The organism is Staphylococcus sp. OJ82 (genome assembly GCF_000294465.1).
GTDB classification, from domain to species: domain Bacteria; phylum Bacillota; class Bacilli; order Staphylococcales; family Staphylococcaceae; genus Staphylococcus; species Staphylococcus equorum.
On sequence record NZ_ALPU01000002.1, the window covers coordinates 115344 to 173014 of the forward strand.

The 57671-nt window shown below is 32.8% G+C and carries 51 protein-coding genes and 2 pseudogenes (2 of these 53 cut by a window edge); 25 read left to right on the forward strand and 28 right to left on the reverse strand.

What is annotated here, in order from left to right; all coding sequences use genetic code 11:
• The 3 genes from SOJ_RS01950 to SOJ_RS01960 all read left to right on the forward strand — a co-directional run.
• Positions 1-316: the 3' end of a sugar phosphate isomerase/epimerase family protein gene (locus tag SOJ_RS01950; protein ID WP_002506392.1), read on the forward strand. It extends 464 nt beyond the left edge of the window; only the last 316 of its 780 coding nucleotides appear in the window; its start codon lies off the left edge, out of view; the stop codon is at positions 314-316.
• Between the two features lie 143 nt (positions 317-459).
• Entirely contained in the window at positions 460-1407 is a 948-nt protein-coding gene (locus SOJ_RS01955; protein ID WP_002506393.1) for a glycosyltransferase family 2 protein, read from the forward strand.
• 1 nt (position 1408) lies between these two features.
• Entirely contained in the window at positions 1409-2905 is a 1497-nt protein-coding gene (locus SOJ_RS01960) for a DUF6056 family protein (protein ID WP_002506394.1), read from the forward strand.
• A 128-nt stretch (positions 2906-3033) separates the two neighbouring features.
• On the opposite strand, the gene SOJ_RS01965 is transcribed toward SOJ_RS01960, so the two are convergent.
• The 5 genes and pseudogenes from SOJ_RS01965 to SOJ_RS01985 all read right to left on the reverse strand — a co-directional run bounded on the left by SOJ_RS01965 (position 3034) and on the right by SOJ_RS01985 (position 7639).
• Positions 3034-3702: a PepSY domain-containing protein gene (locus SOJ_RS01965; protein ID WP_002506395.1), complete on the reverse strand. Its 669-nt coding sequence runs from the start codon at positions 3700-3702 to the stop codon at positions 3034-3036.
• On the reverse strand, positions 3699-4757 hold the full coding sequence (locus SOJ_RS01970; RefSeq protein ID WP_238536958.1) for a sensor histidine kinase: 1059 nt from the start codon (positions 4755-4757) through the stop codon (positions 3699-3701). The genes SOJ_RS01965 and SOJ_RS01970 overlap by 4 nt, the downstream gene beginning before the upstream one ends.
• Positions 4758-4920: 163 nt before the next feature.
• Positions 4921-6054: pseudogene (locus SOJ_RS01975) on the reverse strand (glycerate kinase family protein).
• 103 nt (positions 6055-6157) lie between these two features.
• Positions 6158-7312, reverse strand: coding sequence for a chromate efflux transporter (chrA, locus tag SOJ_RS01980; RefSeq protein WP_002506399.1), 1155 nt, complete (start codon positions 7310-7312; stop codon positions 6158-6160).
• Positions 7313-7336: 24 nt separating this feature from the next.
• Positions 7337-7639 carry a PadR family transcriptional regulator gene (locus tag SOJ_RS01985; protein ID WP_002506400.1) on the reverse strand — a complete coding sequence of 101 codons (303 nt, stop codon included), beginning with the start codon at positions 7637-7639 and terminating at the stop codon, positions 7337-7339.
• A gap of 488 nt (positions 7640-8127) precedes the next feature.
• Between SOJ_RS01985 and fadH the strand changes: the two genes are divergently transcribed.
• Complete coding sequence (gene fadH, locus SOJ_RS01990) at positions 8128-8892, forward strand: 2,4-dienoyl-CoA reductase (RefSeq protein WP_002506401.1); 765 nt, start codon at positions 8128-8130, stop codon at positions 8890-8892.
• Positions 8893-9223: 331 nt separating this feature from the next.
• The gene (locus tag SOJ_RS01995; RefSeq protein WP_002506402.1) at positions 9224-10063 is read left to right on the forward strand and encodes a YitT family protein; all 840 of its coding nucleotides are present in this window, start codon (positions 9224-9226) and stop codon (positions 10061-10063) included.
• 99 nt (positions 10064-10162) lie between these two features.
• On the opposite strand, the gene SOJ_RS02000 is transcribed toward SOJ_RS01995, so the two are convergent.
• The 7 genes from SOJ_RS02000 to SOJ_RS02025 all read right to left on the reverse strand — a co-directional run bounded on the left by SOJ_RS02000 (position 10163) and on the right by SOJ_RS02025 (position 16826).
• Positions 10163-11200 (reverse strand): galactitol-1-phosphate 5-dehydrogenase, encoded by a 1038-nt coding sequence (locus SOJ_RS02000; protein ID WP_002506403.1) that lies wholly within the window; start codon positions 11198-11200, stop codon positions 10163-10165.
• A gap of 27 nt (positions 11201-11227) precedes the next feature.
• Positions 11228-11383: a hypothetical protein gene (locus SOJ_RS14540; protein WP_002506404.1), complete on the reverse strand. Its 156-nt coding sequence runs from the start codon at positions 11381-11383 to the stop codon at positions 11228-11230.
• A gap of 54 nt (positions 11384-11437) precedes the next feature.
• Positions 11438-12469, reverse strand: a complete 1032-nt coding sequence (locus SOJ_RS02005) for a zinc-binding dehydrogenase (RefSeq protein WP_002506405.1) — start codon at positions 12467-12469, stop codon at positions 11438-11440.
• Positions 12470-12489: 20 nt separating this feature from the next.
• The gene (locus tag SOJ_RS02010; protein ID WP_002506406.1) at positions 12490-13749 is read right to left on the reverse strand and encodes a galactitol-specific PTS transporter subunit IIC; all 1260 of its coding nucleotides are present in this window, start codon (positions 13747-13749) and stop codon (positions 12490-12492) included.
• A gap of 129 nt (positions 13750-13878) precedes the next feature.
• Positions 13879-14157 carry a PTS sugar transporter subunit IIB gene (locus tag SOJ_RS02015; protein WP_002506407.1) on the reverse strand — a complete coding sequence of 93 codons (279 nt, stop codon included), beginning with the start codon at positions 14155-14157 and terminating at the stop codon, positions 13879-13881.
• A gap of 76 nt (positions 14158-14233) precedes the next feature.
• A complete protein-coding gene (locus SOJ_RS02020) occupies positions 14234-14701 on the reverse strand; it encodes a PTS sugar transporter subunit IIA (protein ID WP_002506408.1) in 468 nt (155 codons plus the stop codon).
• Between the two features lie 19 nt (positions 14702-14720).
• On the reverse strand, positions 14721-16826 hold the full coding sequence (locus SOJ_RS02025) for a BglG family transcription antiterminator (RefSeq protein WP_002506409.1): 2106 nt from the start codon (positions 16824-16826) through the stop codon (positions 14721-14723).
• Positions 16827-17056: 230 nt separating this feature from the next.
• Between SOJ_RS02025 and SOJ_RS14795 the strand changes: the two are divergent.
• The 4 genes and pseudogenes from SOJ_RS14795 to SOJ_RS02040 all read left to right on the forward strand — a co-directional run.
• A pseudogene (locus tag SOJ_RS14795) lies at positions 17057-17182 on the forward strand (peptidase dimerization domain-containing protein); the annotation flags it as partial.
• Between the two features lie 27 nt (positions 17183-17209).
• Positions 17210-17479, forward strand: coding sequence for a hypothetical protein (locus SOJ_RS14695; RefSeq protein ID WP_002506410.1), 270 nt, complete (start codon positions 17210-17212; stop codon positions 17477-17479).
• A gap of 361 nt (positions 17480-17840) precedes the next feature.
• Complete coding sequence (locus SOJ_RS02035) at positions 17841-22964, forward strand: DUF4011 domain-containing protein (protein ID WP_002506411.1); 5124 nt, start codon at positions 17841-17843, stop codon at positions 22962-22964.
• Between the two features lie 38 nt (positions 22965-23002).
• On the forward strand, positions 23003-23530 hold the full coding sequence (locus SOJ_RS02040) for a DUF4064 domain-containing protein (RefSeq protein WP_002506412.1): 528 nt from the start codon (positions 23003-23005) through the stop codon (positions 23528-23530).
• A gap of 70 nt (positions 23531-23600) precedes the next feature.
• On the opposite strand, the gene SOJ_RS02045 is transcribed toward SOJ_RS02040, so the two are convergent.
• Positions 23601-25127, reverse strand: coding sequence for an SLC13 family permease (locus SOJ_RS02045; RefSeq protein ID WP_002506413.1), 1527 nt, complete (start codon positions 25125-25127; stop codon positions 23601-23603).
• Between the two features lie 254 nt (positions 25128-25381).
• Here SOJ_RS02045 and SOJ_RS02050 point away from each other — a divergent pair, with 254 nt between their 5' ends.
• Complete coding sequence (locus tag SOJ_RS02050; RefSeq protein ID WP_002506414.1) at positions 25382-25891, forward strand: YfiT family bacillithiol transferase; 510 nt, start codon at positions 25382-25384, stop codon at positions 25889-25891.
• Between the two features lie 464 nt (positions 25892-26355).
• Positions 26356-27012, forward strand: coding sequence for a transglycosylase family protein (locus SOJ_RS02055; RefSeq protein ID WP_002506415.1), 657 nt, complete (start codon positions 26356-26358; stop codon positions 27010-27012).
• A 391-nt stretch (positions 27013-27403) separates the two neighbouring features.
• Here the strand turns inward: SOJ_RS02055 and SOJ_RS02060 are convergent, their stop codons facing one another.
• Positions 27404-28072 carry an RluA family pseudouridine synthase gene (locus SOJ_RS02060; protein WP_002506416.1) on the reverse strand — a complete coding sequence of 223 codons (669 nt, stop codon included), beginning with the start codon at positions 28070-28072 and terminating at the stop codon, positions 27404-27406.
• A gap of 510 nt (positions 28073-28582) precedes the next feature.
• Between SOJ_RS02060 and SOJ_RS02065 the strand changes: the two genes are divergently transcribed.
• The 3 genes from SOJ_RS02065 to SOJ_RS02075 all read left to right on the forward strand — a co-directional run bounded on the left by SOJ_RS02065 (position 28583) and on the right by SOJ_RS02075 (position 30675).
• Positions 28583-29293 (forward strand): transglycosylase family protein, encoded by a 711-nt coding sequence (locus tag SOJ_RS02065; protein ID WP_002506417.1) that lies wholly within the window; start codon positions 28583-28585, stop codon positions 29291-29293.
• Positions 29294-29443: 150 nt separating this feature from the next.
• Entirely contained in the window at positions 29444-29863 is a 420-nt protein-coding gene (locus SOJ_RS02070; RefSeq protein WP_002506418.1) for a hypothetical protein, read from the forward strand.
• A 98-nt stretch (positions 29864-29961) separates the two neighbouring features.
• The gene (locus tag SOJ_RS02075; RefSeq protein ID WP_031265941.1) at positions 29962-30675 is read left to right on the forward strand and encodes an HAD family hydrolase; all 714 of its coding nucleotides are present in this window, start codon (positions 29962-29964) and stop codon (positions 30673-30675) included.
• A 39-nt stretch (positions 30676-30714) separates the two neighbouring features.
• Here the strand turns inward: SOJ_RS02075 and trhO are convergent, their stop codons facing one another.
• Entirely contained in the window at positions 30715-31668 is a 954-nt protein-coding gene (gene trhO, locus SOJ_RS02080) for an oxygen-dependent tRNA uridine(34) hydroxylase TrhO (protein ID WP_002506420.1), read from the reverse strand.
• A 355-nt stretch (positions 31669-32023) separates the two neighbouring features.
• The gene (locus SOJ_RS02085; protein ID WP_002506421.1) at positions 32024-32242 is read right to left on the reverse strand and encodes a hypothetical protein; all 219 of its coding nucleotides are present in this window, start codon (positions 32240-32242) and stop codon (positions 32024-32026) included.
• A gap of 153 nt (positions 32243-32395) precedes the next feature.
• On the opposite strand from SOJ_RS02085, the gene SOJ_RS02090 reads away from it, so the two are divergent.
• Positions 32396-32866 carry a peptide-methionine (S)-S-oxide reductase gene (locus SOJ_RS02090; protein ID WP_002506422.1) on the forward strand — a complete coding sequence of 157 codons (471 nt, stop codon included), beginning with the start codon at positions 32396-32398 and terminating at the stop codon, positions 32864-32866.
• 95 nt (positions 32867-32961) lie between these two features.
• On the opposite strand, the gene rbsK is transcribed toward SOJ_RS02090, so the two are convergent.
• From rbsK to rbsR, 4 genes are all read right to left on the reverse strand, one after another.
• Positions 32962-33876: a ribokinase gene (rbsK, locus tag SOJ_RS02095; protein WP_002506423.1), complete on the reverse strand. Its 915-nt coding sequence runs from the start codon at positions 33874-33876 to the stop codon at positions 32962-32964.
• Positions 33877-33896: 20 nt separating this feature from the next.
• A complete protein-coding gene (gene rbsD / locus SOJ_RS02100) occupies positions 33897-34301 on the reverse strand; it encodes a D-ribose pyranase (protein ID WP_002506424.1) in 405 nt (134 codons plus the stop codon).
• Positions 34302-34324: 23 nt separating this feature from the next.
• Complete coding sequence (gene rbsU, locus SOJ_RS02105) at positions 34325-35206, reverse strand: ribose/proton symporter RbsU (protein ID WP_002506425.1); 882 nt, start codon at positions 35204-35206, stop codon at positions 34325-34327.
• Positions 35207-35422: 216 nt separating this feature from the next.
• Positions 35423-36418 (reverse strand): ribose utilization transcriptional repressor RbsR, encoded by a 996-nt coding sequence (gene rbsR / locus SOJ_RS02110; RefSeq protein ID WP_002506426.1) that lies wholly within the window; start codon positions 36416-36418, stop codon positions 35423-35425.
• Between the two features lie 1172 nt (positions 36419-37590).
• On the opposite strand from rbsR, the gene SOJ_RS02115 reads away from it, so the two are divergent.
• The 5 genes from SOJ_RS02115 (at position 37591) to SOJ_RS02135 (ending at position 44025) form a co-directional block, all read left to right on the forward strand.
• Positions 37591-38670 (forward strand): GntR family transcriptional regulator, encoded by a 1080-nt coding sequence (locus SOJ_RS02115; RefSeq protein WP_002506427.1) that lies wholly within the window; start codon positions 37591-37593, stop codon positions 38668-38670.
• Positions 38671-38813: 143 nt separating this feature from the next.
• On the forward strand, positions 38814-40412 hold the full coding sequence (locus tag SOJ_RS02120) for a xylulokinase (protein ID WP_002506428.1): 1599 nt from the start codon (positions 38814-38816) through the stop codon (positions 40410-40412).
• A gap of 1 nt (position 40413) precedes the next feature.
• Positions 40414-41109 carry an L-ribulose-5-phosphate 4-epimerase gene (locus SOJ_RS02125; RefSeq protein ID WP_002506429.1) on the forward strand — a complete coding sequence of 232 codons (696 nt, stop codon included), beginning with the start codon at positions 40414-40416 and terminating at the stop codon, positions 41107-41109.
• 12 nt (positions 41110-41121) lie between these two features.
• The gene (gene araA / locus SOJ_RS02130) at positions 41122-42543 is read left to right on the forward strand and encodes an L-arabinose isomerase (RefSeq protein WP_002506430.1); all 1422 of its coding nucleotides are present in this window, start codon (positions 41122-41124) and stop codon (positions 42541-42543) included.
• 72 nt (positions 42544-42615) lie between these two features.
• Positions 42616-44025: a sugar porter family MFS transporter gene (locus SOJ_RS02135; protein WP_002506431.1), complete on the forward strand. Its 1410-nt coding sequence runs from the start codon at positions 42616-42618 to the stop codon at positions 44023-44025.
• 151 nt (positions 44026-44176) lie between these two features.
• On the opposite strand, the gene SOJ_RS02140 is transcribed toward SOJ_RS02135, so the two are convergent.
• From SOJ_RS02140 to cstR, 4 genes are all read right to left on the reverse strand, one after another.
• Entirely contained in the window at positions 44177-44308 is a 132-nt protein-coding gene (locus SOJ_RS02140; RefSeq protein ID WP_002506432.1) for a beta-class phenol-soluble modulin, read from the reverse strand.
• A 320-nt stretch (positions 44309-44628) separates the two neighbouring features.
• Entirely contained in the window at positions 44629-45237 is a 609-nt protein-coding gene (locus SOJ_RS02145) for a methyltransferase domain-containing protein (protein ID WP_002506433.1), read from the reverse strand.
• Between the two features lie 24 nt (positions 45238-45261).
• Entirely contained in the window at positions 45262-46017 is a 756-nt protein-coding gene (locus tag SOJ_RS02150; RefSeq protein WP_002506434.1) for a sulfite exporter TauE/SafE family protein, read from the reverse strand.
• Complete coding sequence (gene cstR / locus SOJ_RS02155) at positions 46017-46277, reverse strand: persulfide-sensing transcriptional repressor CstR (RefSeq protein WP_002506435.1); 261 nt, start codon at positions 46275-46277, stop codon at positions 46017-46019. The genes SOJ_RS02150 and cstR overlap by 1 nt, the downstream gene beginning before the upstream one ends.
• 138 nt (positions 46278-46415) lie before the next feature.
• Here cstR and SOJ_RS02160 point away from each other — a divergent pair, with 138 nt between their 5' ends.
• The 4 genes from SOJ_RS02160 (at position 46416) to SOJ_RS02175 (ending at position 50852) form a co-directional block, all read left to right on the forward strand.
• Complete coding sequence (locus SOJ_RS02160; RefSeq protein ID WP_002506436.1) at positions 46416-47486, forward strand: DsrE/DsrF/DrsH-like family protein; 1071 nt, start codon at positions 46416-46418, stop codon at positions 47484-47486.
• 33 nt (positions 47487-47519) lie between these two features.
• Entirely contained in the window at positions 47520-48860 is a 1341-nt protein-coding gene (gene cstB, locus SOJ_RS02165; protein ID WP_002506437.1) for a persulfide dioxygenase-sulfurtransferase CstB, read from the forward strand.
• A gap of 172 nt (positions 48861-49032) precedes the next feature.
• A complete protein-coding gene (locus tag SOJ_RS02170; protein ID WP_002506438.1) occupies positions 49033-49758 on the forward strand; it encodes an ABC transporter ATP-binding protein in 726 nt (241 codons plus the stop codon).
• Positions 49758-50852, forward strand: a complete 1095-nt coding sequence (locus SOJ_RS02175) for an ABC transporter permease (protein ID WP_002506439.1) — start codon at positions 49758-49760, stop codon at positions 50850-50852. Before SOJ_RS02170 ends, SOJ_RS02175 begins: the two co-directional genes overlap by 1 nt.
• 184 nt (positions 50853-51036) lie before the next feature.
• On the opposite strand, the gene xylE is transcribed toward SOJ_RS02175, so the two are convergent.
• From xylE to SOJ_RS02195, 4 genes are all read right to left on the reverse strand, one after another.
• Positions 51037-52485, reverse strand: coding sequence for a D-xylose transporter XylE (gene xylE / locus SOJ_RS02180; protein ID WP_002506440.1), 1449 nt, complete (start codon positions 52483-52485; stop codon positions 51037-51039).
• Positions 52486-52505: 20 nt separating this feature from the next.
• Positions 52506-53996, reverse strand: coding sequence for a xylulokinase (xylB, locus tag SOJ_RS02185; protein ID WP_002506441.1), 1491 nt, complete (start codon positions 53994-53996; stop codon positions 52506-52508).
• 5 nt (positions 53997-54001) lie between these two features.
• Positions 54002-55324 (reverse strand): xylose isomerase, encoded by a 1323-nt coding sequence (xylA, locus tag SOJ_RS02190; protein WP_002506442.1) that lies wholly within the window; start codon positions 55322-55324, stop codon positions 54002-54004.
• A 143-nt stretch (positions 55325-55467) separates the two neighbouring features.
• Positions 55468-56601: an ROK family transcriptional regulator gene (locus tag SOJ_RS02195; RefSeq protein ID WP_002506443.1), complete on the reverse strand. Its 1134-nt coding sequence runs from the start codon at positions 56599-56601 to the stop codon at positions 55468-55470.
• Positions 56602-57330: 729 nt separating this feature from the next.
• Here SOJ_RS02195 and SOJ_RS02200 point away from each other — a divergent pair.
• Positions 57331-57671: the beginning of a YhgE/Pip family protein gene (locus SOJ_RS02200; RefSeq protein WP_002506444.1), read on the forward strand. It continues 1093 nt past the right edge of the window; only the first 341 of its 1434 coding nucleotides appear in the window; its start codon is at positions 57331-57333; its stop codon lies off the right edge, out of view.

Here is a 57671-nt window from a genome sequence, read left to right on the forward strand (position 1 = left end):
TTTCTGTAAAGAAAGAGAGAACAGTGTATTAATTGATGTGGGACATGCTAACGCTAATAATTGGGATTTAGAACATGTGGTTCAACAATTTAAGCATAAGATTAAATTCTATCATTTACACAACAATGATGGTAAACATGATGACCACAATTTATTGCATGAAGGAACATTAGATATGGATGCATTTTTTGAAATGTATCATCAATATACGCCGAACGCACATCTGACTTTAGAATATAATTATGATATAGGTGAACAACCAGAAAACATCCAACGGGATATTAATTATGTAGTAGGTAAAATGGAAAGTAAATAAGGTGAAATAAGCACTGTAATACACATAACGACTCGATAAATCAGAATGTACAAAATATATAGTACATTCTGATTTGTTATATTGTATAATACTGTATATAATAAATTTTATATAAATATAATTCAAAGAGGTGCACCGTTTTAATGATTAGAATATTGATTCCATGCTTTAATGAAGCGTTTGTAATTAAACAAACCTATGATAAATTAACAGAAATTATGCAACATGATAGTTATATTAACGGTTATACATATGAATTACTTTTCGTGGATGATGGAAGTAGAGACCAAACATTAACAATAATTCAACAATTATCTGAATTAGATAGTAGAGTGAAATATATTTCGTTTTCACGTAATTTTGGTAAAGAGTCAGCGATGTATGCAGGTTTGAAAGCAAGTACGGAAGCTGAGGCGTTGATAATCATAGACGGAGATTTACAGCACCCGCCTTCATTGATTCCGCAAATGATTGTAGATTTTAGAAATGGCGAAGATCAAGTGGTAGCTAAAAGGGATAGAACTGGAGAGCGTTGGTTACGTAAGCATCTGTCTAAAATGTATTATTTAATGATTAATAAAAGGGTAGATGTTACCTTAGAGGATGGCATAGGAGATTTCAGGTTATTGAGTCAGCGTGCCGTTAAAGAAGTTGTTAAATTAGGAGAATACAATCGATTTTCAAAAGGATTATTTGCATGGATTGGCTTTGAGCCTAAAGTCATTGAATATCAAAATGTACAACGTGAAGAAGTAGAGTCTAAATGGTCATTTAGTTCATTGTTAAATTATGGTATAGATGGACTGATTTCCTTTAATAATAGACCGTTACGTATTATTATTTATTTGGGATTATTCAGTTGTTTGATGAGCTTTCTCTATATTGCTTTCAATTTAATTTATACACTGAGTTATGGTGTGTCTACGCCTGGTTATTTCACTACTATTTTTGCGGTATTATTTCTAGGTGGTGTGCAGCTGACTTCTTTAGGTATTATTGGAGAATATATAGGTAGAATTTATTATGAAGTGAAACAGAGACCGTTATTTATTATACATAAGACGAATTTAAATAAACATGAGGTAAATTAATATGAAATCACTAAATTTGGACAAGATGTATCTGACACTTACAGCACTATTTTTATTTTACTATTTTATGGCGTTCTTTTTACCATTAACCCATGATGATTGGGATTGGTATAGTCAGTATGGCGTGCAAATGTGGCAGGAAAAATATGCGAATTTAAATGGGCGTTATTTGGGTAATATTTTAGAAACTGTAGCAGTTCGTTTGGATTGGTTTAGGTGGATATCTTACGCGTTGATCAGCATGGCTATGATATATATTATTGTTCGTTTTACTCATAATACGAAACAGCCACTATATTATTTAATAGCTTTCATACTTATGGCTACGATACCAAGTGAGATATACAAACAAACTTATGGATGGTTTGCAGGTTTTTATAATTATGTCCCAGCAACATTGTGCGTGCTGTTCATTTTATGGTTTATTGTTACGGTTTTATTCGAACGAAGAGGGCTTACACCTGTAACTAATATTGTCTTTTATATTATTTGCTTTATTGGGCAATTTTTTATGGAAAATACCACACTCTTTAATAGTATGATTTTGGTGTTAGCCATAGGTTTGAATTTATTACTTTATCGACAAATTAATCCTGAATTTATAGTTGGTTTATTATTATCTGTGGCTGGTACATTGATTATGTTTTTAAATCCTAATTATCGTAAAATATTTTTTGAAGGCAGCAGTTACCAGAATATATCGAGTGAAACAGGATTAGTCGATAAAATATTCCATACGGTGACTACGACAATTCCAGATTGGGTCTTTTTCAATCAAATTGTGACTTTATCTATGATTATTGCTGTGGTGCTAGTTATGCTTTATCGCAGTACTGTGCTGTACAGCTTATCCAAGATGAAAATAGGGCTGACTGTTAGTGGATTATTGATATTGCCTATTTATTACTTTTTCATATATAAACAATTCGAATTACAAAATTTCGATTCAATCACTATAGCAAATCTGCTTAATACTGTGATTTGTATTATATTTTTAGGTGCAATGATTTATGCAATACATTTAGTGATCGGGCAAAAGGAAGTACGTTATACATTATATTTACTCCTAGCCTCAACTTTACTTGTATGTGCACCTTTAGTCATTGTATCACCACTCGGTCCAAGGAATTTTTATACAGTATATGTAATCTATAGCATCATTTTACTGATATTACTTGTTCAACTCAACGTCATGTATGCGTTGTGGCGAAATATGATTGTGGGAATTGCAATTATGTTTGGTGTTGTTTATTTGAGTGGTTGTTACTATATCCACAATCAAAATGAAACGCGAATCGCGAATTTGAAACAAGAAGTAAAAGAGAATCCAGATAAGGATTTCTATACGATGAAGAAACTGCCATTTGAACATTATTTACATCATGCAACGCCAACCAGCGAGAAATATCAAACACTATTCAATAAATATGAAGGTTTACCAGTAGATACAAAAGTTAAGTATGTACCTTTTGGTAGCGAAGAAAAGAAGAGTGATTGATGAAATCATGCGTTAATTATTATAAATTATTACTAGTTTTCGAATTACTCGAAACACATAAAAGCTCCGGGATAGTAAATTTACTAACTACCCCGGAGTTTTTATTTAAATATTTGTGAAGTAATTTATTAATCATCGCCATCTTCATAATCATCATAATCGTCGTCGTCGTCATCACTGTCATCATCGCCGTCATCATCACCTGAATAAATACGTTGTTTTTGATTTGTAGGCGGTGGTTGTGTAGGTTGGGTTTCAGTTGATGCTGCATCATTATTTTTATTGAACCAAGCTACTGAGGATACTTTACCTGTAACATGATTGATAATGATATTAGCACCTTTTTGACTACTTATATCTTGAGTCACCAAATAGTATTTAATACCTTTATCTTCTTTTAAAGTAATAGATTTAAAGGTACCGCCGACATGTTCTTTTGCTATATCTTTGGCTGATGCTTCACTGATTTTTTTATCTTCCTTTTTCTGTTCCTTTTTGGGTTCAGGTTTCTTTGGTTTTAAATCCTTTGTTTGTTTTATATTAGAAATTGTTTTCTTTTCTCTATCTACTTTAATGTGATATATACCTTCGCTTGATTTTAATTTTACTAAAAATTCATTTTTATTATCAGTGAGCTTGATAGATTCAATATCACCGTTGTAACGTTTCTCAACCATTGCTTTTGCATCTGTCTCTGCCATAAGTTGCTGGTTCGCTTTTAAAAATATAATTACACATAGGGCGACAGATAATCCAATACATGTCATTATTAAAATTAATTTAACGAGCAGTTTCATTTTTTGACTCCTTTAGGCACAGTTAAAATAAAGGATGAACCTTTATTTACTTCGCTTTTTACATCAATCACTATATTTTGTTGTGTGGCAATTTCTTGCGCAATGGACAATCCTAAACCTGAACCGCCAGTGCTACGTGACCGTGCTTTATCTACACGATAAAAGCGAGTGAAAATATGAGGCAAGTCAAATTCTGGAATACCTATACCGTCATCCATAATTTCAATATTGAATGAATCTTTATTATCAGAAATTCTGACAATAATAAGTGATTCACCATATTTGTGCGCATTATCTAAAAATATGTGTATTAATTGCTTGAATAAAGAAATATTTAGCCAAGCTTCATAAGATTCACAAGCTACTTCTACTTTTATATCTTGTTTATATACATGCTTTAAGCGATGTGTGATTTCTTCAATTAATTCCACTATATTTTCATATTCAAGACTACTTTCCGTCTTATTTTTAGTTATTTGAGCATAATATAATAATTGTTCTGTTAAATATTTCATTTTTTTAGCTTCATCACCAATAGCATGGATACTTTCATCTAATGTTTTTTGATCTTTCTTTCCAAATCTCTGCAACATTTGACTATAAGAGTTTATAACTGTAATTGGTGTTTTTAATTCATGTGACGCATTCATAATAAATGCTTGTTGTCTCTCGTCGTGTTCTTTCAATTTGTTCATCATGTCATTAAAGGAAGTAGATAATTCCTGCAATTCATACGAATCATTTTGTTGTACTTCTACAGGTAAATAATCTTTGGTTTCTTGTGTTTCTTTGATGTGCTTACTTAATTTCAAAATCGGTTGCGTGATAATATTGGTGATTACTCTATTCAAGTAAAAAATAACTATTAGTAATAATATAACTGAGCCGATTAAAATCCATTTTAAAATTTGAAAGGATTCATACTTAAAGTCTACATTTTCATAAAGCTTTAAATTGACGACTTCACCATGTTCCCAAACGATATGTTGATTTAATGATTCAAATAATATTGAATCTGGAACACCCAGCAACACTGCACCGATCAAACATAGCATCCCAGCTAATCCTGCAGGTAAATTTGAAAATATAAATAATATAAGAGCTAAAATAAAAATCATTATACTTACTTTGCCTAAGTAACTTAAATCTAATACCAAAAAGATATAAAAACTTAAACAAAGAAAAGATATCCAAATCCATAGATGTGAAAATGAAACATTAGCTAGCATCTGTAACGACTTCCTTCAGTTTATGCTTTTGTTGTTTCCTTGCTTTAAAAAGGTTCATACCAATCATAATATAACGAATCGCACTTTCTACACTGCCCTCTAGCCATTTATCTGCGTCGTTGATTGCATTTTCTAAAGTAGCTGGTTCAGGTATAATACTAGAAAATGCATCAATACGACTTTGATAATTTATTTTTGCGCCTTTACCAATCGTTCCTGCAAAAGCTATTACAGGTTTATTGTGATTTTTAGCAATACGTGCAACTTCAGCAGGCACTTTTCCATTCGGTGTTTGATAGTCAATACAACCTTCTGCAGTGATGACAATATCCGTTGATTCAAGATTGCTTTCGATTTGAATATAATTTTTAATTAAATCAAACCTTGGATGCAATGTTGCATTAGCGAAAGCGATGAGACCGGCTCCAAGACCACCTGATGCCCCTGTACCTTCTGCATAACGTAAATCTTTATTTGTATGTTGCTTAATTAAAGCAGCTAAATGATATAAATTATTTGATAAATGTTCTACGTCCTCTTGTGACGCCCCTTTTTGAGGACCAAATACTCGTGCAACGCCTTTATCACCACATAATATATTAGACCAATTTTAAGCAACATCAATTGGTGTTGTTGATACTCGGCTGTCTATATTGCTTAAATCTAAGTCATGAATTTTATCAATATCAACGCCACCATCAGATGTACCAGAATCGCCACAACCTATAATTATTCTATCTACACCGTAATCAAGTGCTTTAATAATCATTTGACCTACGCCATAAGTTGTTGTGTATAATGGGTTTCTTTGTGTCTTAGGGACATGTCTTAACCCTGCAATTGCAGCCATTTCAATCACAGCTACAGTTTCTTTCCCTTCTTTAAATACGCCAAAGTAAGATTGGATGCGTTGTCCGACAGGGCCAGTGACATGAGTCATTATTTTATAACCATTTCTAATTTTAATAATAGATTCTACGAAACCTTCGCCACCATCAACCATAGGTATAACGTTCACTTCATAATTTGAATTGACACGTTTAATACCTTTTTCAATTGCATAACCAACTTCTTCTGCACTTAAACTTTCCTTAAAACCTGATGGAATAACTGTAAATTTCATAATCTTCATCCCCCCGTATATAGTCTTAATTAATTGATACTCTTAGACTATGGTATGGGGGTTTACAATTGCTTAAAGAATTATTAAAAAATGATTAAAAAATTTAATAAAACATGATACCCAGTGCTAATCCTAAAATTACAATTAGCCATGACGGTGCTTTACAGTATGCTAGTAATACAAATAATATGGCAGCAAATGCGAAATCCATATGTGAATTGACGGATGATGTAAAAATAGGATCATACAGTGCTGCAATTAGAATACCAACTACACCAGCACTGACCGCTTTTAACATTGCTTTAGCATAACGATTCGACTGCACGTGTTCCCAAAATGGTAAAACGCCAATTAATAGTAAAAAGGCAGGTAAAAAAATAGCGATTGTTGCGACAATGCCACCCGGAATGCCAGACATAACGGTACCGATATATGCTGCAAAGGTAAATAATGGACCCGGCACTGCCTGTGTTAATGCGTACCCTGTTAAAAAGTCGTTCGCACTGATCATATCTGTTGCGACAAATGCTTGTTCTAATAATGGTAGAACAACATGGCCGCCACCGAAAACAAGTGCACCTGAGCGATAAAAATGATCAATCATACTCACCCATGAATTGGTTGTGAAGAAATTAATAATAGGTAAAATTAATAAAAAACTGAAAAAGAGTGTAAGTGCAATAACACCAACCAGTTTAGGAATATTGAATATCTTTATTGATGGTTTACTTTCATCATTTTCTTTAAAGAGTATTAATCCAGCAAGCGCCACGATAATCAATGCACCCAATTGTGACATAGGGTGAATCACTGTGACTGCCATAACTAAGGTAAATAGTGCAAGAAGCTTTGTTTTCACATCAGGCAAAAGTTTCTTGCCCATGCCAATAATGGCATTAAGCACGATGGCAACTGCAACTAATTTCAAGCCATGCGTCCAACCTAAATCACTGCTGTAAGCAAGGAGCAGCGTCGCACAAAGCATTAATACAATGACTGAAGGCAATGTAAAACCAAGAAATGAAATAACACCACCAAGTAAACCTGCCTTCGTTATGCCGATACCAAAACCGACTTGGCTACTTGCAGGACCAGGTAAAAACTGACATAACGCGACTAAATTTGTATATTGCTGTTCTGTGAGCCACTTCCTACGTTTAACGTATTCATCATAGAAGTAACCGAGATGTGCTGTTGGGCCACCAAAAGATGTACAACCTAATCTTAGCGCGACCAAAAAGACTTCAAGATATTTCATTAGCATAACCTCCCAATTTATAAATTATACTTCGCCAACAAGTTCTTTTAATTTTTGTTGGCTTTTGGCTAACATTTCTTTACCAAATGAAGTGATGGTATAGTTCTTGCGTTGTTTACCTGCAACCACATTTTTCTCACTAACAAGTAATCCTTCGTCTTCCATACTATGTAAGAGGGGATACAACGTACCAGCACTCATTGTATAACCGTGTTCTTGAAGTTCCTCAATCATCCAACTACCATAGATAGGATGTTCACTTGCATGATGCAAGATGTGAATATAAATAAACCCTAAAAACATACGTCTTTCTAATTTTGATTCCACATACATTCATCCTCTCTAATTAATATATCGAAAAGCGATATCGCATTTCGATTTCAATGTAACATTTATACTTTTGTCTGAGGTTGAATTTACATAAAATTTAAGAAATTATCATATTTTGTAATATTGCTAGTGGATAATTTTCGTTAATGAAAAAGACTTATTAATAAACAATTTTAAATAGGGATATTATTAATGTTCGTAACTGCCGTAAAATATTTATACCATCGCTTTGTACAGCATAAACAATAATGTTTTAAGAGACTAGAGCATAAATAAAGCATCTCATGTTGATAATTTAAAGATCTAGTAATCTTTATAGAGTGGGAAAAGAAATCAAATGACAAATTTTGGTTTCTTTTCTCGCTTTTTTTAAAAACAAAAATAAGATAATTTACTAAAAAAGTAAAATTAATGTACAATAATATGTAAGCGCTTACCAATTTATTTGAATCATACTAAATCAAGCTTTTAAAAGGAGAATGTAAATGAAGGACAAAGTGATGATGATAACGGGCGGTAGTAGTGGCATGGGCAAAGCAATGGCGAAACGATTTGCTGAAGAAGGTGCCAAAGTAGTCATAACAGGTCGCTCATTAGAACGACTTGAAGTTGCTAAAGCGGAAATTGAACAATATGAAGATCAGGTGCTATGTATAGACATGGATGTACGTGATCCAGAGCGTGTGCAGTATACAGTAGATGAGACTGTAAAAACATTTGGGCAGATAGATGGCCTTGTGAACAATGCAGCGGGTAATTTTATTTGCCCTGCAGAAGATTTATCGATTAATGCGTGGAATTCAGTTGTAGATATTGTATTAAATGGTACTTGGTATTGTACACAAGCAGTAGGTAAAGAATGGATTAAAAATGGTCAAAAAGGACGAATTTTGAATATGGTTGCGACGTATGCTTGGAGATCTGGTCCAGGTGTTATTCATTCTGCAAGTGCAAAAGCTGGCGTCCTTGCTATGACGAGAACACTTGCTGTGGAATGGAGTTCTAAATATGGAATTACAGTGAATGCCATTGCACCGGGGCCAATTGAAAATACAGGTGGCGCAGGAAAACTAAGTTTATCTGAAGAAGCACGTCAACAGACACTAGATAGTGTACCAGTTGGTAGAATGGGTCAACCTGAAGAAATTGCAGGTTTGGCTAAATTCTTGTTCTCAGACGATGCGGACTATATCAATGGCGCTTGCATGACCATGGATGGCGGGCAATGGCTCAATCAGAATGCATTCTAAACAATTCTCAATTTATATAAAAGACAAATCGGACGATTCATATCGTTTGATTTGTCTTTTTAATTCAACGCTATTGCTAAGATATAATAAAAGTAACGGATTCAATTACAATTTATAAAACAAATTAACCTTATTCAATTGAAATAACAGACCATTTCTACTATGATATATACTTGTATTAAAAAAATAACGAAAAATTATATCTTCGAAACTTTTTGGTTAATAACTGAAAAGTTTCTTTTTATGTCGTGCTTCCTAGGCGATCAATATAAATGAAATAAAACAGTAGGAATGAGTGATTTTCAAATAAAAGGAATGAGGTGTTATTGGGATGTTGTACAAAATCCATTTTAAAAATATATGTTTCTGTATTTTAGGAACATTTCTTATAGGTATAGGCATTAATGTGTTTGTAATTCCTGCTAATTTAGGGGAGGGTGGTACAGTAGGTATTTCGCTAAATCTAAAATATACACTAGGCTTATCACCGGCAATTACCTCACTAATTATAAATATGATATTAATTGCGGTAGGTTGGAAATATTTAAGTAAAACGACAGCAGTTTACACATTGATTACAGTAATTTCAAGTTCAATATTTTTAGGACTAACTGAATCATTTAATATGCAGATTGAATCTGATTTTATAAGCACAGTGTTTGGCGGCTTACTACTTGGTGTCGGCACTGGACTTGTAATCTCAGCGCGAAGTACATTAGGTGGCACATCTGTTATTGCTAAAATTATAAATAAGTATACTGAAATCAAAACTTCTCAAGCGTTGTTTATGCTTGATTCAATCATTGTGTTATCTTTCTTATTCATCCTTCCCGTGCAAAATGTTTTATATACCATTGTTATGCTTTTTATCGTTGAGAAAAGTATGTCATTTGTAATAGAAGGTTTTAATCCTAAAAAGGCAATTACAATTATTTCAAATTATAATAATGAAATTAGTAAGGGGATTAATAAAGAAACAGGTAGAGGTTCAACATTATTGAATGGAGTCGGTGGTTATGAACGAAAAGAGACGAATGTGCTTTATGTCGTTGTACCGCAAAACCAATTATCAAGAATTAAGAAAATCGTTAATGCTCACGATGAAAATGCTTTTCTTGTTATTCATGATGTGAGAGATGTCTTAGGCAATGGCTTTATGAAAGTACAGTAACGTAAAATATGTGTAGATATAAATATGCATCAAAAAGTCCTAATACTGTCATCAGTGTTAGGACTTTTTGATAATAATTATGGCAATGTTAGATTTTAATTATGGGTGGAAGATTACTTTATCAAAATGTTTCTTTTTATTAACTAATGCATCAAATGTTTCAGGACCTTTTGCTAAATCTAAGCGATCTGAAATCATCGGATCCACTTGAATCTCTCCTGTAGACATGTAATGAAGGGACGCATGCCATTCTTCGCCTGGAAATGGGGCGGATAAGCCGTTCCAAGATCCAATAACATTAAGTTCATTACGTAATATTTTTTCAAAATGAACACGATCCATTTCAATATCGGAGTAAGGTATGCCTAGCAGTAAGACTTCCCCGCCTTTAGCTGGTAACGTTAAGACTTGTCCAATCGTAAATGGTGAGCCTGCTGATTCAAAAGCGACATCTATGTTATGAGGAATCGTAGCGATAACGTCATCTAAATTTTCTGCTTTAGAATTAATCGTATAATCTGCGCCAAGCGTCTTAGCAATTGCTAATTTATCTGGGTCGATATCAATCGCAATCGTTTTAGCGGCACCAAATATTTTAGCCCATTGAATGGCTAGCAAACCGATACTGCCACATCCTATAACAGCTACAGTCGCCCCAGGTTTCATACTTGTTCTATAAAAACCATGTGCTACTACTGCAGAAGGTTCGACCATAGCAGCTGTATCAAAGTCTACATTAGTTGGCAATTTTAAGACGTTATTTGCAGGTAGTTTAACGAATTCTGCAAAACAGCCAGGTTCATAAGAGCCAATAACATATAAATGTTCACATCTAGAGTATTCACCTTTTTCACATTGTTCACAGGCGTGACAAGCGATAGCTGGGCAACCCGTGACTGCATCGCCAACTGCCACATGATTAACGTTATTGCCTATACTTTCTACAACTCCTGAAAATTCATGACCAAATGTCATGCCTTCACGATAAGGGCCTAGCTTCTTATAGCGAGAATTGTCTGAACCGCATATACCAGTTGCAATCACTTTAATAATGACATCGTTACTGTCTTCAATTTCAGGCGGTTTTGTTTCTTCGTATCTTAAGTCTTCAATGTCGTATAGGTTCAAAGCTTTCAAAGTATTTCACCTCTTATCTTCTGAATATTAATTTTGTTCAGAAGTAACTTTTTTCTTTTTAAAAAATTTTGCGCCGAAGTAACCAAGAAAAACGACTATATTACAATAAAGTAAGTTATTCATATATAAATCTGTAATACCTCTCAATGGCCCAAGCATGAAATCTAACATATGTTCTACCATAATAATTATCTCCTTATATCATTTAATTGCTAAATGATGGTTATTTGAAACAAGTTAATCGATAGGGCGAAGGAGTACTTTGATGCCTTCTCCACCTTTGATATGGTTGTAGCCTTCTTCCCATTGCGTAATATCAAGTTCATTTGTGACTAACGCTTCAGCATTAACATCACCACTGCTTAATAGTTGTAAAGAAGGTTCCCAGTCGTCTGGTTTTTGACTTCTCGTACCGACCATTCGTATTTCTTTTTGTATGATTTTTTCTAAATCAAAAGAAATTTCTGGATCTTTAAAGATACCAACTTGGACATATTGTCCTTTTTTACGTAAGATATCTAAACCTTGTTTGGCAGCGGGTACTGCACCAGAACATTCTAAAACTACGTTTGCACCATAACCATTCGTAATACTGTTTACATAGTCTTTTAAATCAGTATTTTGAATATTGACGACATGATCTAATTTAAGTTCTGTTGCCTTATCTAATCTTGTTTGATCATTATCTAATCCAGTGATTACGACTTCTGCACCTTTACTTTTAACGACTTGCGCGACAAGTAATCCAATAGGTCCAGGCCCCATAACGACTACGACATCGTTAGGCTGTATTTCAATTTTAGAAACGGCATGGTGGGCACAAGCTAATGGCTCCGTCATAGATGCTGCTTTATATGAAACATTATCAGGAATACGGTGGACACTAGCTGCACGTGCAACTAAATATTGCGTAAAGCCACCGTTTTGTTGTGTGCCTAAACCTTTACGATGATTACATAAGTTATAATCACCACTTTGACAATATTCACATTCACCACAAATGTAATATGTTGTTTCAGAAGTGACGCGGTCACCAATTTTAAAATCAGTGACATTAGCGCCTGTTTCTACAACCTCTCCTGAAAATTCATGGCCAAGTGTCACTGGAAAGTTCACTTTATAATGGCCTTCATACGTGTGCACATCCGTGCCACAAATGCCTGCATAATGGACCTTTATTTTTACTTCATCTGCGTTCGGTGAAGGTCTCTCTCTATCTAAGACTTCTAGATTCCCGAATCCTGGTTCAGTTTTAACGAGTGCTTTCATGTAATGTCAGCTCCTATCTGTTAATTAAATAAACTAAAGAATTTGAAAATAATGTAATTTAAGATGTTACCACCTTGGTCAAGACTTGAAATTTGAGCTGAGCCAGATGGCATATTTACGTTTGTGCCTTCTGCCATGCTTGTGAATATCGGTGCAACATCTGTTGCGATATATAAAGAGATGGCAATCATGATTGTGCCGACAATAACAGAGTGTATGATATTACCTCGTGCAGCACCTACGATAAATGCGACAATAAATGGAATTGTTGCTAAGTCACCAAATGGTAAGACTTGGTTACCAGGTAAAATAACTGCTAATAATACTGTAATCGGAACTAAAATTAAAGCTGTTGAGATAACTGCTGGGTGGCCTAATGCAACCGCAGCGTCTAAACCAATATAGATTTCACGATCCCCAAAGCGTTTGTTTAACCAAGTACGTGCAGATTCGGAAACAGGCATTAAACCTTCCATCAAAATCTTAACCATACGAGGCATTAACACCATAACGGCAGCCATTGACATACCAAGGTTGATAACATCGCCAGCGTTGTAACCAGCTAACAAACCAATGATTAAACCAAGTACTAAACCGACGAATATGGATTCACCAAATGCACCGAAACGTTTTTGAATCGTTTCTGGGTCTGCATGTAGTTTGTTGATACCAGGCACTTTTTGTAAACCTTTGACTAAGAAAATACCTGGCGCATATGAAATTGTACTACCTGTGGCAATCGATACCCCAGGTAAATCGTAGAACTCACTCATCATTGGTGCAGTCCAATCAGCCACTTTCAGACAGACGATTTGGAATATTGCTGCAGCCACTAATGATTGCCAAATGCTATCAGATACGGCGTAAACCATGGCACCCATAAATGTATAATGCCAGAAGTTCCAAATATCTACGTTCATTGTTCGAGTAGTCTTTGTCAGTAACATGGCAATGTTAATCACAATACCTAAAGGAATAATAAATGCTGCGATAACAGATGCCCATGCAATAGATGATGTTGCTGGCCAACCCACATCAATAACATTTAAGCTTACTCCTAGGTTTTTAACCATAGCTTGAGCAGCGGGTCCCAAGTTGTTTACAAGTAAATCAATAACTAAGAAAATCCCTACGAATGCGACACCAATCGTCAAACCGGATCTAAATGCTGCACCGATTTTTTGCCTAAAGAATAATCCTAGTAAAAATATAACGATTGGAAGGATTACTGTTGCCCCTAAATCTAGAAAAGCTTGAATAAAATCTACAAATCCACTCATCCCTTACACCATCCTCTTTAATATAAAGTGATGTTGGTATAAATTAAGACGCCATTTTGATATAACCATGAACTTCTTTTTTAATATTTATCCCAACGATTGATTCGGTATGTTAAATTAAATGACTTATTATTCTTGTAACGCGTCTAAGATTTCTTTTTTAGTATCTTCAACGCCAATTCCAGTTAAGAAATTACGTGCGTTAATGACAGGGAAGTCGTATTCTTTTTGCGTCATTGCAGTTGTAACTAATAAATCTGCTGAATCTGCGTAAACGCCAACTTCTGAAATTTTAATTTGTTTTAAATCTACTTTGATATTGTGCTCTTTTGCCATTTCTTCGATTGCGTTATTTACTACCGTTGAAGTTGCGATACCTGCGCCACATGCTACTAATACTTGTTTCATAATAATTTCCTCCTAATTTGAGAACTTAATATTTAAATTCTCTTCCTGTTATATTTTTTATTAATAAATTGAATGATTATGCGTCTGCTAATTCTTGTTCAATAACTTCTACGACTTGATTGCTATCTGTTGCATTGGCAATGGTTTCAAGTATTTGATCATTTTGGAAAATACCCATCAATTTTTGAAGTAATGATAACTGTGCATCCTCTTTATCCATTGCGAGCATAAAGATTAATTTCACATCGGTTGTTTCTTCAACTTCGCCCATGATGACGAAGGGCACTGTTTCTTTAAGGACAGCCACACTGATTGATTTTGAATTCACATGCTGAATATCTGTGTGTGGGATAGCTACAGAACAATAAACTGTAGGTAACCCTGTAGCAAATGATTGTTCTCTTTCGATGACTGCATCTTTGTATGATGCTTTTACGTAACCATTGTCATGCATTAAATCAGCTAATTGACTTAATACGTCCTCTTTTGTTGTGGCCTCTAAACCAATGACAACATTCGAGGCATCAACTGTTAAACCTTCCATATGACGCAACCCCTTTGCTTTAGTCTATTTTTGAAAATTGTTTAATTGTTTCAAATATTTGGGACTTTGAATCTGTTTGTATAATGCTTTGCATACTTTCATTGTCTTGTGCTAAATCTCGTAACTGTAGTAGAGGTCTTAAATGCTTGAATTTATCTGTTGCTGCGATAACCACAAAGACCTGTACTTTCAGACCTGTACTTAGCGTTAATGGTTCATCTAATACCAACATACTCATAGACGTACGGTTTACGTTTTGTTCGTTTTCAGCATGTGGTATGGCGATGTGTTGATTGATAACCATATAAGTATCGTCAAAAGATTGAATCATTGAATCGATGTAATTTGCATCTATATACTTTTGACTAGAAAGTGGTTCAGCTGTTAGTCGAATTGCTTCTTCCAAATTTGAAACATGAGATGCAAATTGAATATGGTGTATCGGTAATAAATCTTGTAAATTCAAATGACCATTTAACGAAATTGAAGACGATTTGATTGAAGCATATGCATGAATATCATCAAATTGGTTTTTAATTTCATTAAGTAAAGCATCTTCGTTATGAATATCAGCATGTTCACGTATCATGGCTAACATCTTTTCAGCGTGTATGTCTGTCTCGAAACTATTGTTGAGTTGACCGAATACGTGCTGACGAAGGTCGTGTTTTTCTTTGGCAGTTAATATAGCTTTCGTGATATATAATCTTTTGTGTGTCATCACGTGCATTGGTGAAAAGACAATATCAAAGTCTAGCGTATACTGATTAAATTCACGTAGTGATAATGCATCTAAAAATATGAATTCTGGAAACACACTACGCAATTCTTGTAACATCAATTGAGAAATTGATGTACCTTGTGTACAAACCACAACAGCTTTTACCTTTTTGTCGATGTCTTCATCTTGTCTTCTTAAAATACCGCCAATGAGTATGGTTAGATATGCGAGTTCATTATCAGGTAATGGTTGGTTAAAGAACTTTTCCATAGGTTTAGAAGAGAGTTTAACAAGATGAAATAATTCTTTGTAATCATCTTTCAGATTATTCTGTAAACTATCGACATCAGATAACTCGTATCTAATTCTGTAAAAGGCAGGCTTCATATGAAATAACAATTGGTTGACCAATGTTTCACGATCTTCAAAAGTGATAAAAGTGATTTTCTCAAATTGATCAAGCATACTTTGTAGTGCAGTTTTTAATTCTGGTAAAACTTTCACATCATCTAATTCCGACCATTGCACACTTGTTGATAAGAGTTGCAATGTTATAAATAATTTCTCTTGCCGAGGTATATCAGGATAGTTTGAAGTTAGTATTTCAGTTGCTTGATACTCCTCAGTGTCGGAAAGGTCATCGTATCCAATTGAAAAAGGTGAGACGATCTTATCGTGCTGAATTCTTCTCATAATGAAATAGAGTTTGTAGCGTAATGTCTCAGTACTTTGATCAATAAAATTATTCTCTAAATATTGTTCGATTTTGTTGATTTGAAAATCGATGATTTGAAGTTTCTCTTCTTGCAACGCTAAACTTGCTAAAATATCATCTTTTGAAATATTTAAAGTGAATACTTTATCAATTAAGCGTGTTAAAAGTCTTCTAATTTCAAACTCATTACCGACTAAATAATAACCCTCCTGCCGTGAATATTTCAGAGTGACATCATATGGTTCTAGTAATAATTTTAATTTTTTCAAATCATTTAACACTGTGTTCTTACTTACTTTTAAATCGATTGCAAAGTGATTTAATGACAATGTTTCATCTTCTCTAAACAACATCAGTAAAATGAGATGCGCGCGTTGGTAAGCAGTATATACTTGCTCATCTTCCTGTGGAATAGGTTCAATTGATACATTAAGAAAATTTTTGATTATATCATCAACGATGAAAAATCCTTGGCTTGTGCGTTCAATCGTTGGGCAATCTTGTTCAGTTAACCATTCATTGATTTTTTGGATTCGATAGCCAAGTTGTCTACGAGACATGTTGAACATTACTTCTAAGTCTTTGCCTTTAATTTTCGGATTTTTAATCATTTCGGTAATGATATTAAAGTTTTCTGCTTGTATTTTGAATCCCTCCCTTGTTGTTGACTCTAATTTAGCACAGCTCATCAAAGAGTTGTACACTCATTAGACACAAATGCATTTCCGTTTTATGTACATCATTGTGATTAGCATGAGAAAAAGCACTTACCATCGCATTTGGAATGATAAGTGCTTATCGTATAATATGTTTATTATTTTAATAATTTCATTCTTAATTCATTGATTATAAGATACGAAAGTTAAAAAGAGAAATTATATTACCTTTACTGAATGATTTTCTATAACTTAATTAGCTTATCAATCTCGCTAAAATTGCTGGTGGTAAGGTTTATAACAAAGTACCAGATGCATGTACGCTTTCAATTGATATTCGTTATTTACTTAACCAAGATAAAGATGACATTCTAGAACAAATTAAAGGTGTTACAGATGATGAAATAGCTGTGCATATGTCAGGTCCGAGTGTGAAAAATGAAATAGATAATCCTTATATTCAACATCTTGTAAAAGAAATTAAATCTGTAACTGGCAATCAAGAAGCCAATATTTTTGGACAGCATGGCTTTGCTGATACAAGATATTTTTCTAGATTTGATGTGCCTGCAATTGAATTTGGACCTTCTGGTGATGCGCGGCATGGCGATGGTGAATACGCCGTAGTAGACTCATTAGATCAATATAAAGATATCATTGTAGGTTTTGGAAAAACGTTTAATTAGAAATAGACAAACGATTTAAATTAAGAAGTTTAGTAAATAAAAAAATTGAAATATAAGTATAAATAAATCCTAACTAGTTATTTGACTAGTTAGGATTTATTTCATTTTAAAATTCAGGTGCTTACAAATATAGAGTTTAATACAGAATTGCGGTTACTCTAGTTCACGAATAAAATTGTTAATTAATATGAATAACGATAGTATAAAACATTAATCGTAAGGTGGAATATTAAAATGGTTCTTTTTTTATATATATAATTGAAAATATGTAGTAAAATTGATTTAAATTTATTAATATTGACTATAAGGTGTTTTTTAAAAAATTGATAATTACACATGAATTAAAAGGGGAGAAGCAACGATGGAAGCATCCAAATTTGCTCATTTAGAGTTAGATGTCAAAGTTGATTTTATAGAAATGATTAACTATTCACTTGCACATAACGATTTTTCACTTATAAATAATATATATATAATAAATGAATCAGAAGACATAGAGTTGACAAATGCAAAATTAAAAATATATTCTAATTCAGGTTTTATATATGAATTTGAGCGAGATATAGAAGTTATTGATATAGAGAATGATGTGTTGATACAGAAACCAAGTATTTCTTATAATTATGATTATTTCCGTGAAATTACTGAAAGGATTAAAACACATTTTTTTATTGAAATTGTAGATGAAAATAATGAAACGTTATATAAAAAGCCTTATAGAATCAATATATTACCTTATCAACATTGGTTAGGTACTAAAATTTATCCAGAACTTACATGTACGTATATAGTTCCTAATGATAATGAAATAAGAAGAATTGTTGCTGAGGCAGGTGTGAAATTAAAAGAATGGACTGGGGATCCAAGTTTTGTTGGTTATCAAGCAGGTGAAAGTGAAAAAGTAAGGTTACAAGCTGCAGCTATTTATGCAGCATTACAAAAAGATAATATTGCTTATAAAAACCCTCCAGCAAGTTTTGAAAGGTTTGGACAAAATATTCGTTATCCACAGGAAATTATACAGTATAAAAATGGAACGTGTTTAGATTTAGCGTTTTTATATGCTGCTTGTTTAGAAGCAATAGGCTTACATCCATTAGTTGTATTTATTAAAGATCATGCCTTCGTAGGATTTTGGTTACTAGATAAAAATTTTACTGAACCTTATATATCAGATTACGCAACAATATCTAAACGATTATCTCAAGATATTAAAGATATAGAAGTTATTGAAACAACGTCGTTAGTAAATGGTAACGATGCTTCTTTTGAAGATGCGATAATAATAGCTCATCAAAATTTGGTTAGTCCTTATAATTTTGAAGGAGTAGTAGATGTTACAAGTGGCAGGCAATATGGCATTACACCTATAATGACAAAATCAGATCAATCGGATTATATAATGGAAGGTTATGGAGATAGGAAAACTGTAACAGAAGCACCTAACACAGTTATTGAAAGATTAGGAAATGTAGAATTTAAATTGGATTCTATTGAAAAAACAGATATCTGGAGTAGAAATTTGTTGGATTTAACACTTAGGAATTCTATGATTAATTTTAGAATGAATAAAAGTGCCATTCAGTTAATGGTTTATGACCTAGCGTCATTAGAAGATGAATTATCCAGTTATGAAAGGTTTAAAGTCATTGAAAAACCAGAAATTTTAACTTTAGAAGAAGCAAATAATTCAGTAATTAATTCTAAAGCGCTAAAATCACGTTTTAAAAATATGATAGATGCAGATTTTAAGGAAAATAGAATCAGAAGTTTTTTAACTGAGTATATGCTAGAAAAGCAATTAAAATCACTATATAGAAAAGCAAAATCTAATTTAGATGAAAATGGTGCTAATTCTTTATTTATTGCAATTGGTTTTTTGAAGTGGTGTGAACCAGAAACAACAAATAAATTCTATAGAGCGCCATTGCTTTTACTTCCGTTATCAATTGAGAAAAAAAGTGCGAGTAGTAAGTTTCAAATTGAATTAAGTGATGATGAACCTCAATTAAATGTCACATTAGTAGAATACTTAAGACAAAAATTCAATATAGACTTAAGACATCTTATAAACTTACCTAAAGATTATAGAGGTATAGATATTCCCCTATTATTTTCATCAATAAGAAAAACAATAATGGATAAAGCAGGTTGGGACATAGAAGAAATAGCTGCAATTAGCAACTTTTCATTTAGTAAATTTGTAATGTGGAATGATTTACAAGCAAGGAAGGAAGAAATCAGTTCTAATTCTAACGTCCAAGCTTTAATCAAAGGTAACTATAAAATTGACAGAAATTTAGAAGAAATAAATGCTCGTAATATAGAGAAAACAGATAAACCTCATGAATTGAGTACTGGGAGTTTAGTAGATGCATCGCAATTAGAAGCAATTAAAGCAAGTGATCAAAGTAGCTTTGTATTACATGGACCTCCTGGCACAGGAAAGTCTCAAACAATTACTAACATGATTATTCATAATATAAACAAAGGAAAAAAAGTTTTGTTTGTTGCTGAAAAAAGAGCTGCTTTAAATGTTGTGAATGATCGTTTGACAAAATTAGGGTTAGAAGATTTTATATTAGAATTACACTCTAACAAGACAAAAAAATCTGTATTTTTAGATAAGGTAGAAAAAAGTTTAGCTCATAATTTAGAACCACAAAATCTAGATATTGACAACAAATCTAATGAATTATATAAATTGAAAAATGAATTAAGTGATTATGTTGAAGCCCTTCATAAAAAAGGATTAAGTGGATACAGCTTATATGAATTAATACAGTTACACGAAAAATATCATTCAATTCCTAGTAATATAAATTTGAAATCTAATATAGTTAAAACATTTAAAAACTCAGATTTAGTGAAAGTTAATGATATTACTACTATTCTTGATAATACAGTTAATCAGCTTAAATATAGTAAAAATAATCATCCTTTAAGTGATTTTAAAGTTACTAAATATAGTATTTCAAAGAGAGATAAGTTTCCAGAAATTATAATGCAGTTACAATCGTCAATTTCTCAATTACAAATATTAATAAAAAAACATGCAAAAATTAATGATTTGCAAACAATTAAGCATATTCAAAACTTTGAAAATGAGATTAATAAATTAGAAGAATACAAATTTAGTGAGCCTTTAAGTGACAATATGTATAGTCTATACAAAAAAGTTACATTAGAAAGTGCTTATAATTACGCTAGTGCAGTATTAACGACATATAGGGATACAAGCAATAAATTATTAAACAAGTATAAAGAAAAAGTATTAGATATCAATACTCAATATTTAAACTCAGAATATGCAGATTTGAATAAAAAAATGTTCAAAAGTAAAAAAATAAAAAAACTAATAGACAATTTAGCTATAGAATTATTGCAACCAAGAGAATTAGAGGAAAAAGAATTTGTCGATGATTTACAACTTATTAGTGAATTTCAAAAGGCAAGAGAAGCTTTACAAAAAAGAAATGAAGATTTTATTAATTCTTTTGGTAATAGTTGGAAAGGGAGAAATACTGACCTAGTTATATTAGGTCAACAAATCCAATTTATAGAGGATATTAATCTTCATAATAAAAATGAAGAAGAAAAGAACATAATAAAAAATTTAATGAATTTAGTTATAGAGGACCCAAATGAATTTAACTTATTCAAAGAAAACCTTGCTTTACTAAGATCATCTTCAAACAGTTTAATTAATGATTATAATTTGGATGAACAATTTTTAAAAGATTTACAATTAGAAAAACTAAGAACTAAAATGGAAAAATGGAAAACTAGTATGGCAGATTTTAAAAATTGGACGTTTATTAATGAACAATTCGATGAATTAGAAAAAATATTAAAAATAAACGTGAGAAAAAAATTCTTCGATGAAGAAAATAGTTATAAACTTAAAATGATAGTTTGGAAGGATATCATTGAAAATTTAATCAGAATAAATTTTTCTGAATATGAAGTGTTAGATTCCTTTAATGGATTTGAAATAGAACAAAAAATTCAATTACTTAAAGAAAAAGAAAGAGAATTTAATGAAATTAGTATCAATAATACTGTAAATAAAGCTACTCAAAATATTAAAGAAAAACGAAATAACGAAGATTTTGAATCAGAATTTTTATTATTACAAAAAGCGATTCGAAGTAATGCTAGAGGTCAATCCATTCGTACAATATTTAATAAAACATCAAATGTTATACAAGACTTATTTCCAGTAATGTTAATGAGTCCGTTATCAACAGCTCAATATATAGATCCTGATTTTCCTAAGTATGATTTAGTTATTTTTGATGAAGCATCACAAATTCCTACTGACATAGCAATAGGTGCGATTTCAAGAGCAGAAAACTGTATAGTAGTAGGCGATCCTAAACAAATGCCTCCAACCACATTCTTTGGAGCTAATAATATGGATGAAGATAATTTAGAAATGGAAGATTTAGAAAGTTTATTAGACGATTGTTTAGCCGCGAATTTTCCAGAAAAATATCTGCAATGGCATTATCGTTCTACACATGAAAGTCTGATACATTACAGTAATCGAACTTACTATAATAACTCACTACAGACATATCCTTCATCAAATGCTTTAAATTCGAAAGTTTCATTTAAAAATGTAGAAGGAATTTATAAACGTGGAACTCAGAGAAATAATGAAATAGAAGCAAAAGCAGTTGTTGAAATTATTATTCGTCATTTGAAAAGGGATAGTAAAGATAGTATAGGAGTTATTACATTTAACATACAGCAGCAAAATACTATTGAAGATTTATTTAATAATGAACTAACAAAATACCCTTTACTAGATTCTAAAAATACTAGCTCTAAAGAACCAGTTTTTATAAAGAATCTAGAGAATGTACAGGGTGATGAGCGTGACATTATACTGTTTTCAACTACATTTGGACCTGACGAAGAAGGGAAAATGACTATGAATTTTGGCCCTTTAAATAATAGTGGGGGTTGGAGAAGGTTAAATGTAGCAATTACTAGAGCAAGAAAAGAAATGAAAATTATAACCTCTTTTAATCCTGAGCATATTGATGTTAAACGTACAAAAGCAGAGGGTGTAATTGGTTTGAAAGGATTTGTAGAATATGCTAGAAATGCCGGTTCATTACCTTCAATAAATAGTAGTGTCTCTGATGATAAAAATGGAATTGCTACTATTCTTAAAGAGGAGTTATATAATCGAGGTATTAATGCAAAAGTACATTTAGGTAATTCTAAATTTAAAATTGATTTAGCGATTATTGATCCAGACAATAATGATAAATATAAATTAGCTATTTTAATTGATGGACAGAATTACTATCAAGCCCAAACAGCAAATGATAGAAATATTATACAACCTAGTGTTTTAGAAGGATTAGGTTGGAACATTCATAGAATTTGGACAATAGATTGGTATGAAGGCAAAAATAAAGAGATTGAAAAAGTGCTAAGTAAAATTGAAAGTATCGATAATGAAATTTAGTGAAAACAATTGTTAAAGATTAGAAGGAGCGTGAAATTATGATTAAACGAACAGCAGAAAAAGTAATGACATGGATAGGTATAGGCTTTCAAATTCTAACGGTTTTAGGAATAAGTTTATTGCTATTTCTTATGAATATGGAAACTGTTAAAGAAAGTATGATTGAAGATGGTGCTATGACAGCTAGTGAAGCAGCGTCTTCATCTCAACTGACTAATATATTCCTAATAATTGGATTGGTTTTAAGTATAGTCCTATTAGTTTTAGCAATTCTTTCAGCAAAGTGGATTGATAAAAAATCTAAAGTAGCAGGAGTTATTTTAATTATTATTGGTGTCATTTCATTATTTGGAAATTGGATTGCTACTATATTATGGATTGTTTCTGGAATTATGTTATTGGTTAAAAAACCTAAAACTTCCCTTTATAATGAAAGAGAAATAAAAGATGATGATCCATTTAGTGATCACAGTAATTCAACGCATAAACAAAATGAAGTTAAAGAGGCTTATGCTAATAGAAAAGAAGATGTAAAAAAAATAGACGATGACCCATATAAATATTAATTTTCATGAAAATAAAAGCGAACGCCCAATTTAATCATTGTGCGTTCGCTTTTTTGATAACTAAAAGTGACTAAATTAAACCAATCCATTGCCAGTAAGTGAAACTAAATAACACGATAAGTAAGTAGCCGATAACGGTGATTGGAATACCTGTTTTCAAGAAATCTTTAACGGTAAATGTTTCGGTACCATATGCTAGCATAGATTGTGGCGAACTAACAGGAAGTAAGAAGCCAAAGCTAATTACAAATTGCTGTATGAGCACAAAGGCCATAGACTGTTCTCCTAAATCTAATGTGGTTGTGAGTGAAATGAACACTGGAATCAATGCAGAAGCCAAGCTTGTGGCACTCGCAAAACCTAAATGAATCAATATATTAAACAAAGCAATTAAAGCAATCGTCATCACTAATGGATAATGTTCGAGGCCGATAAGCCCAAAGGTTTGATCACTTAACCATTGCGCAGCAGTTGTTTTTAATAACACGTTACCTAAGGAAATACCCACACCAAATACAATAATCGTTCCCCATGGAATACGCGACTCAGCTTCTTTCCATGTCATAATACCAATTTTAGGGGTTAACATGATTGCTAGCGCTAATAAAATAATAGAAGATGAATCAATCGGATGTAGCACTTTTTCTGTAGACCAAAGTAAAAGTAATGCAATTGAAATAGCGATGAGACGCCATTCTTTAGCAGTGACAGGGCCCATTTCATGTAATTGTTGTTTAATCAGTTGTTTGTCTCCAGATATTTCATTTACTTCTGGTGGCATTACTTTTAGCATAATGAAATAAAGTGCAATAGACATCAAGATAGACCACGGACCAGCATACAGGAACCATTGTCCCCATGAGATATCTATGCCTAATTGATCATTAATAAAATTGGTAGCAACGATATTTTGAGCGGCTGCCGTCTTAATACCTACATTCCAAATAGATACAGCCTGCACCGCCGTAATGATAAGTAAAGCAGCAAGTTTACTATTTTTAGAAATGCCAAAAGCAGTAACCATACCTAACAAAATAGGAATAACTGCGCCAGCACGTGCAGTTGCTGAAGGTACAAAGAAAGCTAGAAAGATGGCAACAATAATCGTCCCGATAACGATGCGATTAGTCTTATTGCCTACCATAGAAAGAACGATAAGTGCGAGACGCTTATGTAGATTTGTAATTTGCATTGCGGTAGCTAAAAATAGTGCTGCAGCTACGAGTGCAATGGCAGTAGATGAAAATCCACTAAAAGCGAGTTTCAATGCGTTAGTCGTCCCGAATAAACTACTACCTTCTAAAACTTTACCGCTTGCTTGTGGATTTCCTAGAGACTCGGTTAAATTTTGCACGGGGCTAAATCCTAAGAGCAAGATAATCAAACCGACAATCATCGCTGCTGATACAGGGTAAGTGACTGCTTCAGTTACCCATAAGATAACGGCGAATAGTAAGATAGCTAATGCACTTTTAGCCATGAAAGGTAAGGTGTCTGGCGTTGGTAATAGCATGATAATCACAAGCGCAAGCACACTGATGATTAACCAAAGCGGTTTAAATGTGGTGTTTTTATTCTTTGCTGAATGTTGTTTCATCTTTAAAATGCTCCTTTTCTTAATTTTTCAATTTTATAATATCAAATCAGTAAAATGTGCTCACTATAATATTAAAAAGTTCATAAAATGCCTTTAGTTAAGTAAGAAATATAAAGAAGAGGATGAGAACCTACATTATAATGACTGAAAAATTGTGTGCATTTTATAAAATGTTTAATTTTAAAGAAACAGAGAATAATAATGATGTAGAGATAATGTGCGTGAATTTAAATAAATGATAATAAGGTGATTAAATGGATGTAAGATTTCCAATAGGAGATTTAGAAGTTCCAGATAATGTAACATTAGATGATATACAAAAATGGGCGAAAGAAATAGAAGGTTATACTGAACGCTTAAGAGAGACTGTAGACTCGCTAGATGATGAAGCGTTGAATGCAAAGTATCGTGCAGGGAGTTGGACAGTACGTCAACTTGTACATCATATTGCTGACTCTCAATTAAATATGTATCAGCGTTTGAAGTTAGCAATCACGGATAACAATCCGACCGTACCAGCGTTTATTCAAGATGAATGGGTGATGTTGCCGGATAACGATTTACCTATCGAAAGCTCGATTAAGATGCTAGAAGGCATGAATGAGCGTATCGTAGTGATAGCTAACAATTTAAATGAAGATCACTTAGCACAAACATTTACGTTGAAAGATAGTGGCGAGATAACGGTAGCTAAAAAGATAGCAAAATTATCTTGGCATGAAGAACATCACTTAGCACATATTAAAATAGCATTATCTAAATAGTAGAATCTAGAAAGTCGTTCAAATCATGAGAATTTGAACGGCTTTTTAATTTGGTATGTAGTTGACTTAGTTGATTTATAGAAAATTGGTGTAAAATAACTCTTGAAAAAAGTCTGAGTATGATTTCTAATAAATTGTAAACTGAAAAATAAAGTGGAATTATACACAATTGACAAACAAATTACATAAATATTACGTGTTTATATTTTATAATAATCTGTTTATAGACGCTTATGAAAGCTTTTAGTAACTTTTTCGCCATTATTAGTAACTTTTTCACTGTAATTTAGATGTAAAGAACATGCGTATATTTTAATTTGACTGTAACCTACAAACATTTTATGGATGTTATAGTATTATTTGTGAGTTGGTTGAAGCAGTAAATTAATTTTTAATTAAATAATTGAAATTCAGCCATATAAAATAAAAAATTAAAATTATCTTTTTGGGAGGATTTATTAATAATGAAAAAAACAGTAATCGCATCAACTTTAGCACTTGGATTAGGCGTAACAGGAGCAGCAGGTAATTCAGCTGACGCTTCAGAGCAAAACGTAGATAAAGCACAATTAGCACAATTAGCGCAATCAAATCCAGAGCAATTAAATGAAGCACCTGTTCAAGAAGGTTCATATGACATCGACTTTAATTATAATGGTACAGAATATAGTTTCGAATCAGACGGTACAAACTTTAGCTGGAGCTTTGGTGGAGGATCAGCTGAAGGTTCAACTGAGGCACCAGCTCAACAAGAAGCACCAGCTGAACAAGCAGCTGAACCAGCACAACAATCAGCACCAAAAACTGAAGCAACTCAACAACCACAACAAGAGTCTACTTCAAAAGAATCAAGCTCAAGTGAAGCTTCAAGTGGTTCATCAGTAAATGTTAACTCTCATTTACAAGCAATCGCTCAACGTGAATCAGGTGGCGACATCACAGCTATTAACCCTTCATCAGGTGCAGCAGGTAAATATCAATTCCTACAAAGCACTTGGGATTCAGTAGCTCCAGCAGCTTACCAAGGTGTATCTCCAGCATCAGCTCCTGAATCAGTACAAGATGCAGCAGCAGTTAAACTATATAACACTGCAGGCGCTTCACAATGGGTTACTGCATAATTTAAACAGTAATTAATCATTTAAAAATAAACGATTCAAAACCTGCTTCTATAATATAGAGGCAGGTTTTTTGATTTAATAAATAATTTGAAATAAATAAAACAAGGGTGTGGGACAGAAATCTAATTTTTCTAATAAAATTTCCTCGTCCCACCCCGGCACAGCTGACTAGAAAATGGAATGCAAGAGCTTTAGCTCTTGCATAAGAACTACTTATCTTCATAAATGAAGTAGTAGTTCTTTAAAAGCTTGATATAAGCGCATTTTCAATTCAGTCAGCCACTGTCAATATAAAGCAATAGGCTAAGACATGTGGTATGTCCCAGCCTATTGTTTTATTATTAAAATATTTCCGAGGAAATGCAATTTTAGTATGAATACAATGCAAGTATTACAAATAATGTGACCAGATACCGTCGCTTGGAATTGATTCTACAGATATAATTTCATCTTTAGTCGGATGTTTTACGCTAAGATGTGATGCCCATAAAGCAATTTGTTGACCAGGTTTATTAATATGTTGTCCATATTTTTGGTCTCCATATAATGGTAAGTTTTGATTCGCAAATTGCACTCTAATTTGATGTGAACGTCCAGTTCGTAATTGTACTTCGACTAAACTTTTCTTTTCAACATTACGAATCGTTTTGTAGTCTAAGATCGCTTGTTTTGCTTCTTTTCTTCTTGAATCTACCACATATACGATGTTTTTATTACGATCTTTCCAGAGATAATCTTTAAGTTCACCTTGTTTTTTTGCAGGTGCGCCATGAACAATTGCTAAATAAGTTCTATCAAAGTTTTGCTTTCTTAGTTCATTTGACAAACGAGATGCAGCTTTGGATGTTTTAGCAAATACCATAGCACCACCGACTGGTCTATCAAGACGATGTACTAAGCCAAGATAAACTTTTCCTGGTTTATTATATTTTTCTTTAATGTAATCTTTTAACATAGACAATAAATCTTCATCTTTTGAGTCATCAGCCTGTACTGGTATATTAATAGGTTTTTCGACCATAAGTAAATGATTATCCTCATAAAGGACATTGATAAACATTGAACTCCTCCAAATCGATATAATACTTTACATAGTTAGTACACAATATTAAAAAATAATTAAAATTATATCAACATATTATATTATCATATCGTAGAATAAATTCAATATCATAAATATATTCTAGAAATAAAAAATAATGTGTTTAAAATAACGTGAAATAAAAATCAATCGAAGTAAAAAGTAACTGTATACTATTGGTGTAAAGATACACCTTTGTCACACTGATTACATAGAGATTACATAGAGGTAAAGCAAGTATTCTATTTGTGAACTATCGTGAGAGTATCTTGGTTGAATTTTCTGGAAATTATTAAGAAATTTAGCGTAATGGGAGTGTAAAAAGTCGATTGTTTTTTTAACTTCACTGTAACCCACGAGCTATTTATAGATGTTACAGTAGGTCTTGTAAATTAATTGAGGAAAGTAAATCGTCTTAGCGATGATTGAAATTACGAATTAATTTTAAAACTATAAAATGGAAATTATCTCTTAGGAGGATTATTAATAATGAAAAAAACAGTAATTGCATCAACTTTAGCAGTTGGATTAGGCGTAACAGGAGCAGCAGCAGGAAATTCAGCTGACGCTTCAGAACAAGGTATCGACAAAGCAGACTTAGCGCAACAAGCTCAATCAAACTCTGAACAATTAAATCAAGCACCTATACAAGAGGGTTCATATAATCATAACTTTACTCAAGATGGCGTAAATTATAACTTCCAATCAGATGGTACAAACTTTACTTGGAGCTATGGTGAAGGTTCAAATGGTTCATCAGAACAAGCTTCAACTAATAGTGGTCAACAACAAGCTCAACCACAACAAGAGCAAGCTCAACAAGCAACTGCTGAGCAACCAACTGAACAATCAGCTCCACAAACTGAAGAAACTCAACAACCACAACAAGAAGCTGCTTCAACTCAATCTTCAGAAAGTTCAAATGAATCAAGCTCAAGTGAAGCTTCAAGTGGTTCATCAGTAGAAGTTAATTCTCATTTACAAGCAATCGCTGAACGTGAATCAGGTGGCGACCTTAAAGCTGTTAACCCTTCATCAGGTGCGGCAGGTAAATACCAATTCTTACAAAGCACTTGGGATTCAGTAGCACCTGAAGAATACCAAGGTCAATCACCAACTGAAGCTCCAGAATCAGTACAAGACCAAGCAGCAATGGATCTTTACGAATCTGAAGGTGCTTCACAATGGGTTACTGCATAATATAAGCAGTAATGTCTAATTAAAATTAAATATAGTTAAGTGAATAAACTAATCCCTGTTTCTACTATGTAGAGGCAGGGATTTTTATATGTAAATAAATTTATTTTGAAAGTTGATTAACTAATGGGTGTAAGGGAATAATATGATATTATGAAAAAACTTTTAGCACATTTAATCGTAGCATTGACTTTAGCAATTATATTATTTTTGACTACTTTATTTTTCGATTTATTTAAATCGATGCACTTAACAGCATTATTACTGAATATAGATTTTTTAATAGATGACAATGCTTCAAATATTGTTTTGGAATTTTTAATTCATATAGGCATTACAATTTCACTTTATGCTTTACTCTATTTTATTTATAAAAAGTTAGGGGATTATTATTATATCGCGTTAATTTGTGTCATGTTTTCATTTTTAGCACTGTATCCATTGCTGATTTATATGGCAATTAACCCTATTTTTCAATTCCAATTCATGGGTTATATCTGTTGGATTATTGCACATATTCTATTTTTAGTTTGTACGCATAAAGGGATTAAGTTTATGGAGAGAAGGTTTTAAAATTCATAATTTTGTTGAAAACTTAATACAGTAAAAGTGAAAAGTCGCTTTATAATTATTATGTAACGACGTTAATTACTCTTAAGGAGGGGTTTTTAATTAAAAATGCAGAATTAGTATTATTTGACTTAGATAATACTTTATTTCCTTTCAATGATTTATGGTTAATTGCGAATAAACAAATTTTCAACGATTCTGGATATGCAGAAGATATTGCATATAATGAATTCCTCAAAATTTACACTTATTATGATAAAAAATTTTGGTTGAAACATAGTCGAGGAGAGATAACTTTAGATGAACTCAGGCAACTACGATTAATAGAAAGTTTAAAATATTTTAAGAAAAATATTACCACAAAAGAAGCACATGAATATTTCTTAGCTTTTTTTGACATTATTATTCAACATATTAAACCAAATATAACATTAAATAATCACCTTAATGAATTGAAAAAATGGGTCAATATAGGTATATTAACTAACGGGAAAAATTCAGAACAAACAACTAAGATAGCACGTTTAGAATTAAAAAAGATATTTGAAAATAATATTTTTATATCTGAAGATATTGGAAGTGAAAAGCCTGATGGTGCTGCTTTCTTAAAGGTAACTCATATGCTAAATATCAAACCTGAGGATACAATATATGTAGGGGATTCTTGGGAAAATGATGTTTCTGGTTCACTTAATGTAGGCATGAAACCAATTTGGTTTAACGGTGATAAAAAAAGAAATGACGAAAATATAGAAGTTACTAATAGTAGTATTGAAAAGTTAGTAAAAAACTTGATAACACGAGTAAAACGATAAATAAAAAACTGTTATGCATCATGCATAACAGTTTTTATATTATTGGCTTACAAGATTTTTGAAGTTTTCTAAGCGTGCGGCTTTTTCTTCTTCGCTAATGTCATGTTTTTTTACATAACGATTATTTTCGTGAGTTGCACATTCGTGTGTACAAGCACCTAAATAACGTTCTTCATTTTCTTCAGAAACAAGAATTTGTTTGTTACATTCTGGATTGCTGCAATTGATATAACGTTCGCATGGTGTACCATCGAACCATTCTTTACCCACAACTGTTTTGTCTACTTGGTTGACTTCTACACTAATACGTTCATCAAAGACGTACATTTTACCGTCCCATAATTCACCTTTTACTTCCGGATCTTTACCATAAGTAGCAATGCCACCTTCAAGTTGACCTACATCCTCAAAGCCCTCTTTTAATAAGTAACCAGAGAATTTTTCACAACGGATGCCGCCAGTACAATAAGTGACAATCTTTTTGTCCATGAATTGCTCTTTATTTTCTTTGATCCACTCAGGTAGGTCTCTAAATCTCGTGATATCAGGACGAACTGAGCCGCGGAAATGACCTAAATCGTATTCGTAATCATTTCTTGCATCAATGACTACAGTATCATCAGCCAATAAAGCTTCTCTAAATTCTTTTGGTGATAAGTATTTTCCTGTTAATTCTCTTGGGTCAACGTCATCTTCTAAATCTAGAGCAACGATTTCTTCTCTTGGACGTACGTGCATTTTTTTGAAAGCATGTCCTTCAGCTTCATCAACTTTAAAAGTAATTCCTTTAAATCTTTCATCTGATTTCAATTGTCCCATATATTTATCAGTAGCTTCGACTGTCCCAGATACAGTACCATTGATACCTTCTGTAGATACTAAAATACGACCCTTAAGTTCTAAATCCTTACAAAATTCTAAATGCTCCGTAGCGAAAGTTTCGGGGTCATCAAGTGTTGTATATTTATAATACAATAATACTCTATAATCCATAATTCGATTCTCCTCTAATCTATTCTTTTCATTATTATTAATATAAAATTTATGGTTGAAGTGGTTGGTTGTATTGAAGCAACGTGATGCTTCATTTATAATTTACTTACTCATTATTTCGAGTAAAAGAACAAAATTCTCCTTATTGCATTATAACAAAAAAGGGATATTATTCAATTTATTAATTTAAATTAGTGCAATATTTTCATTATATATGAAAAGTACATTTGAAGAAATAGAAAAATAAAAATGCTCTTCTCAAAGCCGTCACTTTAATAGTGAAAACCATGAAAAGAGCATAGGTATATAGCATTCATTTTATACTTCTTAAAATTTAGAAACAGCTATGATGAACTTATTTCTTTTTATTTGTGCAAACAAGTGCAGTCACTAAGCCAATTGTACTTATAGCAAAAATAATGTTCATAATTGCTAAAGTTTCGATGATTACGACGTCTTTGCCTAATCTTTCAAAGGCATTTTGCTGCATTTCCTTTTCAGAGCTTAAATCGCTTTGTGATCTTGAAGGTTTTTCTTCGATATCTTCTAACATTCTTTCTTCAACTTTAGGCATGTAATTCCTCCTTGTATACTACTTTAATATTTCCCCTTTTGACAAAAAATCAATCATACACCTTTGAAAACGCTAAACTATAAGTAATTGCAAATGAACGTGGTTATTACTATACTGAATTGATAATTGTTAGTTGAAAAGGGAGAGATGTAAATGGAAACGGTATACTTGGCAGGCGGATGCCTATGGGGTGTACAAGCCTTTGTTAAAACTTTACCTGGCGTAGTAGACACAGAAGGCGGTAGGGCAAACGGTATTACAGATACACTCGATGGAGAATATGATGGATATGTAGAAGTCATTAAGACAACATTTGATCCAGCAAAAGTGACAGTTACAGACTTAATGGGATATCTATTTGAAATTATTGATCCTTATAGCGTAAACAAGCAAGGTGAAGATGTTGGCTTGAGATATAGAACAGGATTATACAGTGAAGATGCCAAGCATTTAAAAGAGGCACAAGCATTTATAGATGCAATTGAAGACCATCATCTGATTGCAACAGAAGTATTACCACTGACAAATTACGTGAAAAGTGCAGAAGAAAATCAAGATAGATTAACAAGATTCCCTGATGATTACTGTCATCTTCCTAAAGCACTCGTAAATAAATATAAATAAATAAACAAGGCGGCTCTCAGATTAGTGAGAGCCGCCTTTGCTTATGAGCAGTGATTATGAACTATCTCATGATGTATAAAATAAGTAGTTTATCTTTAAGCCTTTAACACATCTTGTTCTAATGGAATTGATTTTTGAGCGCCTTCAACTTGGACTGTAAGCGAAGCTGCTTTATTTGCGTAAGTAATACTTTCTTCTATATTAAAGTCTGTCATATTGAGACGACTTGCAAATGCACCGATAAAAGTGTCACCTGCTGCTGTTGTATCAATCGCTTTTACTTTAAACGAAGGTATTAAACCAGCAGAATTTGCTGTCGCGTAATAAGTACCTTGCTCGCCAAGTGTGATAATAACAACTTTCATTCCTAAAGATAAAAAGTATTCGGCGTTTTGATGCATTGATGCACGATCTGTAACTGCGATACCACTTAATAATTCTGCTTCTGTTTCGTTTGGCACAATAATGTCAGTTAAAGTAAGTAAATCTTTAGATAATTCACTTGCAGGAGCTGGATTTAAAATAGTAGTGACATTGTTTTCACGTGCGATTTTAAAAGCGCTAATAATCGCAGGAACAGGCACTTCAAGTTGAGCAATAATATAATCTGCTTCTGCAATTGCGTCAGCTGCTTTATTTACATCTGTATCATTTAATTCCATATTTGCGCCACCATAAACTAAAATTGTATTTTGTCCATTGGCATCAATTGTTATGAATGCTTGGCCTGTTTGGGCAGTATCTGTTGTCATGATGTAGTCTGTATTCATATGCGCTTCTTCAAAATCTTCTAACATGAAATCTGCGTCTCCTTCAGTTCCAATCTTAGAAATAAAAGTTGTTTGGGCATTTGAGCGTGCAGTTGCAAGTGCTTGATTTGCGCCTTTACCGCCACCATAAATTTTTTGAGCATTTTGAATATGTAATGTTTCTCCCGGTTTAACAAAACGGTCTACGTTTAAAATTTTATCTACATTGGTAGAACCAATAATTACAACTTTATTTGTCATAGTATATTCTCCTTTTTTCTTTAAAATGTCACGTTAGATTCAAGTGCAATATTTGAAAATGGTGTCGTTTCCCCTGTGCGAATATTAGCTTTTGTTAGTGAATGATTTAAATTTTGTTTCATTTCTTCATGTGGAATAAATGAAATTTCTACATTGTCACCTATCAATGATTTAATTTGTTTAAGTTGTTCAGCGTTTTGTGTTTTGATTTCTTCTGCAAGAAATATTTTTTGAAATTCAACTTCTGATAAAACGTTCTCTAAAGCATCAATAAAGCGTGGTAGATCTTTAGTAATCGCTAAATCAATACGACGTTCGTCATTTGGAATTGGCATACCCGCATCATTAATTGTTATTAAATCAAAATGACCCAATGTTGCAATTGCATGTGATACATGACTATTTAAAACCTTTGTTTTTTTCATAATTAAATCTCCCATCCTATAGTTTATTTAATAAATACTGTAACTGCTGCTGCTATTAATATGATTACAAGTCCAATAATAGTAACGATAAGTTCTTTTGGTGTTTTTCTCTGATTCAAGAAATAAATACCTGTTAACGTAGCTAATACTACTGATGTTTGTGACAGTATAAATCCTGTCGCTAATCCATTCATATCTGACTGTGCAGAAATTAAGTATGTTAATGCACCAAATGCAAAGAACAACCCTGAAATAATTTGTTTCCAGCTGACTTTTTCTAAGAAAGCATTGCCTTGTTTCATATTCATAAATGCATAAATTACTGCAGCAAGCACCATACCCATTGCTTGTGGCAAGAATGCTTCCATACCACTGATATTAGTTGCTTGAGGTGCTGCAGAGTAAGCCCAATAACCTATTTCACCTATAAGTAGTAAAATAACTGCATTTCTTAATTTTTTACTATACTGTTGTTCTGATTTTTCACTCCAAACAGTCATATATGCACCAATTAGCACAACAAGTAGGGCAGTGAAGCCGATAATTTTATTTGTTAATCCTGGCCAATCTCCTAATGCAAAGACACCCCATAGTGATGCACCTAATAGTTGAAATGCAGTTGTGATTGGCATAGCTCTGGAAGAACCGACTAGACCAAATGCTTTAAAAGTAATAATTTGTCCAAAGCCCCAACCAACACCTGATATTAATGAAAATATAAGGTTCATTCCTGTTGGAAAATCGATACCTTGAATGAATGCGAAACCTAATGCGAAAATCAAGGTTCCTACTGTTGCACCAAATATTTGGTTAACTGGTCGTCCACCAAACTTCGATGCGATGGTAGGAAATAGTCCCCAACCCAGTAATGGTCCAAGACCAATTAAAATTGCTATAATATCCATAAGACACCTCTATATATATTTATGTAGTGATTATTTTTAGGTAAAACGATTTAGTAAAACGTTTTACTAAGTCATAATAACATCAATTTCTATATTTGTACACGCTTTCATTTTTGCAAAAAAATATAAGACCTAGAAGATAAGCTGAAAATTGATAACTGCTAACTCGAGTCAAGCAATCAATGACATATCTTTAAGTCTTATATTATGTGTGTTTTATTTTTTAAAATGTTGCGTTGTTTCTCTGATAATTAACTCATTATGTAATGCAACATTATGTAAAACTGCATCATTTTGATTCAGCTTATGAGTGATTAAAGCTAATGCAGCCTCGCCTATTTCTTTAATAGGTTGTGCAACTGTGGTGAGGGAAGGGACAAGATATTTTGCAATGTCTATATTATCAAATCCAATAACTGAAATATCGTTTGGTACGTGAAATCCTTTATCAGCGAGACCACGCATAATACCAATAGCCATCTCATCATTCGTTGCAAAAATAGCACTAGATTTGGACTTTATAATATCATCAATGACTGCAAATCCACCTTCTTTATTTAAAGGGGTTTCGATAATTATAGGAGATGGTATCTCATGCATTTCGCAATATTTGATGAAGCCATCTGTTCTTGCTTTCATATTACTCGTTAAATTATGAGGTTGAATGATTGAAATGTGCGTGTGCCCGTAATCAATAAGATGTGCAGCTGCAAGTTCACCACCATTGCGTTCATTTGTTTTTACGATATCAGTAAATCCATGATCATCACTTTGATCTAGTACGATATAAGGTATATTATGATTTAATAAATATTGATTTAAACGAGACTGATTCTTAATCATCTGCGCAATAATCAGACCATCCATGCCTCGTTCGACAAGATGCATAATCCCTTCTTCGATTTTATCTTCCTTTGTTGTTAAGAAGAATAAATCGACATCATCTGGTTTATGATCGTCCATAGTTTGCATCATCGTGGAAAAGAATGGATTAGTTAAATTTGGTAATAGCACACCGATTAATTTTGTTTGGCTACCACGTAATTGTTGCGCATTTTTATTAGGGAAGTAGCCTAATCGCTCTTTAGCAGCAATGACTTTGTTTACTGTTTCCTCTGAAAAACGGTTGCTTTTTTTATTTAAAATTTGCGAAACCGTAGTCAAAGACACGTCTGCTTCTTTAGCTACATCTTTGATAGAAACTTTTTTCATCCAAGTTCACTCCTTATACAATCTATCCATTTAATATAATAAGTAATATTTTTATTAATTATAGCGTACCATGTACAAAGTAAAATGTATCCATTTCTTATTAATAAAATGAAAACGTTTTATATTTTGGGGGTGAGTTTTTTAAAAAGTGAAGAAAAGGTAGGAGTGACGCAGTTCATGTAGTAAAATATTTTTACAGGCAAGTTGGAATAAAGGTGGCTAATCTCATTGAAAATGGGGTGATGCCTATGATTTTGGTTTCTACTCCAAGAAAGGATAGAAAATGACTGATTATGAAATCTTAATGGTTATGTTAACAATCATTGGTCTCATATTAGTTTGTAATAGCCAAAAAAAATAACGTTCCAACTTTAGGCAGATAAATGTTGAAACGTTATTTTCACTTTGTCTAGCCACCGTCTTTTTAACGGGTCTGTGAGGGAGGTGTGTTCACGCATATCTCCTTCTTAATTTTAATATAACAACGGTTAATTCATAAGTCAAAAGATTTTATTATATTTTTAAAAGCGTACATAGAGACGTTATAAGACTTCAATAAAATGATTCATTTAGGGATAGTTAAATTTTTCAAAAAGTGAAGAAAAGGTAGGAGTGACGCAGTTCATGTAGTAAAATATTTTTACAGACAAGTTGGAATAAAGGTGGCTAATCTCATTGAAAATGGGGTGATGCCTATGATTTTGGTCTCTACTCCAAGAAAGGATAGAAAATGACTGATTATGAAATCCTAATGGTTGTGTTAACAATCATTGGACTCATTTTAGTTTGTAATAGCCAAAAAAATAACGTTTCAACTTTAGGCTAATAAGTGTTGGAACGTTGTTTTCAAATCAAAAAGCCACCGTATTTTAACGGGTCTGTGAGGGAGGTATGTTAGCGCATATCTCCTTCTTAATTTTAATATAACAACAGTCAATTCATAAGTCAAAAGATTTTAATGAGTGACGTTTCAATGGCTTAACAGTAGTCTTTCAAGAGGGAAGGCAGTACAAAGAACGACGTTTAAACTAAGTACGTAATTACTTTATATTATATGATGAATTCAACGTATAAATTCAATCTTTCTTAAAATTTGATTCATTGAATAAATATGACGTATGCTATAATATGCGGTATTAAGACAAATTGGTGAGACTAGGAGATTTTCAATTATGAATAAGCCGAAATATCAAATTGTAGCGGACGAAATTAAAGAAAAAATAATTAACAAAAGCTATCAAGTTGGAATGCTCTTACCTACAGAAAAGCAATTTCAGGATAGATATAATTTAAGTCGCTATACAATCAGACAAGCAATGGATTTATTAGTCAAAGAAGGATACATTAAAAAGAAAAAAGGTTCTGGATCATATGTGAGTTACAATTATTTAAATACAAATCAGAACAATGAAACTAAAAAAATAGGCGTAATCGTGACTTACTTATCGGATTATATTTTCCCGAGTATTATTCGAGGTATTGAGAATGTATTAAAAAAGAATGGCTATTCTTTAATATTAGCAAGTACGAATAACAATCATGAGGAAGAACGTAAATGTTTAGAGATGATGCTGAATCAAGGTGTGACGGGACTTATTATAGAACCTACTAAGAGTAATGTCTATAACCCGAATTTGTCCTATTATTCATTATTCAAACAGCGAGATATTCCGATTTTAATGATTAATGCTAAGTATGATGAGTTGAATTTGCCTTATATAGCAATTGATGATGTGAAATCTGGCTATTTAGCAACAAAATATTTAGTAGATCAAGGACATGAAAATATTGCTTTAATTACTAAAATAGACGATAACCAAGGTAAATTAAGAATGAAAGGTTATTTTAATGCTTTTGAAAGTAATCATATTCTTTTTAAAGGCGAACATATTTATACATTTGATACCGAAAGTAAGCCACAAGTCATCGAACAAATTGTTCAGCATATTTGTGAGAAAAAGATTAATATCACTGGCTTAGTTTGTTATAACGATGAAATTGCTTACGAGATCATCCAAAGATTAAAACAGCGAAACGTGCAGATACCAAGCGATTTATCTGTGGTTGGTGAAGATAATTCAGTGCTAAGTAAATTGAGTGAGATGGATTTGACTACAACGTCACATCCTCAAGAATTACTTGGTAGAAAAGCAGCAGAATGGATGATTAACGCGATAAATACAGATAAAAAACAAACGTCACAACTTATAGATACATATATTATCGAACGAAATTCTGTAAAAAAAATATAAAAGACAGGCTCAAATCAATCACGCTATTGGTTTGAGCTTTTTTATAACTCAAAACATGTACGGACATAAAATAATAAATATTGACATGTACGGACAAATATTATAAGGTATATTTGAAAACGGTTTCAATAGGAGTGTTGGAAATGGATGGTTTGAAGAAAGCATTAAATAGTGAAGATATATCGATTGGTATTGAACTTGGTTCTACAAGAATTAAAACCGTAGCAATTGATCAGCATTTAAATACAGTTGCATCTGGACATTTTGAATGGGAAAACCAATTCGTAGATGGATATTGGACGTATTCCATTAATGATATCTGGGTCGGGTTACAGAAAAGTTATAGTGCAATGACAACAGAAATGAAAGAAAAACATAATTTAACATTAAAACAAGTGAAGTCGATTGGTATCAGCGGTATGATGCATGGTTATCTAGCGTTTGATCATAATGAAGATTTACTTGTACCATTTAGAACTTGGAGAAATGGTAATACAGCAAAGGCAGCTACGTTACTTAGCGAAGCGTTTCAATTTAATATTCCAGAACGTTGGAGTATTGCGCATGTATATCAAGCCATATTAGATAAAGAAGGCCATGTGAATCAAATTGAATATTTAACAACGTTAGCTGGATACGTACATTGGTACTTAACTGGTGAAAAAGTTGTCGGTATTGGCGAGGCTTCAGGCATGTTCCCTATAGATGTTAACAAAAAAGCTTATAGATCAGATTTATTAAATACAGCTAATGACTTATTTAAAGGAAAAGGATTTGAAAAGTCAGTATCAGCTATATTACCTGAAATTAAATTGGCAGGTGAAAGTGGCGGTCGTCTTACAAGTGAAGGTGCAACATTATTAGATCCTTCAGGTAATCTCGAAGCTGGTAGCGTTATGTGTCCGCCAGAAGGCGATGCTGGTACTGGTATGGTAGCAACGAACACAGTAGCGCAGAATACAGGTAATATATCAGCCGGTACTAGTGCATTTGCAATGGTTGTATTATCTGATGCATTAAAAGGCATGTACCCAGAAATTGATGTAGTAACAACGCCCGATGGTAGTGAAGTAGCAATGATTCACACCAATAACTGTACTTCTGATATTAATGATTGGATGAACGTATTTGGCGAAGTATTAAGCGTCATGGGTGTTGATTTTTCATCGGATAAGTTGTACGGACAGATATTCGAGCGTTCATTGGAAAGTGATGACAACATTGGTGGCTTACTTTCATACAACTATGTTTCAGGAGAAAACATCACAGACGTAGAGACAGGTTATCCATTATTTGTACGTGAACCAAACTATAATTTCAATTTAGCTAATTTTATGAAAATGCATTTATATAGTGCATTCAGTACTTTGAAAATTGGAATGGATTTATTGAAAAATAATGAATCGATTAACATAGATAAATTGATAGCACATGGCGGTATTTTTAAAACCAAAGGTGTCGCACAGCAAGTATTATCATCAGCACTTGAAAATAAGATTACCGTAATGGGTACGGCAAGTGAAGGTGGCGCATGGGGTGTCAGTGTTTTAGCTTACTATACCGCACAAGAATCTCAACAATCTTTAGCTACATTTTTAAATGAAGTTGTATTTTTAAACACGGAAGAAGTAACTACGGAACCAGTAGAACAAGAAGTGATTAACTTTAATAACTATGTAGAAAAAGTTAAAAAAGGTTTACCTATAGAACAATCGATAGCTAAATATTTAGGAGGCAAATAACATGTTAGAAACGTTAAAAGCTGAAGTTTTTAAAGCAAATTTAGAATTGCCAAACCGAGGATTGATTAAATACACATGGGGTAATGTGAGTGCCTTTGATGCAGAATCGCAATTATTTGTTATCAAGCCGAGTGGCGTAGATTACGATGTCATGAAACCAGAAGATATGGTGGTTTGTAATTTAGATTGTGAAGTGGTTGAAGGAGATTTAAAACCTTCTTCAGATATGCCAACGCATGCTGTCCTTTATAAAGAATTTGGTGATATTGGCAGTGTCGTACATACGCATTCACCATGGGCAACAACGTGGGCGCAATCAGGATTGAACGTGCCAGCTATGGGAACAACACATGCAGATACATTCTACGGCGAAATTCCGTGTGCTAGATTTTTAACGACTGAAGAAATCAATAAAGATTATGAGTATGAAACAGGCAATGTCATTGTTGAAACATTTAAAGAAAAAGGTATCAACCCACATGAAGTACCTGCAGTATTATTGCATGGTCACGCACCATTTATTTGGGGAGATAATTGTGAAAAAGCTGTGATGAACGCAGTAGTGTTAGAAGAAGTATGTAAGATGAATATCTTCACAAGACAATTAAATCCATTCGCAGAAACATTACCTAAAGCAGTACTTGATAAACACTTTGAAAGAAAACACGGCGCAAATGCCTATTACGGACAAAACTAAGGAGGAAACAAAATGACTACAACAAAAAAATTCTGGTTTGTGATTGGATCACAAGAACTCTATGGTGATGATGCACTCGCACAAGTTAAACAAAATGCACAAAATATTACGGACGAATTAAACGCGCAAGCACAATTACCGTTTGAAATAGAATTACAAACGAAATTAGCAATTTCTACAGATGTTATTACAGATATTATGAAAGAAGCGAATTATCGTGATGATATTTTAGGTGTGATTACATGGATGCATACATTTTCACCAGCGAAAATGTGGATTAGAGGTACTAAATTATTACAAAAACCATTATTACATTTAGCAACTCAATACAAGAATGATATTTCATGGGAAAACATTGATATGGATTATATGAATTTACATCAATCAGCACATGGAGATAGAGAATACGGTTATATTAACCGCCGTCTTAATAAGAAAAATGAAATTATTTTTGGACATTGGAAAGATGAAAATGTACAAAAGCAATTAAGAGAATGGATGGTTGTAGCCAATGCTTATAATGAAAGTTTCAACTTAAAAGTTGCAAGATTTGGTGACAACATGCGTAATGTAGCTGTTACTGAAGGGGATAAAATCGAAGCACAAATCCAATACGGTTGGACTGTAGATTATTTTGGTATAGGTGATTTAGTAGAATATGTGAATCAAGTAACAGATTCAGAAGTAGATCAATTATTTAAATCATATGAAGATTTATATGACTTTGAATACAGAGAGTACAGTAAAGACGCATTTAATGCTTCTGTTAAAGAACAAATAAAATATGAAATTGCGATTAAACGCTTTTTAGATGAGGGTGGATATACTGCTTTCACTTCTAACTTTGAAGATTTACATGGCATGAAACAATTACCAGGTTTAGCAGTACAAAGACTTAACGAACAAGTTTACGGATTTGCAGGTGAAGGTGATTGGAAGACTGCTGCTTTAGACCGCTTACTTAAAATTGCTGCAGAAAATGAAGCAACAGGGTTCATGGAAGATTATACGTACGACTTAAGAAGTCACCAATCACATATACTAGGCGCACATATGTTGGAAGTTGATCCAACATTAGCAGACACGAAACCTAAAATCGTTGTAAATCCTCTAGGTATAGGTGGTAAAGAAGATCCAGCAAGATTAGTATTCGATGGAAAAGCTGGCGACGGCGTAGTGGTCACAATGATGGATCTTGGCACACACTTCAAGTTTATTGTGAATGAAATTACTGCTAAACAATTAGATGAACCTGCACCTAACTTACCAGTAGCTAGAGTGTTATGGGATGTTAAACCATCATTAGAACAAGGCGTGAAACGTTGGATTGAAGAAGGCGGTGGTCATCACACAGTACTGTCACTTAAATTGAATACATCGCAAATAGAAATATTATTAAACATGTTTGATTCAGAATATACATTAATAAATTAAATTACAGTAGATTTGTCGTTAATCAAATAACGTAATGTAAGGCATATTTTGTTTTAAAAAAGGGTGAATGGGATGAAAATAAACAGTAAAGTTTCGAATCGCTTTATCTATTTCTTCGGTGCTTTTGGTGGGATACTTTTTGGTTATGACATAGGTGTTATGACCGGAGCGTTACCATTTTTAAGAGAAGACTGGAATATTAATAGTGGATTTATAATTGGGTTAATTACTTCGTCAGTAATGCTAGGCGCAATATTTGGTGGTATTTTAGCAGGTAAATTATCTGATACGCTTGGTAGAAGGAAAATGATTTTAATTTCTGCAATCATTTTCGTAATTGGTTCTGTTTTGTCAGGCATCGCACCACATGATGGTAGTTATTTCTTAATTATATCAAGGGTAATTCTTGGATTAGCAGTTGGTGCTGCATCAGCATTAGTACCAGCTTACATGTCAGAAATGGCTCCAGCCAAGTACCGTGGTCAATTGTCTGGTATGAATCAAACAATGATTGTATCTGGGATGTTGTTATCATACATCGTAGACTATTTCTTAAGAGGTTTGCCAGTTGAAATGGGTTGGAGATTAATGTTAGGTGCAGCAGCAGTTCCAGCAGTCATTTTATTCTGGGGCGTATTAAAATTACCAGAGTCTCCAAGATTTTTAATTAAAAATAATAAATTTAAAGAAGCTAAAATAGTCTTAAGCAACCTTAGAAATAACCAAAACGTAGATAAAGAATTTGAAGAAATAAACAAGACTATTCAAATAGAAAGTAAGAATAAAGTAAACCAATCATTAGCAACATTATTTAGTGGCAAATATAAATATTTAGTTATCGCTGGATTGGGTGTAGCTGCGTTCCAACAATTCCAAGGGGCAAATGCAATATTCTACTATATTCCATTAATTGTTGAACAAGCTACAGGTAACTCAGCAAGTACAGCTTTAATGTGGCCAATTATTCAAGGTGTGATTTTAGTATTAGGATCATTACTCTTCATTTGGATAGCGGATAAATTTAACAGAAGAACATTACTTATGTTAGGTGGTACTGTGATGGGATTATCATTCATATTACCAGCAGTCATTAATTTGATATTACCAAATGCGAATCCAATACTCATTGTTATATTTTTAAGTATTTATGTAGCGTTCTATTCATTTACATGGGCGCCGCTAACATGGGTTATAGTTGGAGAAATATTCCCATTAGCAATTAGAGGATTTGCTTCAGGTGCAGCATCTTCATTAAATTGGATTGGTTCTTTCTTAGTTGGATTACTATTCCCAATTATGACAGTGTATTTCCCACAACAAATCGTATTTGCGATATTCGGCATCATTTGTATACTCGGCGTACTGTTTGTGAAAAAATTCGTTCCAGAATCTAGAGGACGTACACTAGAAGAAATCGAAGCAATCGGTGCTTCACATGCCTCAAACAATGAAAAAGCACAAGCACAAACTGAAAAAGTATAATTAAGATATTACTTTGAGACTGGGACATATATTTATGTCCTAGTCTTTTTTATTTTCAAAAACTACAAATGTTTAGAAGTTAAATTTAAGACCCTCTCTAAAAATATCACACGTGATTTTAGAGAAGGTCCTTTTTGTGAGGAAAATGACTTTATTTTAAGAAACCTAAAACAAAGTCTACACCGCTAGCTAATGCACTCGCAATGCTTGTACCCATAGTTACCCAATCATGAGCGATACCTGCTTGGATGGCATTATTTAGTGCTTCTATGATTGCTGACATATAAAACACCCCTTTCCAAGTATTTAAAATTAAAACAAAGTTTTAATTTATCAACTACAATATAAAATATTTCCCTGTCAATTTGCTTGAAAATGCCTAACTAGCGGATTTTTATGCCTAAGTGTAATATTACTTATTTAATTGGAATTGTAAGAATTGAGTATTTCCTTTGGTTTTTATAAATTTTTATTGAATAGCATTTTAAATAGACAAGGAATATAGAGGGGGATTTAAGTGATTTAAACCCTTCTATATAATTCAGATCCTGCTGTTAACTGTATAGAAGGGTTATTAATAGAATATGCTGATTTAATAATGAATTATAATTTTTCAATATGACCTTGGATTACAGAAGCCAAACCTGTGTGTTTTGTCCCTTCGTAGCGGTATGTTTCGCGTTTTTCTAGCATATGAATTTTAATAGTGTGTTGAGCTAAGTAATGCTTAATTTCGTCTATTTCATAAAGCATTGTCTTATCTTTAGGACCACCTGTACGATATTCTAGTTGCTCTATTGAGTAAAATTCAAAATAACTGTGACCGTTTTTGGCTAATGATTGAATAAGATTATTAAACATAGCTTGTTTGCCCTCGGTAGGGACATGACCAAAAATATTAATACTATAATCAAATGTTGATTGAGTTGTTAGGTCAGGTTGTGTGATGTCACCATAATTTGCTTTTATACCAACACCGGTCTTTTGTGCTAGTTTATATTGTTTATCGATACCTATTTTAGACATATCATATGTTGTGACATCGTAACCAAGTTGTGCAAGGTAGATTGCGTTTCGGCCTTCACCTTCTGCGAATAATACTATATTTTCATTGTTTGTAGTGTTAGTTTGAAAAATGTTTTTCACAAATTCGTTTGCTTCCTCACCATAGATATAGTTGTCTGAGTCGAATTTTTCATCCCAATGATTCATTATAAAGCCTCCTTTTAAATTAAGTTAGATTATCAGTTGCATAATTGCGATAATAATTAAAATACTCACAATCCATTTTTGTACAGAGCTTGGCACTTTATTGCCTACTTTTAAACCTAATGGCGCAAAAAGAATGCTCCCAATAATTAAAAATAGTGCATCTGCCATAGGTATATAACCTTGCATAAACTTTATAATGAAAGCTCCTATTGAAGACATAAAAGCAATGACAATACTGTTAGCGACAACAGTATTCATTGGTAATTTAAATACTACTAGTAATATAGGAATAATAATAAAGGCACCACCTGCACCGACTATACCTGAAATAATACCGATTATAACTCCAATACTTATGAGTAAAGGACCGTTAAATTGAGAAGTTTGTGAAGAAGACTTCACTTTAATAAACATCAGTATTAGCGCTAGTACAGCGATTATAATATATATAACGTTTATAAATGCAGCATTAAATAAATTTGCTAGGAGCGCACCAAAAACACTTCCTACAATCATGCCCCCACCCATATAAATTACAAGTTGTGGAGAAAATTCAGGTTTTTTCCTGGCTTTTATTGAACCACTCAATGTACTAAAGAAAACCTGACTTGAAGTAAGGCCTGAGGCGATATATGCACTATATGTAGGAGCGCCAAACAATGGTGGTAATAATAGGATAGCTGGATAAATAATAATTGCGCCTCCTATACCTACTAATCCAGAGATAAATCCTCCAAATATCCCAATAAGCAACATAATAGTCATTGTGAGAATATCCATTATTTACTTTTCACTAATAATTCAATGGCTTCGTTAATTAATTCTTGCGAATCTTCATTATTTTCATCTGCTTCTCTTACACACTCAATTAAATTTTCACTAATAATGACACCCATTAATCGTTGGATAGAACTTTTAGATGCACTAAGTTGAGTAATGACATCTTTACAATGCTTTTCGTCTTCCATCATTTTAATGACGCCATTTAACTGACCTTGAACTCGTTTTATACGGTTAACCATTTTTTTATCGTAATCCATAATTTTCCCTCCATATTAAAAACTAATTACCTACATACTAAGTGAATAAATTAAAAGTGTCAAATAGGGTAGGGGGTATTTGACAATGATGTATACAGACCTTATGATACCCCTATAGGTATTTATAGGAGGATGAATATGAAACAATATAACCAAAAACATATAAATGATTTAAGTGAAACAGAATTAGCAAGATTAGCTTCTGAGGGTCAGCTGATTGACGTTAGAACAGAAGGAGAATATGAATTAGGACATATCAACGGTTCCATACTACATCCCGTAGATAACATTGAAACATTTAATTATGATAAAAATAAAACTTACTATATACACTGTAAAAGTGGAAATCGCAGTGCTAAAGTGAGCGAATACTTATCTGAGCAAAACTATGATGTAGTAAATTTAGAAGGTGGTTATCAAGCTTATGCACAGAACAATGTGAGTGAAGGTGAAGCAGCAGTAGAAAGTACAGAGGTAGATATTAAGTCAGACCGTAAACAATTTAATTACAGTAATCTTCAATGCCCAGGGCCTATAGTTAATATCAGTAAAGAAGTGAAAAATATTCAAGAAGGTGACCAAATGGAGGTTACTGTTACAGATCCAGGTTTCTCTAGTGATATTAAAAGTTGGGTGAAACAAACAGGTCATACCTTGGTTAATTTAAATGAAGATGGGCGTGGGATTAAAGCTACTATCCAAAAAGAGCAAACCAAAGATATGGAAGTTAACCATACAGATAAAGGCACTACAATTGTATTGTTTAGTGGCGAGTTAGATAAAGCAGTGGCAGCAATGATTATCGCAAATGGTGCTAAAGCTGCCGGCAGAGATGTTACTATCTTCTTTACTTTCTGGGGGCTTAACGCCTTGAAAAAGGAAAAAAATTCAAAAGTGCGTAAGCAAGGTATTGCGAAAATGTTTGATTTGATGTTGCCGAAGTCCCCTTTAAAAATGCCGCTTTCTAAAATGAACATGTTTGGATTGGGTAATGTGATGATGCGTTATGTAATGAAAAAGAAAAATGTTGATTCGTTACCATCGCTCATCAACCAAGCGATAGATCAAGAGATCAAACTGATTGCATGTACGATGAGCATGGATGTTATGGGCATTAAAAAAGAAGAGTTGAGAGATGAAGTTTCCTATGGCGGTGTAGGTACGTATATCGGCGACACTGAAAACGCGAGTCATAATTTATTTATTTAGTAGGAGTGTAACGGTTAAAAAGGAGGATGTATTATGTATTTCAAGCAATTTTATAATGAGCAATTATCGCAAGCTTCTTATCTAGTAGGATGTCAACGTACAGGTGAAGCAATAGTGATAGATCCGATACGCGATTTAGCAGAATATATAGAAGTAGCAGATAGTGAAGGGTTTACGATTACACATGCCGCAGAAACACATATACACGCTGACTTTGCTTCAGGTATTCGTGATGTCGCAGAGCGTTTAAACGCAGCAATTTATGTATCTGGAGAAGGTGATGATCAATTAAGTTATCAAAATATGCCAGACCAAACACATTACGTTAAACACCAAAATCAAATTAAAGTAGGTCACATTAAATTAGAAGTGTTACACACGCCAGGACATACCCCAGAGAGTATTAGTTTTTTATTAACTGACGAAGGTGGCGGTAGCCAAGTACCTATGGGGCTATTTAGTGGTGACTTTATATTTGTTGGTGATATCGGCAGACCTGACTTATTAGAAAAAGCAGTTCAAATGGAAGGTTCTACTGAAGTTAGTGCGGAGCAAATGTATCATTCTATTGAAACTGTGAAAGAGTTATCTGACTCTATTCAAATATGGCCGGGACATGGGGCAGGCAGTCCTTGTGGTAAGTCACTAGGTGCGGTGCCAATGTCTACCTTAGGTTATGAAAAAATGAACAATTGGGCGTTTAATGAAACGAATAAAGTAACATTCATTGAGACATTGACGTCAAATCAACCCACGCCGCCACATCACTTTGCGCAAATGAAAAAAATTAATCAGCTTGGGATGAACTTATATCATTCGTATAACGTTTATCCTAGTTTAAATAAAGATAATTTAGCATTTGATTTACGTACTAAAGAAGCTTTTCATGGTGGACATACTAAAGGTACAATCAATATCCCTTATAATAAGAACTTTATTAACCAAATCGGGTGGTATTTAAATTATAATCAACCCATTGATTTAATAGGTGACAAAGAAATTTTAGAAGAAGCGGTACACACACTACAATTAATAGGATTCGATTATGTTAGCGGATACCGTTTGCCACAGAGTTTAACGATGACATCATCTATTCATAGCAGTGATATAACTGGCAAAGAACAACACATATTAGATGTGCGTACTGAAGAAGAATGGCAGAATGGACATCTATCACAAGCGATTCATATTCCACATGGCAAATTGATGATTGAAGATATACCATTTAATAAAGAAGATAAAATATATGTTCACTGTCAATCAGGGGTAAGAAGTTCTATAGCAGTAGGAATATTAGAAGATAAAGGTTTTAATCATATTGTTAATGTAAGAGAAGGCTATCAAGCTTTTAGTGAATCAGTGAAATCAAAGTAGTAATATTGTATGTTTAGTTAAAAAAATTAGCAAAAGTGTATTTAAAATTTAACTGTGCCGCACACCCATATTATGGAAGTACGGCACAGTTTTTTAAGTGCTAAATTGATTTTACAAATGAGAGGTATATACTCGTTTTATAAACAATAATTTACATGGGAGAGGGAACTCTATGGCTGACCTTGTAGCAAAGTTAACAAACGCAATAAAATATTATGATCAAAAGAAAGTCTTAGATGGTATTAATATAGAATTAACTGAGGGAGAAATATTAGGATTGATTGGTCCTAGTGGTTCAGGTAAAACTACGACAATAAAATGTTTAATGGGTATGGAAAGTTTAGATGAAGGACAGGCTCAAATATTCAATAAACAAATACCTAATCGTAAAGTATTGAATGAAATAGGCTATATGGGCCAAAGTGACGCTTTGTATGAATCATTAACAGCAAGAGAAAATTTAGTGTTTTTTGGGAACTTGATGGGGTTAAAAGGTAAGAAATTAGAAGAAGCAATTGCTGGAAATACAAAAATAGTAAATTTAGAACATGAATTAGGAAAGGTAGTTTCTCATTTTTCAGGTGGTATGAAACGTAGACTTTCTTTGGCTATAACACTGTTAGCTAACCCCAGCCTTATTATTTTAGATGAGCCTACGGTTGGGATTGATCCTAAACTTAGAAAAGATGTTTGGAAGCAATTGAATGGATTAGCAAATAAGGGGAAATCGGTGATTGTTACAACCCATGTTATGGGGGAAGCGGAACGTTGTGATTATATAGGCTTAATTGTTGAAGGAAAATTATTTACGATTGGAACACCTCAAGAATTAAAAGATAAATTCGAAGCTGATTCTATAGAAGAAGTGTTTATAAAAGCAGAAGCGGAGGTGCAATAATGAGATTTAAAGCGATTTTTATCAGAGTTATTAAAGAATTATTACGAGATAAAAGAACGTTAGCTTTAATGTTATTTGCACCTATTTTGGTTTTAACATTGATGTATTTTATATTTGGTACTAATAATGAAACAAATATAAAAATGGGGGTGAATGCCTCAGTATCAGATGAAATTGTGAACGCTTTGCCTTCAGATAAAGTAGATATTGAAAAATATGATGCGCCTAGCTCAATTAAAGATACAATTGTGGATTCAGATTTGGATGCATATATAGAACAAAAAGGATCTAACCTAGAAGTTACTTATAAAAATGAAGATTCAAGTCTTACAGGGTCAACGAAACAATTGTTAGCAAGTGCAATCCAAAAAAATAAGATGCAAGATATGACTAACATTGTTGAAAAGATACCGGACAACATGAAACAAGACAATGGACAACAGGCAGAGGCATTGAGCATAGATAGTCATTATCTTTATGGTGATGCTGACAGCACATTTTTTGATAAAATATTTCCAATTCTCATAGGTTTCTTTGTCTTTTTCTTTGTATTCTTAGTTTCTGGTATAGCACTTTTAAGAGAACGTACGAGAGGGACTTTAGAACGTGTACTTGCAACATCTGTTAAAAGAAGTGAAATTGTCTTTGGTTATTTAGCAGGTTATGGTTTGTTTGCGATATTACAAACATTAATTATTGTATTTTATTCGATATATTTACTGAAAGTTGAAGTTGTAGGAAGTATCTGGTGGGTATTATTAATTAATATACTTATTGCATTAGCTGCTTTAGCTATTGGTTTGTTTGTTTCAACTTTTGCAAATTCAGAATTTCAAATGGTTCAATTTATACCGTTAGTTGTTATACCTCAAGTCTTTTTCTCTGGACTTATCCCCTTAGATAGCATTGCCAATTGGGTCAGTGCTATTGGCTATGTATTTCCGTTAAGATATGCCGGTGATGCGCTGACCAATGTAATGATTAAGGGACAGGGATTTGAATTTATTTGGTTCGATATTGTTATACTGTTGCTATTCATTTTGATATTTACAATACTAAATATCATTGGTCTTAAACGTTACAGAAAAGTATAAAGAATAAATTTGAAATTTTATATACATTAAAATATAAATCTAAAACACTTTCGCGTAAATTCAATAAATATGAATCTAGCGAAAGTGTTTTTATTAATTTCTATAATTTAGTCTGTTTCGTAAAAATATATAATTGTTTTTAAGTTTAACTATAGTGGAAATATCTATACATTAACTTCGAATTTTACTGTGCTGAGTTATTACTTTGAACTTCTTCCACATTATTAGAAACTTGTTTATCTTTGTCTTTAATCCAAACTTTTTCTAATTCTTCTAGTGTTTTACCTTTTGTTTCTGGAATGAATTTCCATACGAACAAGCCAGATAAAATACTCATCAGTGCGTAAAATCCATAAGTCATTGTACCGCTAATATCCATCATAGATGGGTAAGTAGAAGTGATTGTAAAGTTTGCTAACCATTGTACTGCGACAGCTATAGCCATCGCGCCACTTCTAATTCTGTTAGGGAATATTTCTGATAATAACACCCAGATAATTGGTCCCCAACTCATCATAAATGATGCAGTATATATTACTAAGAATATTAAAGTTGTAATGCCAAACGCACCATTAGCAGCGAGTGTACTCATTCCGATCATTCCAATTGCCATACCAGTAGAACCGATAATTAATAAAGGCTTACGACCAAATTTATCGACGTATAATATAGCGATAACGGTGAATATTACGTTTACTAATCCCATCACAACAGTTTGTATCATTGAGGTATTCTCACCTGCACCTAAATTTTCAAAAATACGAGGTGCATAATACAATGCCACATTGATACCGATGAATTGTTGGAAAATAGATAATAAAATACCGATAATAATCACAGTTTTACCAAAACTAAATAATGGTGCTTTTACATCTGTTAGTTTATTTTTAGTTGATAAGATATCGTTTAAAACGTTCTGTGCATGATTTTTAGAAGAGTATATTCTATTTAATACTGTAAGTGCTTCAGTGTTTCTATTATTTAAAGATAAATACCTTGGTGTTTCAGGTACTAAAAATAATAAAAAGAAAAATGCAATTGCTGGTATTGCTTCAGTCATAAACATATAACGCCATCCGATTAGTTCAATCCAACTTTGAGATTGACCGAAAGTGATACCATAGTTTACAAAATAAACGACTAACATACCAAATATAATAGCGAATTGGTTCCATGAAACAAGTCTCCCTCTTATAGAAGAAGGTGCAATTTCACTAATATACATTGGAGATATTGCAGAGGCTAATCCCACGCCAATTCCACCGATGACACGATATAGATTAAATGTTATCAGTAAAGCAAGACTGGATTCACCTGGTTCAAAAAATAAAAACTCCGGATAGCCTGATAAAAGCGCAGAAACTATAAATAAAATAGCAGCTATTTGTAATGATTTTTTACGGCCGAGACGACTTGAGAAAGTTGAAGATAACAAGCCACCAATAATACAGCCGATTAAGGCACTAGAAACTGTAATGCCATGGATAAAGCTACCGTAATCTTTAGTTAAATATTTCTGGAGAGATTGTTCAGCACCAGAAATAACTGCAGTGTCATAGCCGAATAACAACCCGCCAAGCGTTGCGATTAAAGCTATTTTAAAGATAAACTTCTTATTATTATAAGTTGACATATATCCATCCCCTTGATAAATCACTTGAATTTACTTAGTTTTTGAGTTACTGGTTGTGTAGCGTTATAGATTGTTTTATAAATATCAAATAAGTTATGGTATGATTTACTATTTTCTTCAATAGGAGATACTTTTTGATTATATGTAATCCATGATTGACTCATTTCATTGAAAGTATCAAACCACGCTTCACCCATGGCAGCTAGCATCGCTGCCCCATAAGCTGGACCCTGTTCTTCAGTTCTTGTGGTAATCGCTGCATCGAAGACATCTGCTTGTATTTGGAGCCATTCTTGATTTTTTGCGCCGCCCCCGATAGAAACAATTTCCTTAATGTTAATACCGTTGTTTTTCATAATTTGAATGCTTTCATTTATAGAATATGTGATACCTTCAATAACAGAACGTTTCATATCGAGTTGTGTGGTATTCGCATCCAAACCGATAAAGCTGCCTCTAACTACCGCGTCATTATGTGGTGTACGTTCACCCAGTAAATAAGGTGTGTACATTAATCCATTCGATCCAACATCAGAATCAGAAATCGTTTTTAAAAATGCAGCAAAATCTGCATCAGGGTCTAGTAGTTGTTTTAACCATTCCAGACTATAACCAGCGGATAAAGTAACTCCCATAATGTATTTTTGATCAGGCACACAGTGATTAAAGTAATGAACATTGCCATCATTTTCATAGTCAGCATTATTTTCAATAGAGAGTGCTACGCCAGAAGTACCAATACTTACCAATTGCTTTTGTTCATCTGTGATACCAGAGCCTAAAGTGCCACATGCGTTATCAGCGCCCCCTTGATAGACATTGATATCCCAATCGATGTTTAAAGATTTTTTCACGTTGTCAGTTAATTGACCACTTTTTTCATGAGAAGCAATGATATCTGGACAAATAGATGTGTCAATATTTAAACTATTTAGTAGTTCAGTAGACCAATTTTCTTCTTTCACGCTAAACATAATTGTACCTGCAGCGTCTGAAGATTCTGTAAAAATGTTGCCAGTTAATTTATAAACAATGTAATCCTTTGGCAACATGAATTTATGAATTTTGTTGTAATTATCAAGTTCATTATTTTTAAGCCACATTAGTTTAGGTAATGTAAATCCTTCTAACACAGTGTTTTGTGTGAATTTCAGTAGTGCGTCGAGACCTAATTTATTTTTGATTTCATCAACTTCATTAGATGTACGTGTGTCATTCCATAAAATAGCAGGTCTAATGACTGCACCTGCTTGATCAATAACCACTAGGCCGTGCATTTGACCTGAAAAACTAATGCCAGTAATTTCTTTTTGTGCATATTTGTTTAATAAATGTTGTAAACTCTCAATTGTTGCGTCATACCAGATATCTGGATTCATTTCACTGTATCCAGATTTAGGATGCAGCGTATGATAAGAGACGCTGTATGAATCTACAACGTCTCCATTTTTATTAACAACAATAGACTTTAAGGAACTTGTACCAATATCTATACCGATTACATAAGTCATTTTTATCAGTCTCCATTATTAATGTTTAAAATATATTGATTCATTTGAGCTTTAATTACTTCTAAACGATCAGAAGTATTATCAATCTCATTAATGTTGAAAGCATATTCCTCTAATTCTTTAAATGAAGTATTACCTTCAACTATTTTTTTACCAATACCTTCAGCAAAAGATTTATATTTTTCATCTACAATATTTTCAAAGAAATTATCTTCAATCATTTTGTGTGCTACTTTTAAACCAAGTGCAAATGTATCCATACCAGCGATATGCGTTAAAATTAAATCTTCTTGTTTGAATGAAGTTCTTCTTGGCTTAGCATCGAAGTTCAAACCACCTGGATTTAATCCACCATTTTTTAAGATTTCGTACATTGCTAATGTTGTATCATAGACGTCAGTAGGGAATTCGTCTGTGTCCCAACCTAATAGTGGGTGACCTTGGTTTGCATCTACTGAACCTAATAAATCATTATCACGTGCATATCTTAATTCATGTTGGAAAGTGTGACCAGCTAATGTTGCATGGTTTGCTTCAATATTGAATTTGAATGTTTTATCTAAGTCATATTTTTGTAAGAAAGCATGTGAAGTCGCAACATCAGTATCATATTGGTGTGTTGTAGGTTCTTTTGGTTTAGGTTCAATTAAGAATTGTCCTGTATAACCAATTTCTTCTGCATAGCTTTTAGCCAATTTTAAGAAATTAGCTAAGTTGTCTAACTCTAATTTCATGTCTGTGTTTAGTAAACTTTCATAACCTTCACGTCCGCCCCAGAAAACAAAGTTTTCAGCGCCTAATTTTTTAGCGATTTCTAATGATTTCTTAACTTTTGCAGCGGCATATGCGAAAACTTCAGCGTTAGAAGAAGTTGCTGCACCATGTACGAAACGTTCGTGTGTAAAGTTGTTTGTCGTATTCCAAAGTAATTTTTTACCAGTTTGATCCATTTTTTCTTTAATAAGGTCTACAATGATATCTAAATTTTCATTAGATTCTTTTAATGTTGCACCTTCTGGAGCGATATCTATATCGTGGAAACAGAAATAATCAATACGTGTTTTTTCCATAAATTCGAAAATTGCATCAACTCTTGCTTTAGCTTTATCCATGTCACTTAAGTTATCCCAATCACGTTCAGCTGTACCAACACCGAATGGGTCAGATAAGTCAGCTGTAAATGTATGCCAATAAGCCACACCAAATCTTAGGTGTTCTGCCATTGTTTTGTCGCCTACTTTTTCTTCGGGATTATAATATTTAAAACTAAAAACATTATTTGATTTAGGTCCTTCGTAATTTACTTTATCAATATTGAAATATGTCATGATAATCCTCCTATAACTAGTTGGTTAGTTTATTAAACAAACTAACTTTAGAGATAATATAGCACGGAAAATTATTTTTGTAAACGCTTTCTAAAATATTTCAAAAATAACCCTTCTACAAAAATGTAAAAGGGTGTGCTTGTTTAGTTAGATTTTAATTGAATATCATCAATGTTTAATAATTTCTGCATAATTGCGATTGAGCCACCTAATAAGGTTGCGTGTTTCACATTCGTAGTAAGATTGAGTTGTACGGAATGAGTCGAATATTGATGTAGCTGTGTTTTAATCGAATCTAAAATAATAGGTAATTCATTGATTAATGTGCAGTTAACATAAATCATATCCGGATTAAATTGCGTATTTAAATTGTGAACTAATACTGCTATTTTAGTTGTAAAATATTCAATTTCTTGAATAACAATATCATTATGTTGATGATAAAGTTCGATAAGTTCTGAAAGTGATATATTTTGTTCAAATTTATTACTAATACTTTGAATTAATGCTTCTTGAGAGCAAATATTTTCAATTGTGTTGTATGTTTCACCATTTTGAAGAACGAGCGTTTTACCGATTTCGCCAGCTTCACCATTAGAGCCACGATATAATTTTTTATCGATGATTAAACCTGCACCAATGCCTTTGTGAATACTTAGAGCAATTAAATTTCTCATTTCTGAATTACTATGGATGCTTCTTTCATAAATTGCAGATAAGTTTGCTTCGTTTTCAATAATTACTGGGGCTCGAGTCAGTGATCTTAACTCATCTGTAATGGAAATGTCTTCACTTTGGAAGGGAAGGTGAATAATAGTTTGATTGTGATCTACAATACCGTGAATTGAGACAGACATGCCCAACAAGCCATAGGAAGTATCATAGCTTTCAGAAGTAGGTATATTTGTTTTTAATATAGCCAAGATGCTACTCACTTTTTTGTCAGGTAAGTTATATGATTCATGTTTTAACACGGTACCATCAAAATAATTGTACATTAATTCTACAGAGCTATATGTTAAATCCATAGAAATATAATAGCCATAATGTTTGTTGATTTTTAGGAGGATTGGTTTGCGTCCTCCGCTTTTCGTACTATTCCCTTCGCCCACTTCAATGACTAAGGATTTCTTTTTCAAAGTATTTAATATATTAGAAATAGTGGCTTTATTGATTTCTAAATTCTTAGATATTTGAGTGCGTGAAATATTATGATTGTTGAAGATTTGTTTTAATACACGTCTTTCATTCATACTGATTTTTAAATTATTTTCCATTTTTTTATTACCTCTTATAAGTTTAAACAGGGTTTAAATGCGATTTTTGTCTAATATTACAACAGTGTAACACATTACACCAAAGTTATAGATTATAGATAAAGTTATGTTAGCAAGTAATATTAGTGATACAAGTCTTATATTATATATTATAGTAGACAGATTAAAAAAATGGTAATTATGAAGATAAAACATAAAAATAATCTAAACATTTTTATGTTTAGATTATTTTAGAGTGTCGACAAAACCTCCGACTTTGTTGGCAATTATTATATACAAGATTTCCGCGGGCATATCCTGTAGTATCCAGCTAGCACTTTATTAACTAGTTATGAGACAGCCCAAATCATTGCCATTCTTAAAAACATATTATAATCAATTATCCATTTTTTGAATTTATATAGAAGAAAAAGCAAACGAAAATAAATATATAACTGAATCAATGAAAAAATTCCTTCAATATATACTTCCATTAAACTGAGCTAAGTTACCAGAGAAATATTTTTAGATTTCACTAATATTTTATGATTGACAAGTTATTTTCAAGAGCGTATTATATAAAAATGTACATGGGGTGTACTGTATAAATAAAAACACTCCACATATTTAAAAAATAGATAAATTCAAGGATTAAGTCTCTCCATAACGCAATGTTTATAGCGTTTGGGATTATTTTCAAACTAATAGTACGCGGGGTGTACATTTTTAAAAAAGAAAGGTAGATAGTAAATGTTTAATGAATTTAAATTTATATTCAGAAATAAAATGTTGATCGTATCTCTTATAGCCATAGCGCTTATCCCTCTAATTTATGTGGCACTATTTGTAGGCTCAATTTGGGACCCATATGATAAGACAGATCAATTCGAAATATCTATTGTAAATCAAGACGAATCAGCCAAATTAAATGGTGAAAAAATAACAATTGGCGATGATTTAGTAGATGAATTAAAAGATAATGAGAATTTTAAATTCCAAGCAGTTTCCGAGAAAAAAGCTGCACATGAATTGGAAAAAGGTAATAGTGTGGGAACAATTATTGTACCTAAAGACGCATCTAAAAATGCAAC

What these genes read in the sequence shown, in the direction of transcription:
- SOJ_RS01955 (WP_002506393.1), top strand. Translation starts at nt 460, where the DNA reads ATGATTAGAATATTGATTCCATGCTTTAATGAAGCGTTTGTAATTAAA.
- SOJ_RS01960 (WP_002506394.1), top strand. Translation starts at nt 1,409, where the DNA reads ATGAAATCACTAAATTTGGACAAGATGTATCTGACACTTACAGCACTA.
- SOJ_RS01965 (WP_002506395.1), bottom strand. Translation starts at nt 3,702, where the DNA reads ATGAAACTGCTCGTTAAATTAATTTTAATAATGACATGTATTGGATTA.
- SOJ_RS01970 (WP_238536958.1), bottom strand. Translation starts at nt 4,757, where the DNA reads ATGCTATGTTTGATCGGTGCAGTGTTGCTGGGTGTTCCAGATTCAATA.
- chrA (WP_002506399.1), bottom strand. Translation starts at nt 7,312, where the DNA reads ATGAAATATCTTGAAGTCTTTTTGGTCGCGCTAAGATTAGGTTGTACA.
- fadH (WP_002506401.1), top strand. Translation starts at nt 8,128, where the DNA reads ATGAAGGACAAAGTGATGATGATAACGGGCGGTAGTAGTGGCATGGGC.
- SOJ_RS01995 (WP_002506402.1), top strand. Translation starts at nt 9,224, where the DNA reads ATGTTGTACAAAATCCATTTTAAAAATATATGTTTCTGTATTTTAGGA.
- SOJ_RS14540 (WP_002506404.1), bottom strand. Translation starts at nt 11,383, where the DNA reads ATGGTAGAACATATGTTAGATTTCATGCTTGGGCCATTGAGAGGTATT.
- SOJ_RS02005 (WP_002506405.1), bottom strand. Translation starts at nt 12,469, where the DNA reads ATGAAAGCACTCGTTAAAACTGAACCAGGATTCGGGAATCTAGAAGTC.
- SOJ_RS02010 (WP_002506406.1), bottom strand. Translation starts at nt 13,749, where the DNA reads ATGAGTGGATTTGTAGATTTTATTCAAGCTTTTCTAGATTTAGGGGCA.
- SOJ_RS02015 (WP_002506407.1), bottom strand. Translation starts at nt 14,157, where the DNA reads ATGAAACAAGTATTAGTAGCATGTGGCGCAGGTATCGCAACTTCAACG.
- SOJ_RS02020 (WP_002506408.1), bottom strand. Translation starts at nt 14,701, where the DNA reads ATGGAAGGTTTAACAGTTGATGCCTCGAATGTTGTCATTGGTTTAGAG.
- SOJ_RS02025 (WP_002506409.1), bottom strand. Translation starts at nt 16,826, where the DNA reads ATGAGCTGTGCTAAATTAGAGTCAACAACAAGGGAGGGATTCAAAATA.
- SOJ_RS14695 (WP_002506410.1), top strand. Translation starts at nt 17,210, where the DNA reads ATGTCAGGTCCGAGTGTGAAAAATGAAATAGATAATCCTTATATTCAA.
- SOJ_RS02035 (WP_002506411.1), top strand. Translation starts at nt 17,841, where the DNA reads ATGGAAGCATCCAAATTTGCTCATTTAGAGTTAGATGTCAAAGTTGAT.
- SOJ_RS02040 (WP_002506412.1), top strand. Translation starts at nt 23,003, where the DNA reads ATGATTAAACGAACAGCAGAAAAAGTAATGACATGGATAGGTATAGGC.
- SOJ_RS02045 (WP_002506413.1), bottom strand. Translation starts at nt 25,127, where the DNA reads ATGAAACAACATTCAGCAAAGAATAAAAACACCACATTTAAACCGCTT.
- SOJ_RS02050 (WP_002506414.1), top strand. Translation starts at nt 25,382, where the DNA reads ATGGATGTAAGATTTCCAATAGGAGATTTAGAAGTTCCAGATAATGTA.
- SOJ_RS02055 (WP_002506415.1), top strand. Translation starts at nt 26,356, where the DNA reads ATGAAAAAAACAGTAATCGCATCAACTTTAGCACTTGGATTAGGCGTA.
- SOJ_RS02060 (WP_002506416.1), bottom strand. Translation starts at nt 28,072, where the DNA reads ATGTTTATCAATGTCCTTTATGAGGATAATCATTTACTTATGGTCGAA.
- SOJ_RS02065 (WP_002506417.1), top strand. Translation starts at nt 28,583, where the DNA reads ATGAAAAAAACAGTAATTGCATCAACTTTAGCAGTTGGATTAGGCGTA.
- SOJ_RS02070 (WP_002506418.1), top strand. Translation starts at nt 29,444, where the DNA reads ATGAAAAAACTTTTAGCACATTTAATCGTAGCATTGACTTTAGCAATT.
- trhO (WP_002506420.1), bottom strand. Translation starts at nt 31,668, where the DNA reads ATGGATTATAGAGTATTATTGTATTATAAATATACAACACTTGATGAC.
- SOJ_RS02085 (WP_002506421.1), bottom strand. Translation starts at nt 32,242, where the DNA reads ATGCCTAAAGTTGAAGAAAGAATGTTAGAAGATATCGAAGAAAAACCT.
- SOJ_RS02090 (WP_002506422.1), top strand. Translation starts at nt 32,396, where the DNA reads ATGGAAACGGTATACTTGGCAGGCGGATGCCTATGGGGTGTACAAGCC.
- rbsK (WP_002506423.1), bottom strand. Translation starts at nt 33,876, where the DNA reads ATGACAAATAAAGTTGTAATTATTGGTTCTACCAATGTAGATAAAATT.
- rbsD (WP_002506424.1), bottom strand. Translation starts at nt 34,301, where the DNA reads ATGAAAAAAACAAAGGTTTTAAATAGTCATGTATCACATGCAATTGCA.
- rbsU (WP_002506425.1), bottom strand. Translation starts at nt 35,206, where the DNA reads ATGGATATTATAGCAATTTTAATTGGTCTTGGACCATTACTGGGTTGG.
- rbsR (WP_002506426.1), bottom strand. Translation starts at nt 36,418, where the DNA reads ATGAAAAAAGTTTCTATCAAAGATGTAGCTAAAGAAGCAGACGTGTCT.
- SOJ_RS02115 (WP_002506427.1), top strand. Translation starts at nt 37,591, where the DNA reads ATGAATAAGCCGAAATATCAAATTGTAGCGGACGAAATTAAAGAAAAA.
- SOJ_RS02120 (WP_002506428.1), top strand. Translation starts at nt 38,814, where the DNA reads ATGGATGGTTTGAAGAAAGCATTAAATAGTGAAGATATATCGATTGGT.
- SOJ_RS02125 (WP_002506429.1), top strand. Translation starts at nt 40,414, where the DNA reads ATGTTAGAAACGTTAAAAGCTGAAGTTTTTAAAGCAAATTTAGAATTG.
- araA (WP_002506430.1), top strand. Translation starts at nt 41,122, where the DNA reads ATGACTACAACAAAAAAATTCTGGTTTGTGATTGGATCACAAGAACTC.
- SOJ_RS02135 (WP_002506431.1), top strand. Translation starts at nt 42,616, where the DNA reads ATGAAAATAAACAGTAAAGTTTCGAATCGCTTTATCTATTTCTTCGGT.
- SOJ_RS02140 (WP_002506432.1), bottom strand. Translation starts at nt 44,308, where the DNA reads ATGTCAGCAATCATAGAAGCACTAAATAATGCCATCCAAGCAGGTATC.
- SOJ_RS02145 (WP_002506433.1), bottom strand. Translation starts at nt 45,237, where the DNA reads ATGAATCATTGGGATGAAAAATTCGACTCAGACAACTATATCTATGGT.
- SOJ_RS02150 (WP_002506434.1), bottom strand. Translation starts at nt 46,017, where the DNA reads ATGGATATTCTCACAATGACTATTATGTTGCTTATTGGGATATTTGGA.
- cstR (WP_002506435.1), bottom strand. Translation starts at nt 46,277, where the DNA reads ATGGATTACGATAAAAAAATGGTTAACCGTATAAAACGAGTTCAAGGT.
- SOJ_RS02160 (WP_002506436.1), top strand. Translation starts at nt 46,416, where the DNA reads ATGAAACAATATAACCAAAAACATATAAATGATTTAAGTGAAACAGAA.
- cstB (WP_002506437.1), top strand. Translation starts at nt 47,520, where the DNA reads ATGTATTTCAAGCAATTTTATAATGAGCAATTATCGCAAGCTTCTTAT.
- SOJ_RS02170 (WP_002506438.1), top strand. Translation starts at nt 49,033, where the DNA reads ATGGCTGACCTTGTAGCAAAGTTAACAAACGCAATAAAATATTATGAT.
- SOJ_RS02175 (WP_002506439.1), top strand. Translation starts at nt 49,758, where the DNA reads ATGAGATTTAAAGCGATTTTTATCAGAGTTATTAAAGAATTATTACGA.
- xylE (WP_002506440.1), bottom strand. Translation starts at nt 52,485, where the DNA reads ATGTCAACTTATAATAATAAGAAGTTTATCTTTAAAATAGCTTTAATC.
- xylB (WP_002506441.1), bottom strand. Translation starts at nt 53,996, where the DNA reads ATGACTTATGTAATCGGTATAGATATTGGTACAAGTTCCTTAAAGTCT.
- xylA (WP_002506442.1), bottom strand. Translation starts at nt 55,324, where the DNA reads ATGACATATTTCAATATTGATAAAGTAAATTACGAAGGACCTAAATCA.
- SOJ_RS02195 (WP_002506443.1), bottom strand. Translation starts at nt 56,601, where the DNA reads ATGGAAAATAATTTAAAAATCAGTATGAATGAAAGACGTGTATTAAAA.